At 64.7% G+C, this 41,727-nt stretch carries 43 protein-coding genes (1 of these 43 running past the window's edge); 34 read left to right on the forward strand and 9 right to left on the reverse strand.

Translation table 11 applies throughout. The features are described 5' to 3' along the window. The 3 genes in view from VIQ49_RS26665 to VIQ49_RS26675 are tightly spaced (at most 43 nt apart) and all read left to right on the forward strand, a layout consistent with a single transcriptional unit that may run on beyond the window. On the forward strand, positions 1-548 hold the 3' portion of the coding sequence (locus tag VIQ49_RS26665) for a thiamine-phosphate kinase (protein ID WP_331889797.1). 373 nt of this gene lie to the left of the window's left edge; the window shows 548 of its 921 coding nt (coding positions 374-921); its start codon lies off the left edge, out of view; its stop codon occupies positions 546-548. A 43-nt stretch (positions 549-591) separates the two neighbouring features. Next, entirely contained in the window at positions 592-1,113 is a 522-nt protein-coding gene (locus tag VIQ49_RS26670; protein ID WP_331889799.1) for a gamma carbonic anhydrase family protein, read from the forward strand. A gap of 38 nt (positions 1,114-1,151) precedes the next feature. Next, positions 1,152-1,832, forward strand: coding sequence for a uracil-DNA glycosylase (locus VIQ49_RS26675; RefSeq protein ID WP_331889801.1), 681 nt, complete (start codon positions 1,152-1,154; stop codon positions 1,830-1,832). 85 nt (positions 1,833-1,917) lie between these two features. On the opposite strand, the gene VIQ49_RS26680 is transcribed toward VIQ49_RS26675, so the two are convergent. Beyond that, complete coding sequence (locus VIQ49_RS26680) at positions 1,918-2,736, reverse strand: enoyl-CoA hydratase/isomerase family protein (RefSeq protein ID WP_331889803.1); 819 nt, start codon at positions 2,734-2,736, stop codon at positions 1,918-1,920. Between the two features lie 2 nt (positions 2,737-2,738). After that, a complete protein-coding gene (rpmB, locus tag VIQ49_RS26685) occupies positions 2,739-2,930 on the reverse strand; it encodes a 50S ribosomal protein L28 (protein WP_036517975.1) in 192 nt (63 codons plus the stop codon). A gap of 259 nt (positions 2,931-3,189) precedes the next feature. On the opposite strand from rpmB, the gene VIQ49_RS26690 reads away from it, so the two are divergent. The 7 genes from VIQ49_RS26690 to VIQ49_RS26720 all read left to right on the forward strand — a co-directional run bounded on the left by VIQ49_RS26690 (position 3,190) and on the right by VIQ49_RS26720 (position 9,438). Next, positions 3,190-4,842: a DAK2 domain-containing protein gene (locus VIQ49_RS26690; protein WP_331889873.1), complete on the forward strand. Its 1,653-nt coding sequence runs from the start codon at positions 3,190-3,192 to the stop codon at positions 4,840-4,842. Further along, positions 4,839-7,145 carry an ATP-dependent DNA helicase RecG gene (gene recG, locus VIQ49_RS26695; RefSeq protein WP_331889875.1) on the forward strand — a complete coding sequence of 769 codons (2,307 nt, stop codon included), beginning with the start codon at positions 4,839-4,841 and terminating at the stop codon, positions 7,143-7,145. Before VIQ49_RS26690 ends, recG begins: the two co-directional genes overlap by 4 nt. 22 nt (positions 7,146-7,167) lie before the next feature. Beyond that, on the forward strand, positions 7,168-7,836 hold the full coding sequence (locus VIQ49_RS26700; RefSeq protein ID WP_331889807.1) for an HNH endonuclease family protein: 669 nt from the start codon (positions 7,168-7,170) through the stop codon (positions 7,834-7,836). 178 nt (positions 7,837-8,014) lie between these two features. After that, positions 8,015-8,575 carry a DUF222 domain-containing protein gene (locus VIQ49_RS26705; RefSeq protein ID WP_331889809.1) on the forward strand — a complete coding sequence of 187 codons (561 nt, stop codon included), beginning with the start codon at positions 8,015-8,017 and terminating at the stop codon, positions 8,573-8,575. Positions 8,576-8,587: 12 nt separating this feature from the next. Beyond that, positions 8,588-8,899 carry a hypothetical protein gene (locus VIQ49_RS26710; RefSeq protein ID WP_331889811.1) on the forward strand — a complete coding sequence of 104 codons (312 nt, stop codon included), beginning with the start codon at positions 8,588-8,590 and terminating at the stop codon, positions 8,897-8,899. Further along, the gene (locus VIQ49_RS26715) at positions 8,889-9,029 is read left to right on the forward strand and encodes a hypothetical protein (protein WP_331889813.1); all 141 of its coding nucleotides are present in this window, start codon (positions 8,889-8,891) and stop codon (positions 9,027-9,029) included. The genes VIQ49_RS26710 and VIQ49_RS26715 overlap by 11 nt, the downstream gene beginning before the upstream one ends. A gap of 22 nt (positions 9,030-9,051) precedes the next feature. Continuing rightward, positions 9,052-9,438 carry a hypothetical protein gene (locus VIQ49_RS26720; RefSeq protein WP_331889815.1) on the forward strand — a complete coding sequence of 129 codons (387 nt, stop codon included), beginning with the start codon at positions 9,052-9,054 and terminating at the stop codon, positions 9,436-9,438. 54 nt (positions 9,439-9,492) lie between these two features. On the opposite strand, the gene VIQ49_RS26725 is transcribed toward VIQ49_RS26720, so the two are convergent. Together VIQ49_RS26725 and VIQ49_RS26730 are read right to left on the reverse strand one after the other, a co-directional pair. Further along, positions 9,493-10,299, reverse strand: coding sequence for a family 1 encapsulin nanocompartment shell protein (locus VIQ49_RS26725; RefSeq protein ID WP_331889817.1), 807 nt, complete (start codon positions 10,297-10,299; stop codon positions 9,493-9,495). Further along, the gene (locus tag VIQ49_RS26730; protein ID WP_331889819.1) at positions 10,296-11,372 is read right to left on the reverse strand and encodes a Dyp-type peroxidase; all 1,077 of its coding nucleotides are present in this window, start codon (positions 11,370-11,372) and stop codon (positions 10,296-10,298) included. The genes VIQ49_RS26725 and VIQ49_RS26730 overlap by 4 nt, the downstream gene beginning before the upstream one ends. Before the next feature lie 298 nt (positions 11,373-11,670). Here VIQ49_RS26730 and VIQ49_RS26735 point away from each other — a divergent pair, with 298 nt between their 5' ends. From VIQ49_RS26735 to holA, 12 genes are all read left to right on the forward strand, one after another. Continuing rightward, positions 11,671-12,450: a crotonase/enoyl-CoA hydratase family protein gene (locus VIQ49_RS26735; RefSeq protein ID WP_331889821.1), complete on the forward strand. Its 780-nt coding sequence runs from the start codon at positions 11,671-11,673 to the stop codon at positions 12,448-12,450. Between the two features lie 103 nt (positions 12,451-12,553). Further along, positions 12,554-13,819, forward strand: a complete 1,266-nt coding sequence (locus VIQ49_RS26740) for a glutamate-5-semialdehyde dehydrogenase (RefSeq protein WP_331889823.1) — start codon at positions 12,554-12,556, stop codon at positions 13,817-13,819. 50 nt (positions 13,820-13,869) lie between these two features. Beyond that, positions 13,870-14,751: a MoxR family ATPase gene (locus tag VIQ49_RS26745; protein WP_331889825.1), complete on the forward strand. Its 882-nt coding sequence runs from the start codon at positions 13,870-13,872 to the stop codon at positions 14,749-14,751. Positions 14,752-14,788: 37 nt separating this feature from the next. Next, positions 14,789-16,183: a vWA domain-containing protein gene (locus VIQ49_RS26750; RefSeq protein WP_331889877.1), complete on the forward strand. Its 1,395-nt coding sequence runs from the start codon at positions 14,789-14,791 to the stop codon at positions 16,181-16,183. 23 nt (positions 16,184-16,206) lie between these two features. After that, positions 16,207-16,866: a nicotinate-nucleotide adenylyltransferase gene (gene nadD, locus VIQ49_RS26755; RefSeq protein ID WP_331889827.1), complete on the forward strand. Its 660-nt coding sequence runs from the start codon at positions 16,207-16,209 to the stop codon at positions 16,864-16,866. After that, positions 16,863-17,279, forward strand: coding sequence for a ribosome silencing factor (gene rsfS, locus VIQ49_RS26760; RefSeq protein ID WP_331889829.1), 417 nt, complete (start codon positions 16,863-16,865; stop codon positions 17,277-17,279). Before nadD ends, rsfS begins: the two co-directional genes overlap by 4 nt. After that, positions 17,272-17,988: a histidine phosphatase family protein gene (locus VIQ49_RS26765; RefSeq protein WP_331889831.1), complete on the forward strand. Its 717-nt coding sequence runs from the start codon at positions 17,272-17,274 to the stop codon at positions 17,986-17,988. The genes rsfS and VIQ49_RS26765 overlap by 8 nt, the downstream gene beginning before the upstream one ends. A gap of 10 nt (positions 17,989-17,998) precedes the next feature. Continuing rightward, positions 17,999-18,775: a diglucosylglycerate octanoyltransferase gene (octT, locus tag VIQ49_RS26770; RefSeq protein WP_331889833.1), complete on the forward strand. Its 777-nt coding sequence runs from the start codon at positions 17,999-18,001 to the stop codon at positions 18,773-18,775. Continuing rightward, complete coding sequence (locus VIQ49_RS26775) at positions 18,772-19,620, forward strand: DegV family protein (RefSeq protein ID WP_331889835.1); 849 nt, start codon at positions 18,772-18,774, stop codon at positions 19,618-19,620. Before octT ends, VIQ49_RS26775 begins: the two co-directional genes overlap by 4 nt. 196 nt (positions 19,621-19,816) lie before the next feature. Then, positions 19,817-20,845: a ComEA family DNA-binding protein gene (locus tag VIQ49_RS26780; RefSeq protein WP_331889837.1), complete on the forward strand. Its 1,029-nt coding sequence runs from the start codon at positions 19,817-19,819 to the stop codon at positions 20,843-20,845. After that, positions 20,842-22,251, forward strand: a complete 1,410-nt coding sequence (locus VIQ49_RS26785; RefSeq protein WP_331889839.1) for a ComEC/Rec2 family competence protein — start codon at positions 20,842-20,844, stop codon at positions 22,249-22,251. The genes VIQ49_RS26780 and VIQ49_RS26785 overlap by 4 nt, the downstream gene beginning before the upstream one ends. A 55-nt stretch (positions 22,252-22,306) precedes the next feature. Next, on the forward strand, positions 22,307-23,278 hold the full coding sequence (holA, locus tag VIQ49_RS26790) for a DNA polymerase III subunit delta (RefSeq protein WP_331889879.1): 972 nt from the start codon (positions 22,307-22,309) through the stop codon (positions 23,276-23,278). Positions 23,279-23,499: 221 nt separating this feature from the next. Here holA and rpsT read toward each other — a convergent pair whose 3' ends face one another. After that, a complete protein-coding gene (rpsT, locus tag VIQ49_RS26795; RefSeq protein ID WP_331889841.1) occupies positions 23,500-23,760 on the reverse strand; it encodes a 30S ribosomal protein S20 in 261 nt (86 codons plus the stop codon). Positions 23,761-23,918: 158 nt separating this feature from the next. On the opposite strand from rpsT, the gene VIQ49_RS26800 reads away from it, so the two are divergent. The 4 genes from VIQ49_RS26800 (at position 23,919) to VIQ49_RS26815 (ending at position 27,907) form a co-directional block, all read left to right on the forward strand. Further along, complete coding sequence (locus VIQ49_RS26800) at positions 23,919-25,766, forward strand: circularly permuted type 2 ATP-grasp protein (RefSeq protein WP_331889843.1); 1,848 nt, start codon at positions 23,919-23,921, stop codon at positions 25,764-25,766. Next, entirely contained in the window at positions 25,766-26,746 is a 981-nt protein-coding gene (locus VIQ49_RS26805; RefSeq protein ID WP_331889881.1) for an alpha-E domain-containing protein, read from the forward strand. Before VIQ49_RS26800 ends, VIQ49_RS26805 begins: the two co-directional genes overlap by 1 nt. Then, positions 26,743-27,591 (forward strand): transglutaminase family protein, encoded by an 849-nt coding sequence (locus tag VIQ49_RS26810; RefSeq protein WP_331889845.1) that lies wholly within the window; start codon positions 26,743-26,745, stop codon positions 27,589-27,591. The genes VIQ49_RS26805 and VIQ49_RS26810 overlap by 4 nt, the downstream gene beginning before the upstream one ends. A 172-nt stretch (positions 27,592-27,763) precedes the next feature. Beyond that, positions 27,764-27,907, forward strand: coding sequence for a hypothetical protein (locus VIQ49_RS26815; protein ID WP_331889847.1), 144 nt, complete (start codon positions 27,764-27,766; stop codon positions 27,905-27,907). A 130-nt stretch (positions 27,908-28,037) separates the two neighbouring features. On the opposite strand, the gene VIQ49_RS26820 is transcribed toward VIQ49_RS26815, so the two are convergent. Together VIQ49_RS26820 and VIQ49_RS26825 are read right to left on the reverse strand one after the other, a co-directional pair. Continuing rightward, positions 28,038-28,598 (reverse strand): type II toxin-antitoxin system PemK/MazF family toxin, encoded by a 561-nt coding sequence (locus VIQ49_RS26820; protein ID WP_331889849.1) that lies wholly within the window; start codon positions 28,596-28,598, stop codon positions 28,038-28,040. A gap of 9 nt (positions 28,599-28,607) precedes the next feature. Continuing rightward, a complete protein-coding gene (locus tag VIQ49_RS26825) occupies positions 28,608-29,258 on the reverse strand; it encodes an alpha/beta fold hydrolase (RefSeq protein ID WP_331889851.1) in 651 nt (216 codons plus the stop codon). A 71-nt stretch (positions 29,259-29,329) separates the two neighbouring features. On the opposite strand from VIQ49_RS26825, the gene lepA reads away from it, so the two are divergent. Continuing rightward, entirely contained in the window at positions 29,330-31,261 is a 1,932-nt protein-coding gene (gene lepA, locus VIQ49_RS26830; RefSeq protein WP_331889853.1) for a translation elongation factor 4, read from the forward strand. Between the two features lie 51 nt (positions 31,262-31,312). Further along, positions 31,313-33,343 carry a M3 family metallopeptidase gene (locus VIQ49_RS26835; RefSeq protein WP_331889855.1) on the forward strand — a complete coding sequence of 677 codons (2,031 nt, stop codon included), beginning with the start codon at positions 31,313-31,315 and terminating at the stop codon, positions 33,341-33,343. A 128-nt stretch (positions 33,344-33,471) separates the two neighbouring features. On the opposite strand, the gene VIQ49_RS26840 is transcribed toward VIQ49_RS26835, so the two are convergent. Next, on the reverse strand, positions 33,472-35,502 hold the full coding sequence (locus VIQ49_RS26840) for a glycoside hydrolase family 15 protein (protein WP_414731726.1): 2,031 nt from the start codon (positions 35,500-35,502) through the stop codon (positions 33,472-33,474). Between the two features lie 146 nt (positions 35,503-35,648). Between VIQ49_RS26840 and VIQ49_RS26845 the strand changes: the two genes are divergently transcribed. From VIQ49_RS26845 to VIQ49_RS26865, 5 genes are all read left to right on the forward strand, one after another. Further along, positions 35,649-35,849, forward strand: a complete 201-nt coding sequence (locus tag VIQ49_RS26845) for a hypothetical protein (protein ID WP_331889857.1) — start codon at positions 35,649-35,651, stop codon at positions 35,847-35,849. 310 nt (positions 35,850-36,159) lie between these two features. After that, positions 36,160-37,311, forward strand: coding sequence for a sulfate ABC transporter substrate-binding protein (locus tag VIQ49_RS26850; protein WP_331889859.1), 1,152 nt, complete (start codon positions 36,160-36,162; stop codon positions 37,309-37,311). Beyond that, positions 37,308-38,162 (forward strand): sulfate ABC transporter permease subunit CysT, encoded by an 855-nt coding sequence (gene cysT / locus VIQ49_RS26855; protein ID WP_331889861.1) that lies wholly within the window; start codon positions 37,308-37,310, stop codon positions 38,160-38,162. The genes VIQ49_RS26850 and cysT overlap by 4 nt, the downstream gene beginning before the upstream one ends. Then, positions 38,159-39,055 carry a sulfate ABC transporter permease subunit CysW gene (gene cysW / locus VIQ49_RS26860; protein ID WP_331889863.1) on the forward strand — a complete coding sequence of 299 codons (897 nt, stop codon included), beginning with the start codon at positions 38,159-38,161 and terminating at the stop codon, positions 39,053-39,055. The genes cysT and cysW overlap by 4 nt, the downstream gene beginning before the upstream one ends. Continuing rightward, the gene (locus VIQ49_RS26865; protein ID WP_331889865.1) at positions 39,052-40,050 is read left to right on the forward strand and encodes a sulfate ABC transporter ATP-binding protein; all 999 of its coding nucleotides are present in this window, start codon (positions 39,052-39,054) and stop codon (positions 40,048-40,050) included. The genes cysW and VIQ49_RS26865 overlap by 4 nt, the downstream gene beginning before the upstream one ends. A 120-nt stretch (positions 40,051-40,170) precedes the next feature. Here VIQ49_RS26865 and VIQ49_RS26870 read toward each other — a convergent pair whose 3' ends face one another. Further along, complete coding sequence (locus VIQ49_RS26870; protein ID WP_331889867.1) at positions 40,171-41,013, reverse strand: alpha/beta hydrolase; 843 nt, start codon at positions 41,011-41,013, stop codon at positions 40,171-40,173. A gap of 76 nt (positions 41,014-41,089) precedes the next feature. On the opposite strand from VIQ49_RS26870, the gene VIQ49_RS26875 reads away from it, so the two are divergent. Beyond that, a complete protein-coding gene (locus tag VIQ49_RS26875) occupies positions 41,090-41,695 on the forward strand; it encodes a helix-turn-helix domain-containing protein (RefSeq protein ID WP_331889869.1) in 606 nt (201 codons plus the stop codon). Positions 41,696-41,727 lie beyond the last annotated feature (32 nt).

Consider the following 41,727-nt stretch of genomic DNA (forward strand, 5'->3'; position numbering starts at 1 on the left):
TGGTGATCGCGGTGACGGCGATCGGTGCCATGGACACGCGAAGTCCGGTGCGCTTGTCGACACCTCGGGTCGGTGACGTTGTCGCGGTCTCGGGCCCGTTGGGATCGTCGGCCGCCGGGATGGATCTGCTGTCGGCCGGTATCGATGACCACGCCTCTCTGGTGCAGGCACATTGCGCACCGGAACCGCACCTGGAACTGGGGGTGGTCGCCGCCGAGTCAGGTGTTCATTCGATGACCGACATCTCCGACGGGCTGATGCGGGAACTCCACACGATGTCGCGTGCGAGTGGGTTGAGGATCGAGATAGACGTCGCCGCGATCCCGGTGGCGCCCGAATTACCGGCTGCCGCAGCCAGGCTCGGTGTCGATATGAATGTGTGGACCACAGCCGGCGGTGAGGATCATGAGCTGCTGGCCACGTTCGCTCCGGGGGAACTGCCGTCCGGCTGGACGGCGATCGGATCGGTGCATGCCGGTCCGGCCGATCCACCCGTCACGGTGAGCGGCATGGATGTGGATCCGGAAGCGGGTTGGCACACTTTCTGACGGGTGCGTTGTTCGCTCGCACCTACCCGATACTGTGACGGGCATGGCTGTTTATGCGCTCGGTGACCGTGAACCCGAACTCGGCGAAGGTGCCTATGTACACCCGGATGCGGTGGTGATCGGCGCGGTGACACTGGGCCCTGGGGCATCGGTGTGGCCCGGGGCCGTCCTGCGAGGCGACTACGGCACGATTCACGTCGGAGAGAAGACGAACATCCAGGATGGCACCGTCATCCACTGCACACCCGTGCATCCGACCGTGATCGGTGCCGGCTGCGTCGTCGGCCACAATACCCACATCGAGGGCGCGACCATCGGCGATGGCTGCCTGATCGCGTCAGGTTCGGTGGTGCTCAACGGTTCTCGCATCGGCGCGGGGGCGATCGTCGGTGCCGGAGCGGTCGTTGCGTATGGCTTCGAACTCCCGGAACGATCGATGGCACTGGGTGTTCCGGCAAAGATTCGCGAAGGCTACCAGGTCGCTGAGGGCCACATCGAGATGAGTGTCGAGAACTATGCGGCCAACGCGGCGTATTACCGCACCGCACTTCGCCGTCTCGACTAGTGGTGTTTACTGCACAACCTGTGACAGGGGGGTCCGAAATGCCTGGCGCACAACCATTGTCTGCTCTGGTGGATCCGGGCTGGGCTGACGCGCTGGCACCGGTTGCCGGCCACGTCACGAAGATGGGCGCCTTTTTGCGGGCCGAACTCGCGGCGGGGCGCACGTACCTGCCAGAGGGTGGTCACGTGCTGCGGGCCTTCACGAATCCGTTCGATGACGTCCGGGTGCTGATCGTCGGACAGGATCCATACCCGACGCCCGGGCACGCTGTCGGCCTGAGCTTTTCGGTGGCCGCCGATGTGAGGCCGGTACCGCGGAGTCTGAGCAACATCTACACCGAATACTGCGACGACCTCGGATTCGACCGGCCGTCGAACGGTGACCTCACGCCGTGGGCAAAGCAGGGTGTGCTGCTGCTCAACAGGGTGCTGACCGTGGCACCAGGTGCGGCGGGGAGTCACCGGGGCAAGGGCTGGGAATCGGTCACCGAATGTGCCATCAAGGCGTTGGCTGCGCGCGATCGACCATTGGTCGCCATTCTCTGGGGAAAGGACGCCGCGTCGCTGCAGCCGTGGCTGCCGGGTGTCACCACCATCGTTTCGCCGCACCCGTCGCCGTTGTCGGCCCGTCGGGGGTTCTTCGGATCCAAGCCGTTCTCGCGTGCCAACACCGCATTGAAGGAGCAGGGCGCGGGAGAGGTCGATTGGCGCCTGCCCTGATCGGGCGCCGGCACCTGAATTCAAAATGGCCTCCCGCCGAAGCAGGTGGCCATTTTCAGTCTGAAGAGTGCGTCGGTTCGACGACTCAGCTCGAGGCGTTGACCGACGTGTAGTCGGGCTTGGTCTTGCCCACAAACGCGTTGACACCCTCGATGCCGTCCGGCAACGCAGACAGCGCGGCGATCGATTCGGCCTCGGCGTCCAGCTGTTCGGTGAGTGAGCGGGTTGCCGATGCCGACAGGAGCTTGCGGGTGGCAGCGAGTGTGCGCCACGGGCCGGCCGCGATCGAGGCTGCAGCAGCCTCGGCGGTGGCCAGCACCTGATCGTCTTCGACCACACGCGAGAACAGACCGAGGTCGAGGCTCTCGGCAGCGTCCAACGCGCGATTGGTCAAGATGATGTCGCGGGCACGTGCAGCACCGACGACCCGGGGCAGCGACCAGGTGAGGCCGCCGTCGGGGGACAACCCGATGCCGAGGTATGCCGGACGCAGCTTCGTCGAGGTACCGGCGATCGCCACGTCACAATGCGTGACGATGCTCATTCCGGCACCTGCGGCCCAGCCGTGCACAGCAGCGACGATCGGTACGTTCGCAGCAGTGAGCGCACGGATGAAGTCGTGGAAGTCTCCGGCCAGTCCGGCGAGGAACTCGGCACGATCATCGGCAGAAGCGAAGTCGCGGACGTTGCCGCCCGCACAGAAGTTCGCTCCGGTGCCGACGAGCAGTACCGCACCCGCCTTGATCTCGCCGCGAGCCAACTGACGCAGCGCAACAGCGCCACGATCGAAGTAGGCCCGGTCCAGCGAGTTACCGGCCTTGTCCGAGGCGATGGCGATGCGGAGCACGCCATCGCTGAGTTGAACGGAGTTGGAATCGGTCACTGTGGACCGCAACTCGGTCATACTCAGCCCCGAACGACTTTGCCGGCCTTCAGGCATGAGGTGCAAACGTTGATGCGCTTGCGGTTTCCGGGGGCGACCTGCGCACGCACGGACTGGATATTCGGGTTCCAGCGCCGGTTTGTACGCCGGTGTGAGTGCGAGACCGACTTACCGAAGCCGGGGCCCTTGGCGCATACGTCGCAGACGGCAGCCATCGTCGAACTCCTTCAATGAGAAATTAGGTGGTCATCGGCCCAGAGGTGCCGACATGTTGTCAGCGCCCAATGGGCAACCCTGCAAGGATAGCCGTTGGCACACCTGCGATCCAAATGCGGCGCAAACGCCTGGCCGGAGATGGTCGTGAGCAGCCCCGGAACCGGTTGAGATCAGTACTGACAGTGCCTCAGATTACTCTGTGGGTCAGACCACAAGAAGGAGGTGCGGCACGTGGTGGATCAGGTCGGGGCGCCTGCGATGGACCCAGGTGTGTTGCGGGATTGGATCCACGGCGCCGTCACCAGTCTTGATGCGGTGCGTGCCGAGATCAACGATCTGAACGTCTTCCCGATCCCCGACTCCGACACCGGCAGCAACATGCTGCACACCATGAAGTCCGCCGCGGAGGCCGTCGATGCACTCGGCGACGAGGCCGACACCCCTGCGGTGGCCCGGGCGATGGCAGAGGGCGCGGTGGCGAAGGCCCGCGGGAATTCCGGCATCATCCTGTCGCAGGTGCTGGTCGGTCTGGCCGATGCCGCCGAGATCAATGCCGTCGAACGCCGGGTTTCGTTCAACAGCCTCTGGGTTGCCGGGCTCCGATTGGCATCGCTCGCCGCCACCCGGGCGGTCAGTGAACCGCGTGAGGGCACAGTCCTGACGCTGCTGCGGCGGTCCGCCGAGAACGCCGCCGACCATGCCGGATCCACCCCGTCCGATCTCGCCCGCGCCATCGCCGACGGTTGTGCCGACGACCTCGAACTCACCCAGTCGCAGCTCGATGTGCTCGCCCAGGCCGGTGTGGTGGATGCCGGTGGCCGTGGCCTTTTGGTCATCTTCGACGAACTCGTGAAGGTACTGACCGGCGTCTCGGTTCGCCGCCGCAGGTATCAGGGAGCGTTGGTCGGTGGCGGGGACTGGATAGGGCACCAGATCGGCGAACCCTGTGAGGGCGACGACGAGATGGACTTCGAGGTGATGTACCTGCTCAACGGTGCCGCCGCCGAGCAGATCTCGACATTGCGGACGAACCTCGGCGAACTCGGTGATGCGGTGGTCATCGTGGGTGACAGTGCAGATGACGGCGCAGGTGAGCGGTTTTCCATCCACGTCCACACCTGCCGGCCCGGAGCCGCGGTGGAAGCCGGTGTGGCACTCGGCCGGGTGAGCGACATCAGGATCAGCTGCTTTCTTCTCGACGCCCATCGGGGACAGGGAGAAAACGCCGAGCGCCCACCGCGTCGCAAGCGTGCGGTGATTGCCGTCGTCACCGGTGACGAGGCGGCGGAGTTGTTCGAGCAGGAAGGCGCGGTGGTTGTCCGGGCCGATGCCGGCGGGGCCGGTGAACTGGACGCCGAGGTGCTGGCCAAGGCGATCATCGACGTCGACAGCGCACATGTGATCTTGATGGGCAACGGCGCGTTGCCCGCCCCTGATCTGGTTGCCGTGGCCGCGGCGGCACGTTCCCGTGAGCGTTCGGTGGTGATCCTGCCCGGCGGTTCGATGGTGCAGAGCCTGTCGGCGATGGCCGTGCACGATCCGGGAGAATTGCCCGACGACGACGCGTATGCGATGGCGGAGGCGGCTGCGGCCACTCGCTTCGGTGCGGTGGTCACGGCCACCGAGCGGACCCTGACCTTCGCCGGTACGTGTGAACCCGGAGACCATCTCGGGCTCATCGGAGACGGTGTCCTGGTCATCCATCCCGAGATCATCGGCGCGGCATCAGGTTTGGTTGATCTACTCCTCAGCACCGGTGGTGAGATGGTCAGCGTGCTCGCCGGGCGCAATCTCGATCCCGAGGTGCTCGAACAACTCGAACATCATGTGAACACCCAGCACCCCGGAGTCGAGTTCGTGAGCTTTCCGGGTGGGCAGGTGGGCGAACTGCTTCAGGTGGGAGTCGAATAGCAGTGGTGGCATTGTCTGAGTCTCTGGATGTCGTTCTGGGAGCCAAGGCCGCGGATCTGCTTGCCGAGCAGATCGATGTGCAGACGGTTGGCGAGCTGCTGCGGTACGTGCCCGACCGTTACGTGAAGCAGGGCGACCTCTCCGGTGAACGTAAACCGCAAGCGGGGGAACGGTTGACGGTGGTGGCACGGGTCGAGGACTCAAAGACGATCCCGATCCGGAACTCGCGGCGCAAGATGACAAAAATTGTTGTCTTCGACGGGAATTACCGCATCTCCGTGACGTTCTTCAATTCCCCGTGGATCGCATCGAAGCTCCCGAAGGGGTCTCGGGTGATGATGGCCGGCCAAGTGAAGTACTTCAACAACGAACTGCAACTCACGCACCCCAACTGGCTGAAGCTGCCGGAAGACGGCACATCGATCGAAGCGGACGACGCGGTGGGATCGGCCCTGATGCAGGGCATCGCCAAGGCTCTGGCCACCGATGCCGGCGGTGGTGGTGAGAACAGTGATCGCACCATCGATTTCTCGGAGTTCGTCCGCGACGTGATCCCGGTCTACCGGGCGACGGCAAAGCTGCAGGCCTGGACCATCTGGCAGTGCGTGCGGGCAGTCCTGGGGTCGCTCGAACCCATCGAGGATCCATTGCCCGACAACGAGCGCGAGGCGCGGGGGCTGATCGGGGCCGACGAAGCGATCCGCAAGATTCACGTACCCGAGGGCCAGTACGACATCGATCAGGCGTCGGCGCGCTTGAAGTTCGACGAGGCACTGGCGCTGCAACTCGCACTGGCGCAGCGCAGACATGTCGATCGCGGAGCCGAAGGTCCGTCCTGTCCGCATGTGGCCGGCGGCCTCGAAGACCGGTTCCTCCAGCGCCTGCCGTTCACGCTCACCGACGGGCAGCACGAAGTCATCGACGAGATCACCGCGGACATGTCGCGCCCCGAATCCGAAGGCCTGACAAAGGTCGCGCCGATGAGCCGGTTGCTGCAGGGCGAGGTCGGATCGGGAAAGACCCTGGTGGCGCTGCTCAGCATGCTCCGGGTCATCGACAACGGTTACCAGTGCGCATTGCTCGCGCCCACGGAGGTTCTTGCCGCGCAGCACTTCCGGACCTTGGAGAACATGCTGGGTGGACTGGCCAAAGAGGGTGAACTCGAAGGCGAAGAGGGAGCCACCCGCATCGCCCTCATCACCGGGTCGCTGAAGACCGCCGCCAAGCGGACGGCGCTTCTCGAAACCGTCACCGGGCAGGTGGGCATCCTGATCGGGACGCACGCGCTGCTCCAGGAGCACGTCGACTTCTTCAATCTCGGATTCGTGGTTGTCGATGAACAGCACAGATTCGGTGTGGAACAACGAGATACGCTTCGGTCACGCGGACGCGACGGTGTGGTTCCGCATCTGCTGGTGATGACCGCGACCCCGATTCCCCGCACGGTGGCGATGACCGTCTTCGGTGATCTGGAGACCTCGACGTTGAAGGAGCTGCCGCGTGGCCGTCAGCCGATCACCACCAGCGTTGTGCCCAAGGGCAATCAGAAGTGGGTCCAGCGGGCCTGGGAACGTGTTGACGAAGAAGTGCAGGCGGGCCGGCAGGTCTACGTGGTGTGCGCCCGGATCGGTGACGACGGTACGGCCGCCGGCCAGAAGTCGGCGCAGAAATCCAGTGAGGCGGGCGGCGAACCGGCCATCGCGGCGGTCGACATGTTCAACACGTTGACAACGGGGCCGCTGGGCAAGCATCGAATCGAGTTGCTGCACGGTCGGCTTCACGCCGACGACAAAGCGCAAGTGATGGCAGATTTCACGGCCGGCAATATCGACATCCTGGTGTCGACCACTGTGATCGAGGTCGGAGTCGATGTACCGAACGCCACAACGATGGTCATCGTGGATGCCGAGCGCTTCGGTGTCAGCCAGTTGCATCAGCTTCGTGGTCGTGTCGGTCGTGGTGGGTTGCCCGGTTTGTGCCTGCTGATGAGTGGAGCGGCAGATATGTCGCCGGCGATGGAACGGTTGCGGGCCGTTGCGGCGTCCAATGACGGGTTCGAGTTGTCGCTCGTCGATCTGGCTCAGCGGAGGGAGGGTGATCTACTTGGCTCGCTCCAGTCCGGTGAGACCTCCTCGCTCCGGTTCCTCTCGCTCCTCACCGACGGCGACCTCATCGACGACACCAGAGCGCTGGCCGACGAGGTCGTCAGCGAGGACCTCACACTGGTGGATCACAAACCGATGGCGGCGCTGGTCGATTCGGTCCTGGGCCCGGTTCGGCTGGCGTTCCTGGACAAGACCTAGCGGAGGCAGGCTTCCGACTCGGGTGTGGGCCGGGCTGATCGTATTTGCCGTCTCTGCGGCGGCGGTCGCCGGAATTGGTATTTCGATCAAGCGTTCGCCCGACGTTTCCCAGGACGCGCAGCGTTTGTTGGGTGAACTGGCTCTGATCCCGGTACTGGCCGGGCGGCTGGAGCCGCCCGATTACGACCGCAGTGCGTTCGGTGCGGCCTGGACCGACAACACCGATGCGGGCGGCGCCGGCAATGGGTGCGACACCCGCAACGACATCCTCGATCGCGATCTGCGCGACAAGACCTTTGCAGCAGTCGATTCCTGTGCCCGGGCCGTGGCCACAGGTGAGTTCCGTAGCCCGTACAGCGGGGAGTGGATCGTCTTTCGTCGCGGGAAGGGATCGGGCGCCAAAGTCCAGATCGACCATATCGTCCCGCTATCCTATGCCTGGGACATGGGTGCGCGTTCATGGAGTTCTGTTGTGCGACAACGTTTTGCCAATGATCCCGCAAACCTCGTAGCCGTCGACGGAGATACCAATCAGGATAAGAGTGACAAACAACCGGCGCGGTGGATGCCCGCGAACAAGGCATTTCACTGCCAATACGCGGCGCAATTCGTACTGGTGATGCGGACCTACGGTCTCTACCTGGACGCACCGTCGGTGCCGGTGCTGCGATCAGCACTCCGCCGTTGTTGAAATCTGCCGTGCACCATTGCGCTGGCATTCGCGATCCCAGCTGAAGGGCGCTTGTCGATAGGCTCTGAGATCCGTCGACCGTGCCGTTGGAGCCGTCGACCGTGCCCTTCCGTTCGTCGAGCGGGCCCGAAAGTGTTGAACGGTACGGCTTGTCGGTGGGTGCTGATAGAACTGTTGGATGGCATCGGGGGTGGCAGATCTCATCAACCGTATCGAGGGCATGGCTCTTGATGCGGAAGAGGTCGTTGCGGTCCGTGAGGTGTTGTCGCGCAGGCTCGTTGAGGTGTCGCTGGCGAACCTGTCAGATACGGAGACCGTCGATCTTGCGCAGGCGGTGGAGACCCGGACCCGTCGTGATGAAGCGGTGAAGGTGCGGATTTCGGCGGCTCAGGCCAGCGCCCGCTCGAAAAGAGCCGAGCGGGTGGGTCAATGGCACACCCCTACAGGTGAGGTCACCGCTCCGGTCTATCCGCATACCTGGCTGGCGATGCGCGACGGTGCGATCGGCGTGGCGCATTACGACGTCATCGACGCCACGTTGAGGAATCTGCCCGGCACGATCCGCGGCATCCTCGAAGTGTGGGCTCAGGGTGAGCAGTTGATGGCCGAGGCCGCCCGCACGATGGACCCCGATGAACTCAAACGGGTCGGCCTGTATCTGCGCGATCACCTCGATCCCGACGGCGAGTTCGATGACAGTGACCGGCAACACAAACGCGAACTGTCGGTGTCCAAGTAAGGTGCGGACAACATGGCCGCGATCACCGGCACGCTCGATCCGGTGACCAAAGCGCTCTGGGATGTCGTTGCCGCCAAATGGGCTGCGGCCGGGATGAACAACCCCCACGATCCGGACTCACCGTCGGGGCTGGCGGATAAAGCCGACAAGGACACCGTGCGCGCGGCAGCGCACGCGATCATCGCACGCCGGGACAACGCACGCCGGGACAACGCAACCATGACGTTGGAGCAGCTCGAACAAGAAACGGGGTGTGGCCACCACCGCCTCGGGTGGGGTGGTGTCGGTCCAGGATGTGTTGAAGCTCGCGGGTGTGAGTCGTAAGTTCTTGGCGTTGCTCGATGACAAGCATCGTCCGCTGCATCTGGGGCGGGAAGAACGGTTGGCGACCGCTGATCAGCGGTTGGCGTTGATTGCTGCCGAGCGGGGATGCCCGTGGCCGGCCCTATTGTGATGCTCCGGCGACAGAGGTGGCGGTGCATCACACGCGGGAGTGGTCCAAGGGTGGCTGGACCGACATCACCGTCCTGACCCTGGTGTGCGATCCCGACCACGCCCAGATCCATGATGGTGAGACCGGGTGGATCGCCGAGATCATCACTGCCGGCACCGGTCCACCGGGTTGGCAGGGCCGGATCGGGTGGCGTCAACGCGGAACACTGGATCGGCCGCGACCCAACAACACTCATTTCCCGGAGAAATACTTCACCAACCCGGAAATGTGGAACCCCGACAGCAGGGCCGATGCCGAGTGGTTCCAGGCACGTGCCAGGACAGCGTTCGAGAACAAGCACGAAGCATCGCTCGCGCCGGTCTATGCAGTCGACTTCGGCTGGAAGAAAGCCACCTACCGCGCGGCCTGATGCGGCGCGGTAGGTGGCGGGTGGGGCTCGGCTGTCGAGCTCGGTTGCAGAGCGTCAGATTCCGGTGGTCACAAAGGGGACTGCGGCTTCGCCGGTGTAGACGAGGAACGTGAAGGACTCTTGGAAGTAGAGGTTCACGCCGGTGGCGTCGTGGGAGTCGTAGCCGATCGAAACGTCTTGTCCGATGGTCAGATCGAAGTCGCCGCCACGGGTGCTCAGCAGGAAGGCCGAGTCGATGGCAGGCGCCCAGATGATGTCGCCATCGATCACTCGCTGCAGGTGCTGGATGATCGGGTAGCCATGGTTGGAGGTCTCGTTGACCTTGAGCCACACATCGGCGCTCAGTGCCAACGAGTACGGTCCGTTCACCGACGACAGACGAAGCCGGCTCAATGCCTGGCTGATCGCCTCGGGGTATTCGCGGACGTCGCTGGGGAGCTTGGTCGGATCACCGGGTGCATTGCTGCGAATCCCGGAAATGCCCGCTGCTGCATAGCCTTCGAAAATCGCCCTGTCCTCTGCCTGGGCAAGCCTGCGAGCGGCCTCGATCACGGGATCCCAATCGGAATCCTGTGCGCCTCGGTCGACGTCGTCGACCGCCTGCCGACTGACCGTGAACGGAACCTTCAACTCGATGATCGACTGTGATGTGCGGGCACTGGCTTCGATGCCGGCGCCGGGTGCGTCGATGGGAAGGCGACGTCCGGTGGTGACCGCGGCGAGTTCCAACCCGTGAGGACCGTTGACGTCGACGAGTCGGCGACCGGCGCTGTTGCGCTTGAAGGTCCGGGTCGCCTCTTCCTCGATCTCCTTCCACGCTGCGGCAGAGATCGGTGCGAGTTCGCGGTGCAGGTTGTTCATCTTTCCTCCGTGGTCAGCTGACGGCGCCGGGAGAGGTCGCCGATCCGAAGTGACCCCACGCCGGGGTCGATGTCTGTGGTGTTCGTGTCGGGTTCGTTGTTTTCGGCTGCGCGAGCCGGTAGAGCGGGCGGATCGTCGAGAAAATCTATCGTCGGCGCGAAGTAACGACTGCCGGTGACGGCAGTCGAGAAGTCGAGGAGCCGGTCGTAATTGCCCTCGGGTTTGCCGATGAACATGTTGCGCAACATCTCGTCGGTCACTTCCGGGCCGGCCGAATATCCGAGGAAATAGGTCCCGAATTCGTCCTGCCCAACCCGGCCGAAAGGCATGTTGTCGCGCATGATCTGGACTTGCTCACCGTTGTCGTCCTCGATGACCGTCAGCGCGGTATGTGAGTTCGACGGCTTGGTGTCGTCGTCCATTTCGATGTTGTCCCACTTTGTTCGTCCGAAGACCCGTTCCTGCTCGTCGGTGCCGGCGGCGTTCCATGCGGCCATGTTGTGGAGATACTTCTGAATCAACACGTAGCTACCTCCCGCAAAGTCGGGATCGTCGGCAGCCGCAACGGTCACCGCGCGTTCGGCGGCCGGCCCATCCGGATTCTCGGTGCCGTCGACGAATCCGACCATCGAGCGCATGTCGAACAACCGGAATCCGTGCACCTCATCGACGACCGTCACCGCGCCTCGTAGCGCGTTGGTGATCTGGGTGGCCATCTCGAAACACGCGTCCATGGTTCGGGCCCGGATGTGGAAGAGCAGGTCGCCGTCGGTGGCCGGCGCTGTGTGTACTGCTCCTTCGAGGGGGATGAACGGCGCCAGCCCCACCGGCCGTGGTCCGGTGAACAGGCGGTCCCAGACATCGGAACCGATGCCGACAACACACAGCAGGCGGGATTCGGGAACCCGTGAAGCGACTGAGCGGATGAGGCCGGTGATCCCGGAAAGGAAGTCCCAGACTTGTTGTTCGGCGTTGGGGTCGGCGTCGACGGTGGCAACCAGGAAGATTGCTGCTTCCGGCAACCGCGCCAAGATGGGTTGCGGTGTCGGGTCGTTGGAATCGGTGATGATCATGACCTTCCGGCAGTGTCCTTACCGCTACGCGATACTCGTACCTTAAAACGTGTACGCGAAACCTGTGCACGAAACCTGTACGCCAAACGTTAGCGTTTCACAGCCCGGGGTGGGTGGGGCAACTCCCCAAGACACTGATCCGTCAGCGGGCGATGCCTCCGTTTCAACCCGATTTCCTGCTCGACGGCCCTACCCGACGAACGCGCGCAGGGCGAGCCCAGTGCACGAAAACGCCTGCCCGCAGATGGTGCGGCGAGCTAGATTCGGGGGAGGAAGCCGACCTGAGGAGGTGGCGTAGATGACACCGGCTTTGGTGAACGTGGAACGGGACGGTCCGGTCACCGTGATCAGTATCAACCGGCCCGAGGTGCGAAACGCTGTCGACGGTCTGACCGCGCAAGAGTTGGCTGATGCCTTCCGCGCATTCGACGACGATCCGGAGGCCGCGGTTGCAGTCCTGTACGGCGAGGGCGGAACCTTCTGTGCCGGTGCTGATCTCAAGGCGGTGGCAGCGGGTCGCAATGTGAACCGGATATCAGGCGATGGTGATGGTCCGATGGGGCCGACCCGAATGCGGTTGTCCAAGCCGGTCATTGCCGCCATCGCCGGTCATGCGGTGGCCGGCGGCCTGGAGCTCGCGACGTGGGCAGATCTCCGTGTCGCCGAGGAAGGAGCCGTTCTCGGAGTGTTCTGCCGCCGCTGGGGTGTGCCGCTCATCGATGGCGGCACCGTGCGCTTACCGCAGTTGATCGGGACCTCACGCGCCATGGACCTGGTTCTCACCGGCCGCGCGGTATCAGCGGACGAAGCCGGTCAGATGGGACTGGTCAATCGGGTCGTGCCACCCGGCGAAGCGGTGCCGGCGGCGATGAAACTCGCCCACGAACTGGCTGCGTTTCCGCAGACCTGCATGCGACAAGACCGGCTGTCGTTGCTCGAGCAGGAGGGGTTGTACGAGGAGGACGCGATCCTCAACGAATACGTCCACGGGTTGACGTCTCTGGCGTCCGACACGATCGACGGTGCGACCAGGTTCACCGGGGGAGCAGGCCGGCACGGGTCATTCGACGCAGAGTGATGAAACGCGGAGTGATGAAACGCGGAGTGATGAAACAAAGGTGATGGGCGGTGGTGCGTCGGTCGGGGAGAATGCCGATCTCATCACCACCTATTCTGGGTAGATGAGTGCCACCACCACGACTCCGGCCGATGTCGAACAGATTGTGCGCGCCCAGGCGGCCGCAGCCAAAGCCGCATCGCGCGTGCTCGCGGGCCTGACCACCGATCAGAAGAACCGGGTCCTGCACGACGCCGCCGAGGCCTTGTTGACACAGGCCGATGCGATTCTCGCCGCCAACGCCGAAGACGTCGCGCGGGCCGAGGCCTCGGGAACCGAGGCGAGCCTGATCGATCGGCTGCGGCTGACGGCCGACCGCATAGACGGCATCGCCAGCGGACTGCGTCAGGTTGCCGGGCTCCCGGACCCGATCGGCGACGTGATCGCCGGCAAGACGTTGCCCAATGGCATGCAGCTGCGGCAGGTGCGGGTACCGCTCGGCGTGGTGGGCATGGTCTACGAGGCCCGTCCCAACGTCACCGTCGACGCCTTTGGCATCGCCCTCAAATCGGGCAATGTGGCGCTGCTGCGCGGCTCGTCGTCGGCGGCGAGCTCCAATGCCGAACTCGTCCGGATCCTGCGCGAGACGTTGACCGCATCCGGGCTCCCGGCTGACGCGGTGCAGTTGCTCCCGTCGGACGACCGGTCCAGTGTCACTCACCTGATCCGCGCCCGCGGGCTTGTCGACGTGGTGATCCCACGTGGCGGCGCCGGCCTGATCAAGGCCGTCGTCGAGAACGCGACGGTGCCGACCATCGAGACCGGAACCGGCAACTGCCACATCTACATTCATTCGGCAGCCGATCTCGACATGGCCGAGGACCTGGTGGTCAACTCCAAGACCCGCCGGCCCAGCGTCTGCAACACGGCAGAGACCATCCTCATCGATCAGGCGATCGCCGACACCGCACTGCCCCGACTGACCCAGGTATTGCAGAGCGCCGGCGTGGTCATCCACGGTGACGAGCCGGGAATGGTCCCGGCCACCGAAGCCGATTGGGCAGATGAATACCTGACCCTCGACATCGCGGTGAAGATCGTCGCCGGGATCGACGAAGCCATCGACCACATCGATCACTACGGCACCAGCCACACCGAGGCGATCGTCACCGCAGACCTCGCCGCGGCCACCGAGTTCACCCAGCGGGTTGATGCCGCAGCCGTCATGGTGAACGCCTCCACCGCATTCACCGACGGCGAACAGTTCGGGTTCGGTGCCGAGATCGGCATCTCCACGCAGAAGCTGCACGCGCGCGGACCGATGGGACTGCCGGAACTGACATCCACCAAGTGGATCGCCTGGGGCAACGGCCAGACCCGACCCCGCTAGCCCCCCCCACCACATCCTCGCGCCAGACCCCCATCCTTAGGAGCAACACGATGGCCGTAGAGCCCAGCTTCACCGACGTGCCCGCCGTACGCGAGACGCTCGCCCGCGTCGGCTATCTGGCCGACGAGGCAACCTCGACGTCGGTGTTCCTGGCCGACAGGCTGGGTAAGCCGCTGCTCGTCGAAGGTCCCGCCGGTGTCGGTAAAACCGAGTTGGCCCGTGCGATCGCGCAGTCCACGAACGCCGACCTCGTGCGACTGCAGTGCTACGAGGGCATCGACGAAGCGCGCGCGCTCTACGAGTGGAACCACGCCAAGCAGATCCTGGCGATCCAGGCGACCGGTCAGCGCGGTTGGGACGAGACCAAGGCCGACATCTTCTCCGACGAGTTCCTGCTTCCGCGACCTCTGCTGAAGGCCATTTCCCAGCCCGGGCCGACCGTGTTGCTGATCGACGAGGTCGACAAGGCCGACGTCGACATCGAAGGTCTGCTCCTCGAGGTGCTCAGCGACTTCGCGATCACCATCCCGGAGATGGGCACGGTCACCGCTGCACGACGCCCGATCGTCCTGCTGACGTCCAACGCGACCCGCGAGCTGTCCGAGGCGCTCAAGCGACGCTGTCTGTACCTGTTCATCGACTTCCCCGACGCTGCGCGCGAGCGCGAGATCCTGGCCAGCCGGGTGCCTCAACTCGCCGAGTCGGTGGCGAAGGAACTTGTCCGAATCATCGGTGTCCTGCGGACCCTCGACATCCGTAAGAAGCCGTCGGTGGCCGAGACGATCGACTGGGCCAACACGTTGCTGGCACTGGGTGTCGGCGAGAAGCCGGGCTCGGAGATCGACAACGGGATCATCGCCAAGACGCTGGGCGTCGTCCTCAAGCACCGTCCGGACGTGGCCACGGCCCTCAAGGAACTGAAGCTGAACTGAGCGCGCCGTGACCATCCCTCCTGCGACCACCCCCGCTGTGACTGCCCCCTTCATCACCCAACTCACCGGGTTCGTCGACGACCTCCGGGCGCGCGGGATAGTGGTCGGGCCGGCGAACCTGATCGATGCCGGGCAGGCCACCGCGGTGCTCGATCTCCTCGACCGCGAGAGCTTCCGCGAGGGGATGGCCTGCACGCTGCTCCACGACAACGGACACCGCAAGGTGTTCGACTCGGTCTTCAATCTGTGGTTCCCCTTGGGCGCAGGCGACCGCAGCGGTGACGTCGACGTTGCTTTCACCCGGGACGCGGACGGCAAGATCGACAGGGAAGCCGTGCGCGACCGCCTCGCGCAGCTCCTGGCCGACGATTCTCCGGAATCGGAGGCCGAATTGGCCCGGTTCGCCGCGATGGTTGTCGCGGAGATGGGCAGATACCAGTCGACCCGGGATTCGGCGTACTCCACGTATCAGGCTATGTCGGCTGTTGACCCGCAGACGTTGATCGCGCGGATCGCCGCGGCGATGGCCGTCGGTGCCGGCAATGACGCAGGCGGCCAGGACCCTGTTTTCCGGAAGGCCGCGGCCGACCGGGTGAAACAGTTCCGGACGCTGATCGACAACGAGACCAAGCGGCGGATGGCCGAGCGCAACGGACGCGAACGGGTATCGCAGTATGGGGTGCCGAACCTTCCCGAGCGCGTGAACTTCCTGTCCGCCGGAACCGCCGACATGGCCGAGGTCAAACGCACGGTCGCGCCGCTCGCCCGGCTCCTCGCCTCGCGGCTGGAGATCCGTAGGCGACGTGCTCACCGCGGTTCCATCGATGTCCGCAAGACGTTGCGGGCGTCGATGTCGACCGGCGGTGTCCCGATCGATCTCGTCCGTCGCAAGCCACATCCCGGGCGCCCTGAACTGGTGGTGCTCTGCGATGTGTCGGGCTCGGTGGCTGGCTTCTCGCAGTTCACCCTGCAACTGGTTTATGCTCTGCGGCAACAGTTTTCGAAGGTCCGGATCTTTGCATTCGTCGACACCGTCGACGAGGTGACCGACTTCTTCGACGGCCCCGACCTCGACTTCTCGGCCGCGATCCACGACATGATCGCCGACGCGCGGCTGATCACCCGGGACGGTCACTCCGATTACGGCCATGCGTTCGACGGCTTTGCCAGCGAGCATCTGGACGCGCTGACCCGCCGTGGTGCGCTGCTCATCCTGGGGGACGGCCGCAACAACTATCGAGACCCGAAGCTCGATGCACTGACCAGGATGGTCGACAGCACACGGCATGCGTATTGGCTCAATCCGGAGGCCGCGGTCAACTGGGATTCGGGGGATTCGATCGCCGGAACCTACTCCGATGTCATCGACATGCACGAATGCCGAAACGCCTCTCAACTCGCCAAGGTGATCGCCAACCTCCTGCCCGTTTGAGCTGGTCAGTAGACTCAATCCTCATGCCCGAACCGACACCCATCCCTCGTGCCTCCACAGGCCGGAAGATCGGTGTGATGGGCGGTACCTTCGACCCCGTTCACAACGGCCATCTGGTCGCTGCGAGCGAGGTCGCGGACCGCTATGGACTCGACGAGGTCATCTTCGTCCCCACCGGACGGCCCTGGCAGAAATTCCAGGATGTCGCCGCCGGGGTCAGCCCGCCCGAGGATCGCTACCTGATGACCGTGATCGCCACGGCGTCCAATCCTCGGTTCTCGGTCAGCCGGGTGGACATCGACCGCGAAGGTGACACCTACACGGTTGACACACTGCGTGATCTCCGGCGACTGAACCCGGATGCGGAGCTGTACTTCATCACCGGTGCGGACGCGCTGGCATCGATCTTGTCCTGGCAGGACTGGGAAGTGCTGTTCGAGTTGTCCAACTTCGTCGGGGTTTCGCGCCCCGGCTATGAACTCGGCGCCGCGCATCTGGACAGGCATCTGCAGAAGCTTCCTCCCGATACCCTTCATCTGATGGAGATACCGGCGTTGGCGATTTCGTCGACCGACTGCCGCAAGCGTGCGGCGGCCGGCCGCCCGGTTTGGTACCTGGTACCGGACGGAGTGGTGCAGTACATCAGTAAGCGAAAGCTCTACCAATCGAAAGGCACTCTGTGACAGCGTCACCCGAGGCGGTCGCCATGGCCACCGTCGCCGCCCATGCGGCCGCCGACAAACTGGCCGCCAATGTGATCGTTCTCGATGTTTCCGAACAGCTGGTCATCACCGACTGCTTTGTCATCGCATCGGCCGACAACGAACGTCAGGTCAGCTCCATCGTCGACGAGGTCGAGGACAAGCTGCGCGAGGCCGGTCACAAGCCGGTCCGTCGTGAAGGTGCTCGCGAGGGGCGCTGGACACTGCTCGACTACGTCGACGTCGTCATCCACGTCCTGCATGAAGAGGAGCGCGAGTTCTACGCCCTCGAGCGTCTGTGGAAAGACTGCCCGGTGATCGACGTCCCCGGTCTCGACACCCCAGTGATCGCGACCGGCGGTGACGAAGAAGCCGAGAGTTCGGACGATGAGTGAGTTGTTGCGACCGGATGGCCACGACTCCAGCGTCGAGCGGATGACGCCAGTTGTGCGCCGGCTCGTGCTGTTGCGGCACGGCCAGACCGAATACAACGCCACCAGCCGGATGCAGGGTCAGCTCGACACCGATCTGTCCGAACTCGGTGTCCGGCAGGCCGCGGCGGCGGCGAAGGTGCTCGCGACTCGTGAACCGCGTCTGATCATCTCGTCGGACCTGCGGCGGGCGAAGGACACCGCGGCGGCGCTGGCCGAACAGGTAGGCCTCGAGGTCGGTCTGGACGAGCGGCTACGCGAAACCCATCTCGGCGACTGGCAGGGCTTGACCCATCAAGAGGTGGATGCGCAGCTCCCCGGTGCCCGACGGATCTGGCGGGACGACGCCACCTGGACACCACCGGGCGGGGAAAGCCGCGTGGACGTGGCCCGCCGGAGTATGCCTCTGGTGGAAGAGCTCGTTGCCGAACTCGGTGATTGGGGTCGCGGCGACAGTCCCGACGCGCCGGTTGTCCTGGTCGCGCATGGCGGGGCGATCGCAGCCCTGACCGCCGGGCTGCTGGATCTCCCGCTGAGTCACTGGCCCCTGTTCGGTGGCCTTGCCAACACCAGCTGGGTTCAGCTCAGCGGGCACGGTGAGGACGACGACACCACGTGGCGGCTCGACGTGTGGAACGCGTCCGCCGAGGTTTCCGACCTGGCCGTCCAGTGAGCACGGTGCAATGAGCACCGCACAGCCCGCGCGAGGCAGTCTTCTGGTGCTCTCGGATTCGTTGGCCTACTACGGCCCCAAGGGCGGTCTGCCTGCCAACGATCCGCGGATCTGGCCGACACTTGCCGCGCAGGAGCTGGGTCTGGAGCTCGAGCTGTTCGGGCGGATCGGCTGGACCAGCCGCGACGTGTGGTGGGCGCTGACCCAGGATCCGAACATCTGGGCCGCCGTCCCGCGGGCGAGCGCCGTGGTCTTCGCTTTCGGCGGGATGGATTCGCTGCCGTCTCCACTGCCGACTGCCTTGCGCGAGCAGATCCGTTATGTGCGACCCCCGCGGCTTCGTCAGTATGTGCGCGACGGCTACGGCTGGCTCCAGCCTCGGCTGGCCCGCACCGGATGGCCGCTGGCGCTGCCGCCGGCGCTGACGGCGGACTACCTCGGCAAGATCCACGAGGCCCTCATCGCCATCCGCCCCGATCTGCCGGTGGTGGCCTGCCTGCCGTCGACGCATCGGAGTCCGTACTACGGCAACGTCCACAAGGGCCGGCCGCAGACAGTGGCGGCGATGACGACGTGGGCGCAGTCGGCGAATGTTCCTCTTGTCGACCTCATGCCGCCGACCGCCGCACACTTCGATCGCGGTGAAGGCAACCCGGACGGCATCCACTGGGGCTTCGGATGTCATCGCGAGGTGGCCGATCTCGTCCGCTCGGCGGTGTCACACGCCCTGACGACTCCCGGTGCCTCGACAACTCCTGATGCCCCGACGACTACCGTGGCCCTGTGACCGTTGTCGTCGTGACCGATTCCTCGGCGCGCCTGCCTGATGCGCTGCGTGAGCGGTACCGCATCACGCAGGTGCCGCTGCATGTCCTGTCGGGCGACCTGGATCTGCGCGAGGACGTCGACGAGATCGGTCCGGACATCTACAACAACTCGCAAACCACGACGTCGGGTGTGACACCCGCAGACCTCGAGGCCGTGTACGAGCGCGCCGTCGAGGAGAGCGCGGGCGACGGTGTCGTGGCGGTCCATCTGTCGCGGCGGTTCAGCGGGACGTGGGGCACCGCGCGGGTGGTGGCCGAGAAGTTCCCGGGTCAGATCCGGGTGGTCGACTCACGGACCGTAGGGCTCGGTGTCGGCTTCGCCGCCCTCGCGGCGGCGCAGCACGCGGAATCCGGAGCCGATGTGGATCGGGTGTACGAGGCTGCGATACGAGTCGGATCGACGACCGAATGCCTGCTGTGTGTGCAACAACTGGAGAATCTGCGGTCGAGTGGTCGCATCGGTGTTGCCACCCGATTCTTTGCTTCGGCGTTGGCCATCAAACCGATCCTCAGGGTGGTCGACGGCACGTTGGCGCTCAAGGACAAACAGCGCACCACATCCAAGGCCATCGCCAAGCTCATCGAATCCGGCATCGAGATAGCCGACCAACGACCGGTGACGCTCGGTGTACAGCATTGCGAGGCACCGGATCTCGCGGAGCAGATCATCGAGGCGCTGCAGTCGAAACTGACGATCACCTCGCTGGTGCAGTCCGATTTCGGTCCGGTGTTGTCACGGCACGTGGGTACCGGCGCTGTGGGCATCGCGGTGACGACCTCACTTGACCCGATCGATCTCACCTGAGCTTGTCCCCGTTCCGTTTTCGCAAACGCTCCACATGTGCGAGGACGCTCCACAAATATGTGGAGCGTCCTCGCAGAAGCGGAGCGTTTGGTGTCTGTTGCTGAGGTTGTCCACAGTTCGCCTCTGAACCCACAGGGTCGGTCGTGCCGCCGCTTTTCCGGGGCGAACGGACCTGGTCCGTGTCTACGGTTCTGCCATGGGAAGCAACCTCGATCGCCTGATGGGCCCGGATTCACCTGTGCCGCCGGCCGAACCGGCCCAGTGTGCAGGGGAACAGTCTGTTTGGGCACCGCCGGGCCTGGCGCAGGACGATTCTCCGTGGGCGCCTGCAACAGACCCGGATCCAGTTGCGCCCGATTGGCTGGGCTCGGCGCAGTGGCTGCACGGCCACCAATCACACGAGCCTGACCGCGAAGTCAGCGATCTCACTGCCGACGGCGACGACGAGCCTCATAGACGTCGCTGGTCTGACGACATCGATGATCCGGAATCCGTTGACCCGGCATCCGACGGGCCGTTGCGGCGCCGATGGCGATCCACGCCCGCCGCGGCGATCGCCCTGGTGGCGGTCGGACTCTGCGGCACCGCCATCGCCCTCTATACGGCGTTCGCCAGTGGTGACACCGGATCGGAGGTCCCGGTGAACTTCCCAACCACCGCAGGGATGGCCGCGCCGAGTGCGAGTGCCCCGGCTCCTGCCGAGCCCCAAGCCGAGCCTCCAGCCGAACTCGTGGTGAGCGTGGTGGGTCTGGTGCACCGGCCGGGTCTTGTCCGGCTGGTTCCGCAGTCTCGGGTGGCCGATGCGATCGAGAAGGCCGGTGGTGCCAGGAACGGGGCAGACCTGTTGTCGCTGAACATGGCTCAGCCGTTGCGTGATGGCGATCAGATTCTGGTGGGCTTCGCGGATCCGGCGGGTGGTGTCCAGATGCGTAGTGCTGTGGTCCCGGTTGATGGCGCCGGTGCAACCGCGAGCGCCGCGCCACCGGGATCAACGGCGCCGGGAACCCCGTCCGGAACTCAGCCGGCGGCCGGGGGACTGGTGAATCTCAACACGGCCACCGACGCCGAACTGGATGCCTTGCCCGGGGTGGGTCCGGTGACCGCGGCTGCGATCATCGCGTGGCGGCAGGCCAACGGGAACTTCGCATCTGTTGATCAGCTCGCGGAGGTCGACGGGATCGGTCCGGGCCGTCTGGAGAAACTCCGCGGCAAGGTGACGGTGTGACCGGTCCGGTCGCGTCGGTCGTGCGGGAGCGGACCCGGCTGGACATGCGGTTGGTACCGGCAGCGGTCGGAAGCTGGCTCATCACAACACTCGGCGTACTCAGCTCGATCCCGGTCGCGGGCGCGGCTGCCGGCACGGCATCAGTGAGTACCATGATCTTGATCGTCGTGTTGATGCGGGGATCGCGAATGACGTTGTTGCCGATGCTGATCGGCCTGTCAGGCACCCTGGCCGGATTCGGCTGGGCGATGGTTGTGCGGCAGCATCACATCGCGTCGAACCCGCTGGCCGGTGGAGACGCTCAGGGAACCAAGGCCACCATCACGGTTCGGATTGCCGACGACCCGAAGATCGTTGCCCGCACCAGTCGGGTCGTGGTGGCGGTGTCTGTCGCGAGAATACGAGGCGATGCCGTTCCGGAAGCCGCTGCCACGGTGCTGGCCCCGATGGACGGCTGGCTGGACTTGATTCCGGGGCAACAGGTCTCTGCGGTGTTCACTGTGTCCGAACCACTCAGGCCCGATCTCACGGTTGCGACACTCACCACGTCGGGCACGCCGAAGGTGGTGCGCGGTCCACCGGTCTATCAGCGGTGGGCGGGCACGGTGCGGGCACAGTTTCTCCAGGTGTCGTCGCAGGCGTTGGGAGAGCCGGAGTGGGGGCTGTTGCCGGGTCTGGTGCTGGGGGACACCTCAGCACTGAACGAGGATCTGAAGGACGACTTCCGCGCCTGCGGGCTGACGCACCTGACCGCGGTCTCGGGCGCGAACTTCGCGATCATCATCGGCGTCTTGCTTCTGATGCTGCGCTGCGGTGGCGCCGGACCACGTGTTGCGGTGGCGCTCACCGCCATTGCCATCGTGGTGTTCGTGATCCTGGTGCGGCCGAGTCCGAGTGTCGTGCGGGCGGCTGTCATGGGCGGGGTGGGATTGTCAGCGCTGCTGATGCGTCGGCGTTCGCAGGCGATGCCGGCGCTGTGCGCGGCGATCATGGCGTTGCTGATGATCTGGCCGGCGTTTGCGGTGCAGCCGGGATTCATCCTCTCGGTGATCGCCACTGCGGGCCTCATCGTGATCGCACCGGTTGTCGCGCAATGGCTTCGGGCTCGCCGTGTTCCGGCGGGTGTGGCCGAGCTGCTCGCGGTGGCGGTGGTGGCGCAGGTGGTGACCACGCCGGCTGTCCTGCTGTTCAGCGGTCAGATCAGCGTGGTGGCGATCGTCGCCAATCTCGCGGTCGCGCTGGTGGTCGCGCCGATCACCGTCCTGGGTACCGCCGCCGTCGTGGCCTTGGTGTGTCCGCCGGTGGCGGTGGTGCTGGCCCGTTTCACCGGCCCGGAACTGTGGTGGATGGTGGTGGTCGCGGACAAACTCAGCCGCGTTCCGTTCGCAACGCTGTCCTTGTGGTGACAGTGAAGAGCGACCGGGAGCGCGAATGGAAACGCTGTCGGCCGGGTCTGGCACGATGAGGCGTGTGAACAGCGTGCACCTGATCCTCGGTGATGAAGAGTTTCTTGCCGAACGGGCGACATCCGCGGTGATTGCCGAGGTTCGTGGTGCGGTCGACAACCCCGAGGACATCCCGATCACGCGGTTGCGCGCCGGTGATGCCACGGCGCCCGAACTGGCTGAGCTGCTCAGTCCTTCGCTGTTCGCCGAAGACCGGATCATCGTGCTGGATGCGGCGGGTGAGGCCGGTAAGGAACCGGCGAAGTTGGTCACCGAGGTGGCAGAGAATCCGCCGGACGGCGTGACACTCGTGGTGTGCCATTCCGGTGGTGGTCGAGCGAAGTCGATGGTTGCGGCGCTGCGTAAGTCGGGCGCAGAGGTCCACGACTGCGCCAAGTTGCCGCCATGGGAGATGGGCACATTCGTGCGCGCCGAGTTCGCGCGACTGGGCGTCAAGGCAGGCCGGAACGTGGTCGACAAACTCGTGGAGTCGGTGCGCGCCAACCTTCGTGATCTGTCGGCGGCATGCGCGCAGCTGGTCGCCGATACGGGTGGCAAGGTCACGGTCGAGGCGGTCACGCGCTATTACTCCGGGAGGCCGGAGATCAAGGGATTCGACGTTGCAGACCTTGCCGTCGGCGGCGATCGGGCCGGAGCCCTCGAGGCCTTGCAGTGGGCACACCATCATGGTGTTCCCCATGTTCTGGTGGCCGATGCCCTCGGTGAATCCATTCACGGGATCGCGCGGGTGTACGGCATGGGGAAACCCAATCCCCAGGCCATCGCTTCGGAGCTGGGGATGTCGCCGAGTCGGGCCAAGCGTGTTCAGGCTCAGGCGATCGGGTGGGATCCGCCGTCGATCGCGACCGCGATGTCAGTGGTCGCGACGTTGAACGGTGACGTCAAGGGCCAGGCCGCCGACGCCGACTTCAGTCTCCAGCGGGCCGTGGCCGCCATCGCCGACCTACGTCCTTCGCCGCGTCGCTGACGTACGCCTGCGGCCGACGCGAGTCACGGGCTCTGAACGCACGCCGCTGAACCCACGGCTCTGAACCCATTGCTTTGAGCGCACGGCTCTGAACACCCAGGGGGTCGGCGCCTGGCACCGAACTCCTCTGCACACGACAAAAACCCCGGCGACTGCGTGGGAGCCGCCAGGGGTTATCGCGTCTAGCTGAAGTTATCGCGCCCGGTGAAGGGCGGGGACAATCAGAGCTTGTTCAGCGCCAATGCCATTGCCGACTTCTTGTTGGCGGCCTGGTTCGTGTGGATGACACCCTTGGTGGCAGCCTTGTCCAGCTTCTTGCCGGTGCTGACGAGGAGCTCAGAAGCCTTGTCCTTCTCGCCGGACGCAACGGCCTCGCGGAATGAACGGATCGCGGTACGCAAGGCCGACTTGGTCGACTGGTTACGCAGTCGTGCAGCTTCGTTGGTCTTGTTCCGCTTGATCTGAGACTTGATGTTTGCCACGCGTGTATTTTCCTTAGCTCAAAAGATTGTTGTTTTCGGTGTCAGCACCAGCGAGCCACGTTACCAGCCGCGGGACTGCCACCCAAATTGTCCGATCGCGACGGGCAATACTGCGCTGAGGTCTGCCGATACTCGTCACTTGCGGCACCATATGTCACATGATGGCGGCGACAGCAGCAGGTTCAAAGCGCGCGGGCACTTCTCGGGGCACCGGAACCAACGTGGCAGGCGACACCCCGCCGGTGAAGAAGAAGGCTGCAAAGGTCGCCGGCACCGGCACCGCGCGCGAGAAACCGGCCACGAAGAAGACCGGCCCCGCAGCGGCAAAGCCGGCGAGCGACACCGCGGGGATCTTCGAAGGATATGGAGCGGGGCCGTACGGCGGAGCCTTCGACGAGATGTTCGACGGCTCCGACAGCGCCGAGGTCCGTGGACCGTACAAAGGTATTCACAAAGCTCTCGGCAGCTACGACGGCGCTGATCTGGAGACCCGGGTCGACGCACTCGGCAGGGCGTTCATCGACCAGGGCATCACGTTCTCGCACTCGGGTCAGGAGCGTCCCTTCCCGCTCGACGTGGTTCCGCGGGTCATCTCAGCCGGGGAGTGGGCAAAGCTCGAGCGCGGCATCACCCAACGCGTCAAGGCGCTGGAGATGTTCCTCGACGACATCTACGGTGACCAGGCCATCCTCCGGGACGGGGTGGTGCCGAAAAGGCTCATCACCTCCTGCGAGCACTTCCATCGTCAGGCGATGGGCATCCGACCACCCAACGGTGTGCGTATCCACGTGGCCGGCATCGACCTGATCCGCGACGAGCACGGTGACTTCCGGGTACTGGAGGACAATCTGCGGTCGCCGTCAGGTGTGTCGTATGTGATGGAGAACCGTCGGACGATGGCCCGGGTGTTCCCCGACCTCTTCGCCTCCCACCGGGTCCGCGCGGTCGGCGACTACTCGTCGCACCTGCTGCGTGCCCTGCGTGCGTCGGCGGCGTTCAACGAGGCCGACCCGAACGTTGTGGTCCTCACCCCGGGTGTGGCCAACTCGGCATACTTCGAGCACTCGCTGCTCGCTCGCCAGATGGGCGTCGAACTCGTCGAAGGTAGAGACCTGTTCTGCCGCGACAATGTTGTCTATATGCGCACCACCGAGGGTGAACAGCGCGTCGACGTCATCTATCGCCGCATCGACGACGACTTCCTCGATCCCATGCAGTTCCGCCCCGACTCGATGCTCGGCGTGGCCGGACTGCTGAACGCGGCGCGGGCCGGCAACGTGGTCATCTCCAGCGCCGTCGGCAACGGGGTGGGCGATGACAAACTCACCTACACCTACGTTCCGGAGATCATCGAGTACTACCTCGGCGAGAAGCCGAGTCTGGGCAACGTCGACACGTTCCGCTGCTGGCTCGAAGACGAGTGTGAAGAGGTCCTCGACCGCATCGACGAATTGGTTGTCAAACCTGTTGAGGGATCGGGTGGTTACGGCATCGTGTTCGGACCGGATGCCACGGCCGACGAGCTGAATGTACTGGCCCGCAAGGTTCGGCAGGATCCGCGTGGCTGGATCGCGCAGCCGGTGGTCCAACTCTCGACGGTGCCCACAAAGATCGGTGGACAACTGGCGCCGCGACATGTGGATCTGCGGCCGTTCGCTGTGAACGACGGCGAATCGGTGTGGGTGTTGCCCGGAGGTCTGACCCGGGTTGCCTTGCCGGAAGGGTCACTGGTGGTCAACTCCAGTCAGGGCGGCGGTTCCAAGGACACCTGGGTGCTCGCCTCACGCACGTCTGCCGAAGAGCGCGAATTGGCCGGCGACGAACTCGTCAGCACGTCGGGTTCGGCGCCGAGTACGCCGACGGAACAGGGGCCGGACATAGCGTCACAGCAGGAGCACCAGCAACAGCAACAGCAGGAACAACAGCAGCAGGTAAAGCAACACCAGGACAAACGACGCCAGGACAAACGACGCCAGGACAAACGACAGGGTGGTGATCGCAGATGATGCTCGCCCGAAATGCAGAGTCCCTCTACTGGATCGGCCGCTACGTCGAGCGAGCCGACGACACCGCGCGGATCCTCGACGTCGCTGTTCATCAGCTCCTCGAGGACACCACCGTCAATCCGGATGCCCGTTGCCGGCTCGTATTGCAGGTTCTCGGGATGGAGTTGCCGCCCAAGCGCGAGTTGCTCGATGCGTGGTCGCTGACCGAACGCGTGGCGTACGCGAAGACCCTGCCCGGATCGATCGTCGACAGCGTCGGTCAGGCTCGTGAGAATGCCAGGGGTGCAAGGGAAGTCACGTCCAGCGAGATGTGGGAATGCCTCAACACCACGTACAACGGACTCGGTGATGCCGAGCGTGCCTCACGCAAACTGGGCCCGTACGAGTTCCTTTCGTACGTGAAGAACCGGGCCGCGATGTTCGCTGGACTTGCCGACGCGACACTGAGCCACGACGACGGATATCGCTATCTGTTGCTGGGGCGCTCGGTGGAGCGGGTGGACATGACAGTGCGAATGCTGTTGTCGCGAGCCGGGGACCGGTCGGGCTCACCGGCATGGGTGACCGTGTTGCGTTCGGCGGGTGCGCATGACACGTACCTGCGGACGTATCGCGGTGCGCTCGATGCCACGCGTGTGGTCGAGTTCATGTTGCTGGACCGGCTCTTCCCGCGATCGGTTTTCCACGCGATCAATCTCGCGGAGCAGCAGTTGCTCCATCTCGACAACCGCCCGAGCCGCGTCGGCGCACGGGCGGAGGCGGAGCGACTGCTCGGCCGCGCTCGCAGCGGCCTCGAGTTCATGCGCCCAGGGGTGTTGCTGGAAGACCTGCAACCTCGACTGGTGGATCTGCAGGAAACGTGCCGGGAAGTGAGTGAGGCCGTGACGGCGCAGTACTTCCACGTATCGCCCTACGTCGCGTGGGCCGGGGTGTCGGCCAGCGATTCGGTCAACCGATTCATCGAGGAGAGTGAACTGTGAGCTGGCGTCTGCGGGTAGTGCATTCGACGGGTTTTGCCTACAATGCCCCGGTCACGTCGTCGTACAACGAGGCCCGGCTCACGCCTCGGAGCGACACTCGTCAGAACGTGATCATCAACCGCGTCGAGACGATTCCGGCCACCCGCTCATACCGTTACACCGACTACTGGGGGACCGCGGTCACCGCGTTCGACCTCCACGCCCCACACGAGGAGCTGGAGGTGTCGGGGATGTCGGTGGTCGAGACCGAGCCCGACGAAATGCCGGGTGAGGAAGACCAACTCGGTTGGGAGCAGTTGCACTCCTACGGTGTGGTCGACCGGTACGACGAGGTGCTCAGCAACACCACCTATGTGCCGGGGAGCCGGCAATTGGCGCAGATAGCCAAGCGCCTCACCAAGGGACTGACTCCGCAGGAAGCCGTGCTCGCGGTGTGCCAGTGGGTCCATGCCGAAATGGAATACGTGCCGGGCACCACCGGGGTTCACACCTCGGCTGTCGACGCCTGGAAGGAAAAGAAGGGTGTCTGTCAGGACTACGCGCATCTGTGTCTGGTGATGTTGCGCAGTCTGGGCATCCCGTCGCGATACGTCTCCGGTTACCTGCACCCGAACCGCAAGGCGACGATCAACCGCACCGTGGAAGGTCAGAGCCACGCCTGGATCGAGTCCTGGACTGGCGGATGGTGGGGCTACGATCCGACCAACGATGTGTCGATCACCGAGCGCCACGTGTCGGTCGGGGTCGGTCGCGACTATTCCGACGTGACACCACTCAAGGGCATCTACACCGGTGCCGGCGCGAAGGACCTCGAGGTCAAGGTCGAGATCACCCGGCTCGCCTGACTGCCCGCGCGCCCGCCTCGCGTTCCACTCTGACGCGGTCCACTGTCACACCGGGTTTGGTTCACACTGTGGTTTGGTCTGTGCCGTCGCGCGAAGTCGTGTGACGGTGGTGGAATAATTGCTGCAGCAAAAACATCCGTCGTTCCCTTTGTCGTGACCGCCACCGGGTGCGGTGTGGCGGGTCGAGTCGGATGCGACGCTGGAGCAGTTCGCCGAATTCGTGTCGGACACCGAACGACGGTGCCCGGTCAGTCAGCTGTTCGTGCGTTGCGGTCTGGAGTTCGTGAACAGCTGGACCCAGGCTCCGCTGTCCTGACTGATCGGTAGCGCCTCGAACCCGCAGGCCCCTGAAAACTGTCGAATACCGGGGCGCGCCGAGGGGTATTTTCCCTTGCCGCACCGCTATTCGACAGTTTCCGGGCTGCTGCCTTCAATGGTTGCTGCCGTCAGTGCCAGCCGTATCTGCTGCGCAGGACCGCGGCCACCTGATCGAACTGGGCGCGGGGAACGATCGCGCCTTCGCGGCGGATGCCGCTCTCGGCGATGTCGAGGATGCGGTCGAGGCGGATGAAGCTCTCGCGATGCTCACGGTCCCATGAGCCCGAACCGATGCTGACCCAGTTGTTGTCGTCACGATGGTGTTGCCTGCTCGAGAGCATCAGCCCGAGCAGGGTGGTGTCGTCGCGGCCGACGACCAGCACCGGCCGGTCCTTGCCCTGATCGGGGTCCTCCTCGAACTCGACCCAGGTCCACACGATCTCGCCCGGATCGGCTTTGCCGTCCGGCTCGGGGGAGTACTCGAGCTTCCGGGCACGTTGTCCGCTGGGGCGCGTCGGAGTCGGGCCTCCCGCGGGCCTCTTGCCCGCCGGCCTGTTGCTCGCGGGCTTGGTACTCGAGGGCTTGGTACTTGAGGGCTTGGTACTTGAGGACTTGGTCAGTTCGCGGAGTAGCTTCGGTCCGTGTTCCCGGACAAGGGACATCGCGAGCTGACTGAATTTTCCTGCCATCGACTCAGCCTATTCATCGTCGGTGATCGCGAAGAAGTCGAACACGGCGTCTGCGGCGAGTTGGGGGGCTCCGGAGCGGTCGGGTTTGAGATCGTGCCCCACCTTGGGCAGGTCGATGAGCCGGGTGGGGGCGGGGATCAGGTCGAGTGCGGCGCTCAGTTCGTCGGTGGTGCCGAATGGATCGCTCGCGCCGTGGACAACCAGAACCGGCCGGGTGATCGATGGCAGGTGTTCGGTGCGGAGACGGTCCGGCTTGCCGGGTGGATGCAGCGGGTACGACGTCAGCAGCAGCCCGTCGGCGATCGATGGGTCCTCGGCCACCGCCATCGAGGCCTGACGTCCGCCGTAGGAATGGCCACCGACGATCAGGGCACCGTCGGATTCACCGCGAAATGCGGCACACGCCGCGACGATCCCGGCGCGATCGGCGGCAGCACCGGACGGGCTCGGTGGGCCTTTGGGTCGCTTCTGTCGGTAGGGAAGGTCGATCCGGGCGACCGCGACATCGCGCTCGAAGAGCAGTTCGGCCACCGCGCGCAGCATCGGCGAGTTGTGGTTTCCGCCGGCGCCGTGCGCGAGGACCACGACCGCGACAGCGGTACCCGGCGGCCGGTGCAGCGCCCCCACGACACCGTCGGAATCCCAGTCGATGACAGTCATGAACTCACGCTAGCCGCTGCGTGACGCAACCAATGCCGGTCCCGCGGCGGGCGCATGAGAAACTGGAGGTCATGCGTCGGCCAAGCGCCGACAGAGCTCGGTCAGGCGAAGCTCGACCAGCGTCACCGCGTCACCGCGTCACCCAAGGAGTGAGTTCAATTCCCAGGCTTTCCGACACCACGTTCACTGATCCCGCCAAGATCAGGAACTTCTGCATCATCGCGCATATCGATCACGGCAAGTCGACGCTTGCCGACCGGATGTTGCAGGTCACCGGAGTGGTCGAGGGTCGCGACATGCGCGCGCAGTATCTCGACCGGATGGACATCGAACGCGAACGCGGCATCACCATCAAGGCGCAGAACGTGCGGCTGCCGTGGAACGTCGACGGCACCGACTATGTGATGCACCTGATCGACACCCCCGGCCACGTCGACTTCACCTATGAGGTGTCGAGGGCGCTGGAGGCCTGTGAAGGTGCGGTGCTGCTCGTCGACGCGGCTCAGGGCATCGAAGCGCAGACGCTGGCCAACCTCTATCTGGCGCTCGACAAAGACCTGACCATCATCCCGGTGCTGAACAAGATCGACCTGCCGGCCGCCGACCCGGATCGCTACGCGGCGGAGATCGCGCACATCATCGGCTGCGATCCCGACGACGTGTTGCGGGTCTCGGGTAAGACCGGCGTCGGCGTCACCGAGTTGCTCGACGAGGTCGTCAAGCTGATCCCGGCGCCCGTCGGCGATTCGGATGCCCCGGCCCGGGCGATGATCTTCGACTCCGTCTACGACACCTACCGCGGTGTGGTCACCTACGTGCGCGTCGTCGACGGCAAGATCGTGCCCCGCGAGAAGATCAAGATGATGTCCACGGGCACGCAGCACGAACTGCTGGAGGTCGGCATCGTCTCACCCGACCCGAAGCCCTCGAAGGGGCTCGGTGTCGGCGAGGTCGGGTACCTCATCACCGGGGTGAAGGACGTTCGTCAGTCGAAGGTCGGTGACACGATCACGGTCGCCCGCAACGGCGCCACCGAACCCCTCACCGGTTACCGCGAGCCCCGTCCGATGGTCTACTCGGGCCTGTATCCGGTCGACGGATCGGACTATCCGGTCCTGCGTGAGGCGCTCGACAAGCTGCAGCTGAACGACGCCGCGCTGGCCTATGAACCGGAGACCTCGGTGGCACTGGGCTTCGGTTTCCGCTGTGGCTTCCTCGGACTGCTGCACATGGAGATCAGCCGCGAACGCCTCGAGCGTGAGTTCGGCCTGAACCTGATCTCGACCGCGCCCAACGTGGTCTACCGCGTCGAGATGGAAGACGGCAGCGAACACGTCGTCACAAACCCGTCGGACTGGCCAGATGGCAAGGCCCGCAACATCTACGAGCCCATCGTCAAGACGACGGTGATCGCGCCGAGCGAGTTCGTCGGCTCCATCATGGAACTGTGCCAGCAGCGGCGCGGTGAGCTCGGCGGCATGGACTACCTGTCGGAAACCCGCGTCGAGCTGCGCTACACGCTGCCGATGGCGGAGATCATCTTCGACTTCTTCGACTCCCTCAAGTCGCGGACCCGTGGCTACGCCAGCCTCGACTACGAGGAGGCCGGCGAGCAGGTCTCGAGCCTGGTCAAGGTCGACATCCTGCTGCAGGGTGAAGCGGTCGACGCGTTCAGCGCAATCGTTCACAAGGACGGCGCCGCCGCCTATGCGACCAAGATGACAACCAAGCTCAAAGAACTGATCCCGCGTCAGCAGTTCGAGGTGCCGATCCAGGCGGCCATCGGGTCGAAGATCATTGCTCGTGAGAACATCCGGGCGATCCGCAAGGACGTGCTCGCCAAGTGCTACGGCGGTGACATCAGCCGTAAGCGCAAGCTCCTCGAAAAGCAGAAAGAGGGCAAGAAGCGCATGAAGACGATCGGTCGCGTCGAGGTGCCGCAAGAGGCATTTGTGGCTGCGCTGTCGTCGGATGCGTCGGGCGACAAGCCGAAAGGCAAGTAGCGCACGCTCGTGTCGCGCCGGCACCGCGGCCCGCGACACTAGGATCGGCTCATGGCATCGAATCCTGTCCTGGTTCCGAGTACGCACCTGCACGGCCTGCCCGACTTTCCGTCGATCAGCGACGACGACTTCCTGCCTGCTTTCGACGAGGCGATGGCCGAGCATCTGCGCGAGGTCGAGAAGATTGCCGCGGTCAAGGCCGAGCCGACGTTCGCCAACACGGTCGAGGAACTCGAACGCAGTGGTCAGGCGCTGGCCACTGCGGCGGGGATCTTCTTCAACCTCTCCGGCGCCGACACCAATCCGCGGCGCAACGAGATCTCCAGGGAACTCGCGCCCAAGCTGACCGCTCACGCGAACACCATTGCGCTGCACCCGGGTCTGTTCGCGCGGATCAACCAGCTCTTCGAGTCCCGCGACACGCTGGATCTGGACGAACCGTCGTTGCGCCTCCTCGAGAAGCGGCATCGGGAGGCGATCCGGGCCGGTGCCGGCCTCGATACCGAGCAGCAGCCGCGGATGCGTGAGATCTCGGAGCGGCTCGCGACCCTGACCACCGAGTTCGGGCAACGCGTTCTCGACGGCAGCAACGAAGCGGCGGTTCTCGTCGATTCGGCCGACAAGCTCGCGGGCTTGTCCGACGGACAGATCGCCGCGGCGCGGCGGGCAGCCAAGGAGGCCGGCCACCCGTCGGGATATCTGCTTGCCATCGAACTGCCGTCGAGCCAGTCGACCGTTGCCTCCCTGGAGGATTCGGAAACGCGGCGACGGGTGTTCGATGCGTCCGTCAACCGCTGCTCCCAGGGTGGTCCCAACGACACCCGCGAGATCGTCCTCGAGATCGTGCGATTGCGGGCCGAGCGGGCGCGGATGCTCGGATACCGCGATCACGCGGAGTTCGTGATCGCCGAAGAGACCGCTCCGAGTCCGGAGGCCGTCGAGGATCTGCTGTCAGATTTGGTGGCTTCCGCCATGCGGGCCGGCGGACGGGAGCTGACCGGCCTCGCCGCCGACAACGGCACCGACATCGGTGCGGCAGACCTCACCTATCGGCTGGCGCAGGCCGAGCAGGAGCGGTCCGCCGTGCCCCTGGACACGTTCTCCGACTATCTGGAGCTCAATTCGGTTCTCACCAAGGGCGTGTTCTACGCGGCCGGCCAGCTCTACGGGCTGAGGTTCCGGGAGCTCACGGACGTGCCGGTCTATCACCCCGACGTGCGCGTGTGGCAGGTGCTCGACGAGACAAACGGGTCGGTGGGGCTGTTCCTCGGTGACTTCTACGCCCGGCCCAGCAAGCGCGGTGGGGCCTGGATGAACAACTTCGTCGACCAGAGCTTCCTGCTCGACAAGAAACCGGTGGTGGTCAATGTCCTCAATCTCACCAAACCTGAAGCGGGACAACCCTGTTTGCTGACGATGGATCAGCTGACAACCCTGTTCCACGAGTTCGGGCATGCGCTGCACGGGTTGCTGTCGGCGGTCAAATACCCCTCGCAGTCGGGGACGTCGGTGCCGCGCGACTTCGTGGAGTTCCCCTCCCAGGTCAACGAGATGTGGGCATTGCATCCGAAGGTGCTCGACAACTACGCGAAGCATTACCAGACCGGCGCACCGATTCCCGCCGAACTGGCGCAGGCGGCCCGCGCCAACGCCGATGTCGAATCAGCTCACGGCACAATCGAATACCTGGCAGCCGCGGTCCTCGACATGGCCTGGCACCGCGTCACTGTTGAAGACGAGATCACCGACGTGGAAACCTTCGAGAAGGCCGCGTTGGTGAAGGCGGGTGCGTCGTCCGAATTGATCCCGCCTCGGTATCGCAGCCCGTACTTCAATCACATCTTCGGTGGGGGTTACTCGGCCGGCTATTACTCCTACATCTGGTCCGAGGTACTCGACGCCGAGACCGAGCAGTGGTTCCTCGCCGGCGGTGGACTGTCGCCGGTCCTGGGGGCCGGCTTCGTGGCGAACACGCTGTCCCTCGGCGACAGCGTTGATCCGATCACGGCCCATCAGGCACTGTTGGGTCGTCCGGCCGAGATCGAGCCGCTCCTGCGTAGGCGCGGGTTGCTTCCCGCCTGACCCCCCCTTCCCGCAAACGATCCACCTATACGACGACGAGCCACTTACAAGTGGCTCGTCTTCGTATTTCCGGCTCGTTTGGGGGCCGGTGGTGCGCCGGCGGTCGGGGTGGGCCTGCCAGGCCGCGATCAGTTGGCGGGGATGAAGGTGTTGTGGCCCAACGCTTCTTCGGCCCGGATCACGTGCATCACGGCATTGATCAGTGCCAGATGTGTGAAGGCCTGTGGGAAGTTGCCCAGATGCCGGCCGGTGTGCGGCTCGATCTCTTCGGCGTAGAGCTTGAGCGGGCTGGCGTAGTTCAGCAACCGCTCGCACAGGGTCTTCGCCCGTGGCAGTTCGCCGATCTCCACGAGCGCCGACACCAGCCAGAACGAACAGATCGTGAACGAACCCTCTTCGCCGGACAGCCCGTCGTCGGTCTCTTCGACGCGATAGCGCAGGACCAGCCCGTTCTCGCTGAGTTCGTCGGCGATCGCGATCACCGTGTTGCGTACCCGGGGATCATCCGACGGCAGGAACCGCAGCAGCGGAACCAGCAGCAGCGAGGCGTCGAGCGCGTCGTGGCCGTAGCGCTGGGTGAAAATGCCCCGTTCGTTGACACCGAACTCGAGGATGTCGGCCTTGATCTCGTCGGCGATCTCCGTCCACGTCTTCGCGTACGACTTCTCGCCGTGGATGGCCGCGAGTTTGGCCCCGCGGTCCAGTGCGATCCAGCACATCACCTTCGACGAGGTGAAGTGCTGTGGTTCGCCGCGGACCTCCCAGATACCGCGGTCGGGTTTGCGCCAGTGTTTGACCGCCTCTTCGACCTGGGCTTTGAGCACCGGCCACAACGTTTCGGACACCGTTTCGGTGGCCTTGGTGTTGAGGTACACCGAGTCGAGCATGGTGCCCCAGATGTCGTGCTGGCTCTGGTTGTAGGCGCCGTTGCCGATCCGGACCGGACGCGCGCCGTCATAGCCGGAGAGATGATTGAGCTCGGCTTCTTCGAGAGTCCGCTCGCCGCCGACGCCGTACATCACCTGCAACGGATGGTGCTCACCATTGGTGGCGCCGGAGACATCGGCGATGAAGGAGAAGAAGTCGCTGGCCTCGCGGTCGAGGCCCAGGGTGTACAGGCCCCACAAGGCGAAGGTGGAGTCGCGGACCCATGCGTAGCGGTAGTCCCAATTGCGTTCACCCTGAGGGGTTTCCGGTAGCGACGTGGTCGCCGCCGCGAGCAGGGCGCCGGTGGGTGAGTAGGTCAACCCTTTGAGGGTGAGGGCGCTGCGCTGCAGGTAGTTCCGCCATGGGTGGTCGGGGAATGTGCCCACGTTGATCCACTGGCGCCAGCTCTCGGAGGTCTCCCACATCATCTGGGCGGCTTCGGCCCAATCCTGCGGGGGTGGCTGGCTGCCCCAGCTCATGGCGACGAAGTGGTTGTCGCCCTCCACCATGCGGGTACGGGCCCGGGCTTCACGTCCCTCGAGTCCGAGCTTGAGGCTCGTGGTCAGCTTCAGCGACTGGACATCACCTTCGACACCGGTGGCGGTGGCGATCGCCTCGCCGTACGCCGGACCGGAGTACTCCCACTTGGTGCCGCCCCGGTGATAGTCGAACGCCGGCTCACAGGCCATCGCCAGTTCCACGGTGCCGTTCACACAGCGAACGGTGCGGAGGAGAACGTGCTTGGCATCCCAGTCGGTCGGGGTGCGTTTGTGAGTGCGGGACCGGGCTTCGTTGTCGTGCCACTGGCCCATCACCAGCGCATCGCGGACGATGAGCCATCCGGTATCGGTCTGCCACGTGGTCTCGACCATCAGGCTGCCGGGCAGGTAGCGACGGTCGACCGGGACGTTGACTCCGTAGGGCGCGAGTCGGAAGTGGCCGGCGCTACGGTCCAGGACGGCACCGAAGACGCTGGGGGAGTCGGGGCGGGGGACACACATCCATTCCACCGAGCCGTTGCGCGCGATCAGGCAGTTGCATTCGCAGTCCGACAAGAACGCGTAGTCGCCGATAGGCGGGAACGCGTTCTGCGGCATCCCGGCCGACGAACTGGTGGTCGGCGAACTCAAGGCGGAATGCTGGCGCTTGGGGCCGGCCCCCGCACCGGTGGGCGCGGTCTGGCCGCTGGTGACGAGTCCAGCGATATTGCTGTCCTCAGATGTGGTTGTCATGAACCCATCATGCTGGCGGTCGTAACTCTCTGCCACCGCTGTAGGGATTCTGGCCGGCCACGGGTTTCGGCGTCCGGGACCCCTGGCGATTGCGGCGCCGGACTTTTAATCACAGTGAACAAAAAGCGAGGGGATAGGCTGGCCCGGTGGATTCATTGACCCGATGGTGGGATGGCGTCGAAGAGTGGGTGACGTCGTTGTCGTTTGTGCCTCAGCTGCTGGTGTGCGCGGCTGTTGTCATCCCGCTTGCAATCGGCATCGCTGTGTTGATGAATGTCCTGGTAGATGCATCGTTTCGGCTGTTTGACCGTCGCGATTCCGCTGACGTCGATGGAGGGGAGCGGTAATGCCGCGCTCGAAGGTGACCGTTGCACTGATCGGTCTGGTTGTTTTGGTTGTCGTCGCCTGGTTGTTATTGCGCTGATCTGTCCCGACCAGTCCCCTTGGTCGTCAGGTTCACACGCCAAATTCTGGTGCTAGTGTTCCGCCTATGTCTGCAGCCGTCGGTTACCGCGTGCGCCATACTTTGGCGCTCTTTGCGGTCGACTATCGCTGTGTTTTTGACGCTCTCTGTCGTTGAACGCCGTCTTGTTCGGGCCATAGCCCACCGACTCGCCCTTCCATCGACCCACTGACAGTAAACAAGGGGACACAACCATGCCTTTCCGATTCTCGCGCCATGCGCGGCCACGGGGACGAAAGCGGAGCGCGGCGGTTCGTTCCGTCGTCGGTTCGATTTCCGTTCTGGCCGTATCGGCGGTGGTGTTGTCGGGCTGCGGTGCCGGCTCGACCGACGAACCCGGGGGTCAGGACATCTCCAGCGGTTCGCGTCACGTGAATCTGTACGCCTACGCGGTGCCGAAGGTCGGCTTCGACGAGATCATCCCGGCTTTCCGGGAAACACCGGAAGGTGAGGGCGTCGGATTCTCGGCGTCCTACGGCGCCTCCGGCGACCAGTCCCGCAAGGTCGCCCGCCGGGTGCCGGCCGACGTGGTGAACTTCTCGGTCGCCCCCGACATCACGCGTCTGGTGAAAGCCGGTGTGGTCGACAAGGATTGGGCTGAGCAGAACCCCAACGGAAGTGTGCCGTTCGGTTCGGTGGTCGCGTTGGTTGTCCGTGAGGGCAACCCGAAGAACATTCAGACCTGGGACGACCTGCTCAAGCCGGGCGTCCAGGTGGTGACCCCGAACCCGGGTAGCTCGGGTTCGGCCAAGTGGAACCTCCTGGCACCGTTCGCGGCGAAGAGCAACGGCGGCGTCGACAAACAGGCCGGGCTCGACTACGTCGCCGAACTCGTCCGCGACCACACCCGGATCCAGCCGAAGTCCGGACGTGAGGCGACCACCGCATTCGAGCAGGGTCAGGGTGATGTCCTGATCAGCTACGAGAACGAAGCGATCTTCCTCAAGAACCAGAACGCGACCGCCAAACCCGACCAGCGGGTCGACTATGTCATCCCGTCGCAGACCTTCAAGATCGAGAACCCGATCGCGGTGGTGAACACCAGCGAGGAGAAGGACGCAGCCAACGCCTTCGTCAAGTACCAGTTCACCCCCGAAGCGCAGCGGATCTGGGCGGAGAGCGGATTCCGTCCCGTGGATCCGGCGGTGATCGAGGAGACCAAGTCCCTGTTCCCCGGCGAGATCACAAAACTGTGGACGATCAAGGAATTGGGTGCGGTGCTCGGAGAAGGGACCGCCGCCAAGAACGACGGCAAAGACCTCAAGGGCTGGTCCGCAGTCGACAAGGCGCTGTTCGGTACCTCTGGTGCCATCACCAAGATCTATAACGCCGGAGGCAACGTATGACCACCACTGAAGTAGTGAAGGCGCCGCCGGCCGCCAAGTCCAGGCGCACCCGACGTACCTGGGGCAGCGTGGGGCCGCTCAGTGTCGGAGTCGCGATGCTGTGGCTCACGGTCATCGTGCTCCTGCCGCTCGCCGCGATCACCAGCGCCGCGTTCGACGACGGCTGGAGCGGCTTCTGGGATGCCGTCACCGCCGAGGGTGCCATCGACACCTTGAAGATCACGGTGCTCGTCTCCCTGGTCGTGGCGCTGATCAACGTGGTGATGGGCACGATCATCGCCTGGGTCCTGGTCCGTGACGACTTCTTCGGCAAGCGGTTCGTCAACGCCCTGATCGACCTTCCGTTCGCTCTGCCGACGATCGTCGCCAGCCTCGTGCTGCTGTCGCTTTACGGCCCGAACAGTCCGATCGACATCCAGATCAACGCCACCAAGCCCGCGTTGGTGGTGGCCCTGGCCTTCGTGACCCTCCCGTTCGTGGTGCGCCAGGTGCAGCCGGTCCTCATCGAGATCGACAAAGAGGTGGAAGAGGCCGCCGCATCGCTGGGCGCCAACAACTGGGTCATCTGGTGGAAGATCATCTTCCCGGCCCTGGCACCGGCAGTCCTGTCCGGCGCCGGCCTCGCTTTCACCCGCGCCATCGGTGAGTTCGGATCCGTGGTGCTGATCGGCGGCAACATCCCGGGTGACACACAGGTTGCGTCGCAGTACATCCAGCAGCAGATCGAGATCGACGCGCCCGTCGATGCCGCAACCGTCTCCGTGATGTTGCTGCTGATCGCCTTTGTGGTGCTGCTGGTACTACGTGTGGCAGGTCGTCGGACCTCACACCGTGAGGAGCTGAACTCGTGAAACTGTCTGCCTTCCCTCGTATCTCGCTGCGCATCATCGCGCTGCTCTACTTGTTCGTCTTGTTGGTGATCCCGGTCGGCCTCATCTTCTGGCGGTCCTTCGAACACGGCATCGGTCAGTTCTGGGACTGGATCACCACCCCGGCCGCGATCTCTGCCCTGCAACTGAGCTTGCTGATCGTCGCAATTGTGGTGCCGCTCAACGTGATCTTCGGTGTGTTCACCGCACTTGCGCTGGTGCGCGGGCGTTTCCGTGGACGCGGTGTGATGGAGGCGATCGTCGACCTTCCCTTCGCGGTCTCGCCGATCGTCGTCGGTGTGGCACTGATCCTGCTGTGGGGCTACGGAGGCTGGTTCGGGGGACTGGAGAGTCTCGGCTTCCGGGTGATCTTCGGCCTGCCGGGCATGGTCCTGGCAACACTGTTCGTGACGTTGCCGTTTGTCGTCCGTGAGGTCGAGCCGGTGCTCCGTGAGATCGGAACAGAACAGGAAGAGGCCGCGGCAACACTCGGTGCCACCGGTTGGCAGACGTTCTGGCGGATCACCCTGCCGGCGATCCGGTGGGGCCTGTCCTACGGCGTCGTTCTGACCATCGCCCGAGCGCTCGGTGAATACGGCGCCGTGATCATGGTGTCGTCCAATCTGCCCGGTGTCTCGCAGACGCTGACACTGCTGGTGTCGTCGCGCTACACCGACGACTACAACGAGTACGGCGCGTACGCGGCCGCGACACTGCTGATGATGATCGCGATTGTCGTGCTGCTGCTGATGACCCTCGTCGGGCAGCGAACCGACACCAACAAAGTGACCCGCCGCGTGAGCAAAGAAGCCGCCGCGGCCCCGGCCCCGGCTGCTGACACAAGCCCGAAGACCCAGGAGAGTGAACTGGTATGACCATCTCGGTAATCGACGCGAACAAGCGTTACGGAGACTTCGCCGCGCTCGACAACGTGTCGATCGACATCCCGGTCGGTTCGTTGACCGCACTGCTCGGACCCTCCGGGTCGGGCAAGTCGACACTCCTGCGGGCGATCGCCGGCCTCGACCAGCTCGACTCGGGCACGGTGATCATCAACGGCGACGACGTCACGCGGGTGTCGCCGCAGAACCGGGACATCGGGTTCGTGTTCCAGCATTACGCCGCCTTCAAGCACATGACGGTGCGCGACAACGTCGCCTTCGGATTGAAGATCCGTAAGCGCCCGAAGCCTGAGATCAAGAAGAAGGTCGACGAGCTGCTCGAGGTCGTCGGTCTTGCGGGCTTCCAAACCCGTTACCCGGCACAACTCTCGGGTGGTCAGCGTCAGCGCATGGCATTGGCGAGGGCACTTGCCGTCGACCCGAAGGTGTTGCTGCTCGACGAGCCGTTCGGTGCTCTCGACGCGAAGGTCCGCGAAGACCTGCGGGCCTGGCTCCGCCGCCTGCACGACGAAGTGCACGTGACCACCGTTCTGGTGACCCACGACCAGCAAGAAGCCCTCGACGTCGCCGACCGGATCGCGGTGCTCAACAAGGGCCGCATCGAGCAGATCGGTTCACCGGCCGACCTGTACGACCGGCCTGAGAACCCCTTCGTGATGTCGTTCCTCGGTTCGGTGGCCAAGCTCAACGGTGTTCTGGTGCGGCCGCACGACATCCGGGTCGGGCGCACACCCGACCTGGCACTGGATACCGCTGAAGCCGCAGCCGCGGAGACGGGCGTCCTCAAGGCCCGGGTCAAGCGCGTTGTGTACCTGGGCTTCGAGGTCCGGGTGGAGTTCGTGAATCTGGCGACCAATGAGGATTTCCACGCGCAGATCACCCGCGGTGACGCGGCAGCGCTGGGTCTGAACGACGGCGACGAGGTCTACGTCCGCGCCACCCACATCCCGGAGGCGGCGCTGGCCTGACGCCACCCCACACCGGCCCCCCGAATTCGCTCCGCTTCCCTGCGTTCGCTCCTGTTGCAACCGGATCGAACGCAGGGAGGCGGAGCGAATTTTTGGCGGGGGCGGGCAGGGCAGGGGATGTCAGGTGGACTGCAGGAAGTCGGTGATGAGTTCGGCGGTTCGCTCCGGCTGGTCGAGCATGATCAGCACGTAGGCGTCGAGGACTTCGACGAGCTTGCCTTTCGGTGCGAGGTCCGCCAGCCGCCGACCGTGGTCGCGGCGCATCACGTTCGTTTCGGGTGCCCACAGCACCAGTGTCGGTCCGGTGAATTCGCGTAGCTTCTCGGTGGCGGCGATCAGCGTCGCCTTGTTGTAGGTAGTCCCCTTTCCATAGGCGACCACATCGCGACGAACCGCGGCCGACGCGAGGCCCGGGTCGGTCCACGCGGTGATGATGTCGTCGGGGATCGGCTTCTTTGCCATCAGCCCGAGCACCATCGGCGTCCGCCGGAGTATTCGGTTGCGGAATTGCTTCAGCGCGAACGTGATTCCGCCCGGTACGGTTGCCGCCATCACCGCCATCTTTCCCGGGAATCCGGGAGGGAAGTTGTCGAACGCCTCGGCGGGGCAGATCACCAGCCGACTCACGCGCTCGCCGGTGCGCAGCTCGGGCAGGAACAGCGGCCCGCCCCAGTCGCTGAGGACGATGGTGGTGTCCTGCAGATCCAGCGCTTGCAGGAACTCCGACAGCACACCGACCATGCCGGGCATCGTCAGGTCTGCGTCCGGGTTCATCGGGATGCGATGGCCGCCGAGGGGTAGTACCGGCAACAGGTATCGGAAGTTGCTGGGCAGCAATGGCAGTACGAGGTCCCACTGGTGATCGTTCATGAGCAGGCCGTGGGTGAACACCACCGGAGGGCCGTCGGGATCACCGGCCTCGCGGTACTCGATGGTGCCGGCGGTCAGATCGACTGTTTCCATCTGGATCTCCTGGAGCGCTGGTTCTAGAGCGACTGTTCTAGAGCGACTGTTCTAGTATGTGATGCAGGAGGTTCAGATGGCAAGGGGTACCCGCGAGACGATACTGACGGCGGCGATCGAACTCATGCGCGTGCACGGATACGCGGCGTTGAGCATGAAGCAGATTGTTGCCGCCTCGGGCGCCCCGATCGGATCGATTTATCACCATTTTCCGGAGGGGAAGGGTCAGATCGCGCGGGAAGCCCTGGTCAATTCCGGAGTCGCCTACGCCGCCGTCATTCCGATGGTGATGGCCGAGCAGCTCGAACTGGGTGCGGGCATCCGCGCCGCGTTCGCCCAGGCCGCCGACGACATGGAGAGCGCTGGATACGCGAACATGTGTCCGGTGTCCACGGTGGCGGGGGAGGTCGCCAACTCTGACGAACCGCTGCGACTGGCCGCCGCGTCGGTGTTCGGTGACTGGATCACGTTGGGGCGGATGTACTTTCACAGTCGTGGTCTGGCCGAAGACCTCGCCGAAGAAGTGGTCATCGCGATCATCTGCTCGCTGGAGGGCGCCTTTGTGATGGCGCGAACCCTGCGCAGCAAGACTCCGTTGCTCGCGGCCGGTCGGGCGGTGGCGGGGACGTACGACGGGATTGCGCTCCTCCCGGTACCGGCCGGCTCGCAAACGCTCCTCTGAGAACGCAAACGCTCCGGTTATACGAAGATGCT

Origin of the sequence: Williamsia sp., from assembly GCF_036566845.1 — a bacterium.
Lineage (GTDB): Bacteria > Actinomycetota > Actinomycetes > Mycobacteriales > Mycobacteriaceae > Williamsia.

Bases quoted from the DNA above. Each gene is read 5' to 3' on its own strand.
- VIQ49_RS26670 (WP_331889799.1), top strand. From the start codon at position 592: ATGGCTGTTTATGCGCTCGGTGACCGTGAACCCGAACTCGGCGAAGGT.
- VIQ49_RS26675 (WP_331889801.1), top strand. From the start codon at position 1,152: ATGCCTGGCGCACAACCATTGTCTGCTCTGGTGGATCCGGGCTGGGCT.
- VIQ49_RS26680 (WP_331889803.1), bottom strand. From the start codon at position 2,736: ATGACCGAGTTGCGGTCCACAGTGACCGATTCCAACTCCGTTCAACTC.
- rpmB (WP_036517975.1), bottom strand. From the start codon at position 2,930: ATGGCTGCCGTCTGCGACGTATGCGCCAAGGGCCCCGGCTTCGGTAAG.
- VIQ49_RS26690 (WP_331889873.1), top strand. From the start codon at position 3,190: ATGGACCCAGGTGTGTTGCGGGATTGGATCCACGGCGCCGTCACCAGT.
- VIQ49_RS26705 (WP_331889809.1), top strand. From the start codon at position 8,015: ATGGCATCGGGGGTGGCAGATCTCATCAACCGTATCGAGGGCATGGCT.
- VIQ49_RS26710 (WP_331889811.1), top strand. From the start codon at position 8,588: ATGGCCGCGATCACCGGCACGCTCGATCCGGTGACCAAAGCGCTCTGG.
- VIQ49_RS26725 (WP_331889817.1), bottom strand. From the start codon at position 10,299: ATGAACAACCTGCACCGCGAACTCGCACCGATCTCTGCCGCAGCGTGG.
- VIQ49_RS26730 (WP_331889819.1), bottom strand. From the start codon at position 11,372: ATGATCATCACCGATTCCAACGACCCGACACCGCAACCCATCTTGGCG.
- VIQ49_RS26735 (WP_331889821.1), top strand. From the start codon at position 11,671: ATGACACCGGCTTTGGTGAACGTGGAACGGGACGGTCCGGTCACCGTG.
- VIQ49_RS26740 (WP_331889823.1), top strand. From the start codon at position 12,554: ATGAGTGCCACCACCACGACTCCGGCCGATGTCGAACAGATTGTGCGC.
- VIQ49_RS26745 (WP_331889825.1), top strand. From the start codon at position 13,870: ATGGCCGTAGAGCCCAGCTTCACCGACGTGCCCGCCGTACGCGAGACG.
- nadD (WP_331889827.1), top strand. From the start codon at position 16,207: ATGCCCGAACCGACACCCATCCCTCGTGCCTCCACAGGCCGGAAGATC.
- VIQ49_RS26765 (WP_331889831.1), top strand. From the start codon at position 17,272: ATGAGTGAGTTGTTGCGACCGGATGGCCACGACTCCAGCGTCGAGCGG.
- octT (WP_331889833.1), top strand. From the start codon at position 17,999: ATGAGCACCGCACAGCCCGCGCGAGGCAGTCTTCTGGTGCTCTCGGAT.
- VIQ49_RS26780 (WP_331889837.1), top strand. From the start codon at position 19,817: ATGGGAAGCAACCTCGATCGCCTGATGGGCCCGGATTCACCTGTGCCG.
- holA (WP_331889879.1), top strand. From the start codon at position 22,307: ATGAGGCGTGTGAACAGCGTGCACCTGATCCTCGGTGATGAAGAGTTT.
- VIQ49_RS26800 (WP_331889843.1), top strand. From the start codon at position 23,919: ATGATGGCGGCGACAGCAGCAGGTTCAAAGCGCGCGGGCACTTCTCGG.
- VIQ49_RS26805 (WP_331889881.1), top strand. From the start codon at position 25,766: ATGCTCGCCCGAAATGCAGAGTCCCTCTACTGGATCGGCCGCTACGTC.
- VIQ49_RS26820 (WP_331889849.1), bottom strand. From the start codon at position 28,598: ATGGCAGGAAAATTCAGTCAGCTCGCGATGTCCCTTGTCCGGGAACAC.
- VIQ49_RS26825 (WP_331889851.1), bottom strand. From the start codon at position 29,258: ATGACTGTCATCGACTGGGATTCCGACGGTGTCGTGGGGGCGCTGCAC.
- lepA (WP_331889853.1), top strand. From the start codon at position 29,330: ATGCGTCGGCCAAGCGCCGACAGAGCTCGGTCAGGCGAAGCTCGACCA.
- VIQ49_RS26835 (WP_331889855.1), top strand. From the start codon at position 31,313: ATGGCATCGAATCCTGTCCTGGTTCCGAGTACGCACCTGCACGGCCTG.
- VIQ49_RS26840 (WP_414731726.1), bottom strand. From the start codon at position 35,502: ATGACAACCACATCTGAGGACAGCAATATCGCTGGACTCGTCACCAGC.
- VIQ49_RS26850 (WP_331889859.1), top strand. From the start codon at position 36,160: ATGCCTTTCCGATTCTCGCGCCATGCGCGGCCACGGGGACGAAAGCGG.
- cysT (WP_331889861.1), top strand. From the start codon at position 37,308: ATGACCACCACTGAAGTAGTGAAGGCGCCGCCGGCCGCCAAGTCCAGG.
- VIQ49_RS26865 (WP_331889865.1), top strand. From the start codon at position 39,052: ATGACCATCTCGGTAATCGACGCGAACAAGCGTTACGGAGACTTCGCC.
- VIQ49_RS26870 (WP_331889867.1), bottom strand. From the start codon at position 41,013: ATGGAAACAGTCGATCTGACCGCCGGCACCATCGAGTACCGCGAGGCC.
- VIQ49_RS26875 (WP_331889869.1), top strand. From the start codon at position 41,090: ATGGCAAGGGGTACCCGCGAGACGATACTGACGGCGGCGATCGAACTC.